Below are 57,671 nucleotides of genomic sequence, written 5' to 3' on the forward strand. Positions count from 1 at the left end.
TATTTCTATTCGATTATGCTATACAGACTGTTTTTGAATCAGCTTCTGAAGCAGGCGTACAAAAAACGGCAGGCAGATAAATAAAACGAGCACTCTTATAATATGAAGACTCGACACAAGCGTCGGTTCAAGATTTAAAGCAATCGCTGTACTGCTCATCTCTGCAGCCCCTGCCGGAACTGTGCTGAGCAGACTCGTTACGTACGGCAGTCCGGTCGCCGCATGAAACAGCAGTGCAAGCAGAAGGCTGAAAATAAAGTAAAACCCAAGAAGCACCGCGCTCGGCCGCCCAATCTCTTTTAGTTTGTAAAAGGTCGGACGGTCAAAACGAATACCGACCATCGCTCCGAGCAGGGCCTGACCGCTCCCGCCGATAACAGATGGCAGCCCATTGTCTGTTGTCACCACCCAGTGCCCCACTATAAATCCAATAATTAACCCATAAAACAGTGTTCCCGCCGGCACTTTATACAAATAATAAAGCAGGACTGTCACCGCGACGCAGATGCCAAACACTCCCATTACCACTGGGGAAACCTCGGCCACCGACGGTCCGGCACTGCCCATCGAACCGATGTCGGCTGGTGTCGTAAGACCAATAAAAATTGGTATTGTTAATACAAACAGCGTTATTCGCGTAGTGTGAAACGCAGCAACCATCCGGTTATCCGCTCCGTAATCGCTGCTTAGGCCGATCACCTCCGAAGCCCCGCCCGGCACACAGCAAAAGTAAGCCGTCAGCGGATCCAGGTCTGTCCAGCGGTTCATCAGCCAGCCGAGACCAACCCCGAGCGCCATCGTTAAGCTGAGCGTAAGGATCAGCGGAAAAATATACTGTCCCAGAAGAGCAAAGATGCCGGGCTCCATCATGAAACCTATGTTGCAGCCAATGAGGGCGAGAACGGTGCGGAACGGCCAGCCATCAAACACAAGCCGTTTGTAAGACATGCCGCAGGCTATACCTGTCACGAGCCCGCCAAGCAGCCATCCTGCCGGCAGCTGTAAGTAGGAAAACAAGCCGCCTGTTAATACAGCAGCTGCCAATAAGAGAAGTTTTGTCCGCTTCATCCTGATGCCTTCTTTCCTCATTCATCCATATCGGTTAACATTATAGCATCCTGATGAAATTGAAAAACCTTCCTGCTATTTCCTGCATTAATTGCATTTTATTCACAGCATAGGTGTTTAAGCAGAAATGACGAAGGTTATACAAAAGGTATCATTTGCTAAAAGGAGGAAACAAATATATGACTGCCGGCATTTACAATATCGACGCCGTCCAGGCCGATGGCACAGAAAAAACGCTGAACGAGTACAAGGGAGAGGTGCTGCTGATTGTCAACACTGCTTCCGAATGCGGATTCACACCGCAGTACGAAGAATTGGAGGAGCTGTATCAACGATACAAAAACCGTGGTTTTCAGGTGCTCGGCTTTCCTTCGAACGACTTTGGCGGCCAGGAGCCGGACACAATTCAAAATATTACAGAATTCTGCGAAACCAATTACGGGGTCAGCTTTGATATTTTTGATAAGGTCCATGCTAAAGGAAACGAAAAACACCCGCTGTTTGACTGGCTCCTGAAGCAGACCAGCCCGGACCGTGAGATCGAATGGAATTTTGAAAAGTTCCTTGTTTCCCGCCGCGGCGAAGTTCTCGGCAGCTTCAAAAGCAGCACAAAGCCAACCGATCCGCAAATAACGGCCATGATTGAAACAGGCCTTCAGCAATCTTAAGAACGGAGAACATAAAAAAGCAGCCGGCATAGCGAATATGCCGGCTGCTTTACTTCGTTATTTTGTCGTTGATGCGTAATCGAACTCATCCGGGTGCAGACCGTAACGGGCATTTTCATTCATGCCGTTGATCGTATCCATATCCTTCGTATCGAGTTCAAAATCGAATACTTCTGCATTGGACCGGATCCGTTCGGCTGTAACAGATTTAGGAATAGATACAACCTTATTTTGAAGCGCCCACCGCACTAGAACCTGTGCCGGTGTCTTGCCGTGCTTATCAGCAATTTCCTTCACCGCATCATGGTCAAGAAGGTCCCCTTTGCCAAGCGGTCTCCAGCCTTCAAGCTGAATATCATGGCTTTGGCAGTATTCCAGCAGCGCTTTTTGGAAAAGGCGCGGGTGAAACTCCACCTGGTTCAACATCGGTGTAATTTCTGCCGTTTTCAGCAGTTCTTCAAGATGCTGGTCGGTAAAGTTACTGACTCCTATCGCACGCACTTTGCCGTCTTTATAAAGCTTTTCGAGTGCCCCCCATGTTTCCTTGAACTTTCCAGGAACCGGCCAATGGATCAAATAAAGGTCCACTACATCGACGCCGAGTTTTTTACGGGAGCGCTCAAAGGCTTCCAGCGCTTCGTCAAAGCCATGTTCGTTATTCCAGAGCTTTGTGGTAATAAATAATTCATCACGCGGCACTCCGCTTTCCTGAATCGCTTCTCCGACGCTTTCTTCGTTGTCATAAAAAGAAGCGGTGTCAATCGAGCGATAGCCTGCCTCCAGGGCGGTTAAAACAGCATTTTTTACTTCATCGCCTTTTTCCGCCTGATAGACGCCAAGGCCCAGCCACGGCATTTTTACTCCGTTTGCTAACGTTGTTACAGATGTTTGAATACTCATGTACGATCTTCCTCCTCTGTTGGAATACACCAGTCAATTTCCGGACGGTCCGCTTCTTTTAAAAACTGATTTGCTTTTGAAAACGGTCGGCTTCCGAAGAAGCCTTTATTGGCCGAAAACGGACTTGGGTGTGGTGATTTAATGACTAAATGGTGTTCATTTGTAATAAGCTCTTCTTTAGCCTGAGCATGGCGTCCCCACAAAATAAAGACAACAGGATACTCTTTTTCATTTGTCTGCCGGATTACTTCATTTGTGAAGGTTTCCCACCCTTTCCCTTTGTGCGAATTTGCTTCCCCTTTTCGCACCGTAAGTACTGTATTCAGCAGAAGCACTCCCTGCTTTGCCCAGGAAACGAGAGAGCCGTGACCCGGTTTTTCACAGCCCAGATCTTCTTCCAGCTCTGCATGAATGTTTTTCAGCGATGGCGGGATGGAAACATCCGGGTTTACTGAAAAGCTTAGCCCGTGGGCCTGCTTTGGGCCATGGTAGGGATCCTGACCGAGAATAACCACCTTTGTATTCTCATAGCCTGTATAATGCAGCGCGTTAAAAATGTCATGCATGTCAGGATACACGGTTTTCTCCTGGTATTCCTTTTTTAAAAACTCCCGCAGCTCCTGATAATACTCTTTATCGAATTCCTTTTCGAGTACAGGAGCCCAGTCATTCTGCAGAATTTCCATAGCCGCGTCGACTCCTTCGCCTGCTGATTTCTTTTACTAAATGCTCTACGTCATTAATATCCTTTTTTTAGAAAGGTCAAACGTAAGGAGTCCGGGAATTGTCAATAGAATGCCACGCCTATTGATTGTTTTTACTGCATGGCCGCGTTACGATAAAATTAACATTAACGTGAGTCAGGAAAGCGAAGGAGCGGCAGGCGATGAATGATACTAATACAGCGGTAAAACAGCCGAGCAGCATTAAAGCCATCATTTCTTTAGTACTGGGTTTTGATGCGTTTATTTTTCTTGTAATTCTTTTTCCCTTCAGCCTGATCTTCGGCATTATTGGGCTGTGGGTAGGTATTAAAGCATTAAAGGATATTAAAAACAATCATTACCGCGGCAGAAAAGCAGCTTTGGCTGGAGTAATTTTCAGCTTAATTGGAATGATAACAGGAGCTGTTATTACGTTAAATGTATTCATATTGTAATAAAATATCGGCGCCGGCAGGCCTGAAAACTCCTGCAGGCGCCGAATTTTTGTGCCGAAAATAAAAAGCGCTTTTTACATGCCGCCTATTTGTGATAAGGACTACCGCACACAATATAAGAACAAAGTTAAATTTAATCGTATAATTTACATTTCTATTTAAATACATTATGTTTTATGAAAGATTTTATTTTCTAAATTTCTGAACGCAATTTTGTGGAAATTTATACTTTTAATTTAGAAAAATATAAAAACCTGCCTATACTTTTGAAAGCTAGACAAGCTAATATAATTGATATGAATTTAAAATATTTATTACCTAACTTGCTACTTTAACGTGTATCAATCCAGCCTTTTAACATTTTTCATAAAAAAAAGAAAGAAATTTGTTGGTATTTTTAGTCATTTGATATATAATGTAGGTAGATAAAAAGCTTGACTTTGCCGAAGGCTTACGTTCCACGTAAGTTACTTAGTAGGTAAAGTGGGGCTTTTATTTTTTTGAATTATATTCTTTATTTTCTTTACTATTACTAGGCGTAAATTTCCAATGCCTGTAAGAATGTAACCAATTATTTTCAACTTTACCTTTTATACCGGTACTATCTCCAATATTAAAGTTAGGATACACTTCTCTTATACGAGAATTAATTTCTTTATATAGCTTTTCCTTTGCTACGGTCCTTTTTCCTCTCCTTTTTTCACCCTCAGGAATGATTTTATGCTTTCCGTTTAAACGAAATTCTATTGCTCCTAATACTACATCTAAACACTGTAAAATCACATGATCATGAGAATTAGCTTCAGCTATATCATCTTTACTGTGTATAAATAAATTAGCATCCTTAAAAACATCTTGATTCTGCAAATTATAAATATATGCTTTAAATCTATCATTTTTTTCTTTGGTATCTGGTAACTGATCAAAAAAGGGATAAAGGGATATTTTTTCTCCAGTTGGATTCGAATATCTAAAACCGAAAGCGTGTTTGAAAAATTGATAGTACAGCAAAAAATACTGCTTTTCTTTTTGTTCATTGCTAAGTCCCAGTGCAATATAACGATTATGAGTAAACATGATTCTAATCTTAAGCTTGTCTTCCTTAACAAATTCAAAAAATTTATCCATTAACTCGATGTACTTATCTAAATAGTTTGACGTTACTTTTTGCCATTTCACTTCACTATTGCCAAAGTTTAGTTGCTCCTTCTTTCTTTCCAACTCATTTTTAACCTCTTCAAAGTGAATTGAACGTACTAAAACTCCTCCGTAAAAATCGCCGAAATATGCCCCGTTTTTTTCTGATTCATCACAATAAACTATATACTGCATTAATATACCACCGTTCTTCTTCGATTAAAGCTAATTTTATTATTTCGAAACTTCATTAATACAGCTTCATTAAAAATAAGTGCCACAAAAAATAAACTTTATCATCTCAAATACAAAAGTTTGCATTTTTTCATTCCAAATAAATAAGCAAAATAACAAAAATATAGCAAAAATAATTATTTTGAAAAAAGTTAATTTATTCTTTTTATCAGTTTGCAAATATATACTTGAATATATGTTTCTAACGTAAATTTTTCGATTATCCTCTGGTTTTGAATTTTTATCAATGATAAATATAGCATCTTTATGGTCAGCACTTTCAATTTTGTAAATATCGTAGAATATAATTAAAACTGGATTAATATAGTAAAGGTTATTGTACATATATAAACTACCTATTACTAAAAATAAAATCAAAAATGCTACTAATTTGGGTATATCAATACTTCCATCAATAGAAAAAACTTCTGTATTAAAAGATATAAAAGGGATTATATAAGTAACAATATAATTTAAAGATTCCCCATCTTTTTCTTTTAAAGCTAGTATAGTAATTGGGTCATTAGGTTGAGATTTTAACGGTCTATCAATAAATAACTTCAGTGTAACTAACGTTATCATCATTAGACCGCCAATGAATAAACAAAAAACTAAATGATTTATATTAAAAAAGAAAAGAATTAAAAACAATGGCAAGTATGAACTAGCAAAGAGCATATATCGGAAAACTTTAGTCATTATTTTTCCCATAATGCTTCCTTTCTAAAATTATATTATTTACTCGAAATATCTACTTTTTTATCCGCAAAAATATATTTACTATCTACTAAAGTTTTAGCAGTTTCCCCGTTTACTATTCTAATTATTTGGTCTACCGCTTTAAACTCATTGGCTTTTGAAACGTCTAGAGTAATTTGATTGTTTTTTTCATCTAAATTAAAAAAAACTTTGTCTCCGACTTCCTTTTTCATCTGAGCAAAGACTTCAAACGAAAAATTTTCCAACTTCCCAGTAGTCCATATGCTATATAATTTCCTTTTTAAATTTGAATTATTTTGACACTTATTTTCTACAATATTGAAATTTGTAATCCAGTTTCTATTACTCAAATTTTCAAGAGCATTGTTAGCATTCGCATCTATATGTTGAGTATATTTAAATAATTGTTCAAAGAAATAATTATGAATAATTAATATATCATTTCCCCATCCAATAGCACAGTTTTTCTCTTCTAACTCTAATAATGGTGTGTTTGTTTTCTGTAGATAATCGTCTTTTCCATTTCCAAATATATAAGTATGAGACTTAGCCTTATAATAATTGGATTTGTTAAGTTTAGAAAAAAAGTATACATCGAAGTCGTATTTTTCACTATCATTCACATTTATTTTTATTACATATCCTTTTATGCTAGATTCTAGTTCTTCGTATTTTTTCTTAGTTAAAATTGAAAAATTATCATCTTTAATTTTTTGCTTTATATTTTTATAAATAGGAACATTTTTTTCTTCTAAATACGCTATTACATTAACTCTGTCTGGGGAAGGCGATTCAAAGTGACTATGTAATTGAGCGTCTTTTATTTTAAATGCATTTTCTTCTGCAATTCTTTTTAAATCTTCGTTTGTAGAGACATTCATTTTGTACAATGTGTAATTTTCTTCTTCATTTGTGAGTAAGAAAATGCTATAACCATTAATCTCATAATTATTGTCTGCTTCGTTAAAAATGCCCCACAAATTGGATAGTATTTCACTCATATTATAATACTCCCCTCATCACTTTATTTCGATTCATTTTACCATTTATTCCTATATATCTTAATTAACTAGTGCTATTTTTTGGTCGTAACACTTAATTAAACTTTATAACTAAAACTTAAAAACTACAGAGCAAAACCAAGTATAAATAATACACTTTATACTTGGTTTTATTTTTAGAATGAATCTAATTTTTTATTGCTTCATTAAATTCATTTAATAATTTTTTTATTTTATATGTTTTTAACAGATTAGAAGAGATAACAAACACACCTTCGTTACTAAATTCAATTGTAAACAAAATTAACAGTAGAATAGATAATTTAAAAAAACCAATCGAAGAAAGTTTAAATTACTTTAAATCGTCAAATTAAGTTAGACACCATATCATTCTCCATATACCTCATGAATACTTCCAACGGGGTGCAATAGTCTAACGACTTTCTTGGGATGTGATTTCTTCCGGAGGCCACAGCGGAAACATACGACTGGTCCACATCCTGAAAATCCATGTGCTTAGGCAGGCCATCCTTTCGGAGGAGGCCATTTGAATGTTCATTTAATCCGCGTTGGGAAGGCGTTCCTGGATCCGCAAAATAAATGGCAAGGTCGTGCCTGTTGCTGATCGACTGCCAGTTGGAAAACTCCTTGCCGCAGTCAAAGGTGATGGATTTGAATAAGTGTTTCGGGAAACGGCTGCACCACCGGTGCAGCGTGGTTTCAATATCTCTGGCCTTACGGCCGGCTGGTTGAAGGGTAACGATCACTTTCGATAAACGCTCAACCAGAGTGATCACAGCACTTTGATGGTGACGACCAACAATGGTGTCTCCTTCCAGGTGCCCGAATTCCTGCCGAAAGGCCGGGTACTCCCGGTCCCTGTCCGCAAGAGTCCGCCGAAACGCCTGCTTTCCCCGGCGTTCCTGATGCCCGTTTGGTTTCCGCTTCCCTTTCATTGGCAGGGTGCTTCGATCCAGCATCCATCGCTCAAACATCCGGTACAGGGTGCGTCCGGAACAGGGAAGCGGACGCTCCCGGCGTCCGGCGATGACATCAGGGGTCCATCCTTCCTTGATTTTCTCGGTGACATAGACCTGGTCGGCGGGCGTTAAGACCGTCGGTCTTCGACCACACCGCTGTTTATTGGCTTGATACCGCTGAACATAATCAAGGGCCCGATGCCCTTCCCGTAAGTAGCTCACGACGTTGTGGATCGTTTGACGGGCACGCCCGAGCTGCCTGGCAATCCGGAAAACCGGGAACTCATTCTGGTTATATGCTTCTATGAGGACAACTTCATTCGTGCTAAGATGGGTGTAGGTCATTCGTGATCACTCCTATGATTTCTTTGGTCGGAAATTCATCTTGAGTGTATCACGAGTGATCTTTTTCGTTGTCTAGCTTAATTTTACAATCGGCGTACTTTATAGATAGAGAAAAAAATACTCAAAAAAAGTTAAACAATCTTTTAAATTTTATTTCTAATGGACAATTAACAAATACCCCTTCTTCTGTTCTAGAAGAAATAAACAAGCTTGATATCGAAAAAAAAGAAATTCAAGATCAGATAAAGGATTTAAAACAACAACTTAGTCAACCTACCATTGCTCATGTTTCACTAGAACAGATCAAAAATCATTTAACTAATTTCTCTAAAATTTTACCTAATTTAAAACCAGAACAGCAAAAAGACTTTTTGCATACAATAATTAAAGAAATCACTGTAAATAGTGGTTCATCTCCTTCTAAAAGAACAATCAAACACATAGAATTGTTCTTTGACACTTCTTCTGAAACAGACTTTGTGCTTACTTATGATAAGGACTCCCTGCATTAATCTGTACTGCACGGTAGATCTGCTCTGTAAGCATCAGACGTATTAATTGGTGGGGAAAAGTTAGTGCGGAAAACGACCATTTGAAATCAGCCCGTTTTAACACTTCCCTGGATAGACCGAGGGAGCCCCCGATCACAAAAACGATCGTACTCGTTCCCTGTACGGCCAGATCCTGGAAGGTTGCAGCCAGCTGTTCAGAAGAAATCATTCTGCCTCCCGGATCGAGAGCAATCACGTATCCACGTTCGGGAATCTTTTTGAGAATGCGTTCACCCTCTGTGTCCTTTACCTGCTCATTTTCCTTCTCACTGGCCTGCTCGGGTGTTTTTTCATCCTTTACTTCAACAATTTCCACTGAGCCCTGCCTGCTCAGTCTTTTTTTATATTCTGCGATTCCTTCATTGATAAATGCTTCTTTGCATTTTCCGACAGCGACAATTAATATATTCACAGGTCTTATCCCCCTCCAAATTATTTTTCCACAGAAATTGTCCACATATTCACAAGTAAAAGATCCTAAATTGTCACAGCAAATTCTGCTTTTTCTTTACAATACTCACAGGCTGTGGACATTTTTTGGTTTTCATCCACAATATTATCCACAGACGGGGCCCTCCCTTCTCCTTTTTCCACTGCGTCATCCAACGCTTCTTCTATATGCTCTCTACAGCACTGTATCAACGGTTTACCCTTCTTTCTTCATGCAAATTTTTCCGCATTTATTGTAGCACATCTTCTCTTTACTCCGTTCATGTTTATATTTATCCACAAAAAAGGGCCTTCTAACGAAGGCCCCTGAATGCTTTATTCACCTGTGGATGCGGTCTGAGTTAATTCTATCTCCGCCGTCTGCTTTTCTCCGTCCCGGTAATACGTTATGGTGACTGTATCCCCGATCTCGGCACTATTATACAGATACTCCCGGAGATCGCTGCCTTCCTGGACCTCTTCACCGTCAATTTGAGTGATTACATCGTTTTGTTCAAGCCCTGCTTTCTGCGCATCAGAGTTTGGCTGAACCTGGGTCACGTACACTCCGTGATCTACATCTTCAGGAAGCCCCAGCTCCTCTGTCCAGTTGTAGCTGGATAGTTCAGAAATGGACTGAATAGCTACACCCAGCTGCGGGCGTTCTACTTCGCCGTCCTCTTCTAAATCCTCAATGATCGGCACTGCCACTGACGTTGGAATCGAAAACCCGATGCCCTCCACCGAGGACTGGGCAATTTTCATGGAATTAATTCCAATTACCTGGCCGGAGCTGTTAACTAAAGGACCACCACTGTTACCCGGGTTAATCGCTGCATCCGTCTGCATAACATCTGCTTCCCAGTCATTCTGGCCGTCCCCGTTGTAATCCACAGGAATACTACGGTCTTTTGCGCTGATAATACCTTCAGTCACCGTCCGTGTTAAATCTGTGCCAAGCGGATTCCCAATAGCAATGGCCTGATCGCCCACCTGCAGGTCATCGGAGCTGCCAAAATCAGCTACGCTGTCAATCTGTCCGCCGTCTACTTTTAATACGGCCAGATCGGTATAAGGGTCAGTACCAACAATCTCTGCATCAAGCCGGGTGTCATCCTCCAGACTGATTTCTACAGAGTTTGCTCCTTCCACTACGTGGTTGTTGGTAACAATGAACGCTGAACCATTTTCCTTTTTGTAAATGACGCCGGAGCCAGTGCCCTGTTCCACAGAGCCATCCTCCTGTTCTTCACTTCCCTGACTCCCCTGAATACCAGCGTTTTGTGCCTGAACCTGATTAAACACTCCGACTACAGCCCCGGAAACTTCATTTGCCGCCGCTGTCACCGTCCCAGCTTCTGCACTGACTTCTTCTGTAGAGACGTCGGATCCGGAACCATTGTTCGATAAATCCGCCGTCCCGTCGATGGTTTCAGTATTTTCCCCTGAAACAGAATCATATATAAATGGTGCTGATACTGTCATTACCCCCGCACCGATAATTGCCCCCACAAAGCCTGCGATACCTACATTTCTGCGACTTTTTCTATGCTGCTGGTTTTCCTTTTTTGCGTGGTCATTATAATAACCCATATTCCGACACTTCCTTTTTCATAAGATACCGGGACCTGCTCCAGTGCTTTTGACGCATATTGAAGTAAAGACCCTTTATCATACCCGTCTCGGGTGCCGGGATGTATGTTTATTGTACGAAGAAAAAGCACGCCCCGTCTAGTAAAAGGGCGTGCTTTTGATAATTTTTTACGTTTATGGAGAATACCCCGCAGGTGTACCACATTTCTTAGCTTAGAGCGTATGCAGACTCGTCGGAAGAAAGGGGTCCGTATCATAAAGGTGAAACGTATGACCTATTCCTGTGTCCTCTTCCTCCAGTACCTGCTTCACCGTCATCCGTGCCAGGTCCTTCATGTTATTGTCCCGGCTTAAATGCGCGAGATAGATTCTGCTCGTCCGTTCTCCGACAATATCAGCGAGCGCGTAAGCGGAATCTTCGTTTGAAACGTGCCCGGAATCGCCAAGAATACGCTTTTTGACATTCCATGGATAGCGGCCCATACGAAGCAGGTTAATGTCATGATTTGATTCAAAAATGTATGCATCGGCATTCTTGAGCGTGCCTTTAATCTGATCACTGACATATCCCATATCTGTGGCAAGCGCCAGCTTTTTTCCTTCGTGGTGAAACACGAAAAACATGGGATCTGCTGCATCGTGCGAAACGTGGAAAGGCTCAAGCTCAATATTGCCAAATGCAGCAGCCTGGTTTCGGTCCAGGTGAAATTTCTGTTCAAGGGGCACCTTGCCGATAAGCCCCTCCATGGCCTGCCATGTTTTTAAATTGGCATACACCGGCAGCTGGTATTTCCGGCTTAATACCCCGACACTTTTAATATGATCGCTGTGTTCGTGAGTGACTATCAGTGCGTCCAGAGCTGCCGGGTCCACGCCGATCGCATGTAAATTTTCCACTATTTTTTTGCCGCTCAGGCCTGCATCAATCAACAAACGCTGCTTCCCGGTCTGTACGTATATAGCATTGCCTGTACTGCCGCTGGCAAGTACGCTGAACTGCAGTGTCATTCTATCCTCCTGCTTTCTCTATTCATTAGCCGGTTCATTAGCCGGTGCTTCTTCCCCGTTTTCCGCTGAGCCATTTTCTTCCGGGTCAGAACCATTTTCCGGCACTTCCGGTTCAACCATAATGTCCTCTTCGCTATTATCCTCCATCACCTGCTCCCATGACTGGACGCGCTGGGTTCTGGCATTCACAAGGTACCTGGATTCTCCGTTTACTTCCACAATATACATGGGTGTATATAAATAAACATTTTCTCCCTGAGGGGTAACCTGGTTAAAGTAACCGACGCTTACATCGGTCACCGTATCGTTTGTCTGCAAAATCCCATTGCTCGGGTTCCCCAGCGCTTCAATAGCATCCTCTGCCGGGATGGTGCTGTCTGCCGGAGTAGCGTCGAGCTCAAAATACGACTGGCGGAAGCCGACAATCTCGTTTTGATCATTAAACACCAGCTCAAGCTGGGCGGACGTTTCCGGTTTATAAATTTGTTTATCATCGAATGTCTGGTAATAATACTGCCTGTTTAACTCTTCATCCATCTGTCCCTGCTCATAGTCCTCTGCATTCCAGACATAATTGTTTAAAAAGGAGGCCAGATCCTCGTTCCGGTTATCCTCAGATATTTCCACCGGTTCCTCGAGTGTGGCGCTCATTCCAATCAGTCGTTCATTTGATATATACGTAATGTCATTAATGTTTGAATTGTTTTCTACCTTCTGGGAGCGGCCGCCGCTCTCAAAATCCACATAGCTCGCTTCGAGATGAAGCTGTTCAATCCGGTCCGGCAGATCCTCTTCAGCATAACCGTATAGCCGCTGTTCCGATTCTTCCCCGCCAGTCTGGGAAGCAGAGCTTTCCTGATAGTTAGTCTGCTGCTCTAAGTAACTGGAAAGCAAAAACGTATTAAGAAGCAGGAAAACAACAATAAAAATGGTCTTTGTTCTTGCCCAATCCATTTTATGCTCCTCCTTCTTCGTTATCGTCTCCGCTAAAATCCACCGGTGACCAGCTGCCGTCGCAGCGGACAAACCAACCAGGCTCCATATCGTAATAACCGGAGTTCTCCCCGTTTCTTGAAATGCTGTAGCCGATTTGTATATCTTCAATCAACGAAGAGCTGCACTGCTCCTGCACGGCATCGAGCGTTTCCTCTCCGGTTGGAAGGTCGGTGGAAACGCCGGCATCCCCGGTTCTGACCGGGTTGTTTTCCAAATCAAACAGCGGCCGGGAATATCCACTCGTCTGCGTTCCTACGTTCGACACCTGAATGGAAGCAAAATCACTGCCATTGGAATCCCGGAAAACTGGAAGACCGCCTTTATTCATTCTGAATGTAACCGTCGTTTCCCCGTCCACAGTATTGGAATCATAATACTGGTAATCGTCCGACCAGCCGGCATGATTGTTTACAAACTCGAAGGAGGAAACGAGACTGCTTGTATCATTTCCGTCTGTCTGCTCTGAGTAGGTCGGGTTGGCGTAACGAAGGTAATCTCCGGTGTCATTTATACGCAGCTCTCTCGTGCCGTCTGTGATGACTTCCGACGAATCATAATTGTACGTCTGAAGGTTTTGTCCGTTCCCTTCCGGCAGTAACACCTGCTGAAAGCTGTTGGCTGATAAACTCGTAGAAGCATAGGTGTAGTTCGTTCGGGAGCCCGGATCCTCGGGGATATAAATATGCTTCTCGTACCCGTCTTCATCAGCACTGTAGGTAAGCATGCTTTCATGCTCTGAGAGGTATCGTTCGTACTCTATATCGCTTTTATCAAGGCTTGTATTGCTGTTTACGATCACGCCCTGATCATAGGAAACAAACGCAGCATTCAGCTCCTCGCTCCCCGGTGAAGCTGTTAATATTATACGGTCAACCGAACCATCCAGGATACTCGCTGCTTCATCGTTTTCATCTTCAAAGCTGAACAGTTCATTGATCATCGACCACGATACGGACGATGGAAATACGAATTCCATCGAATATGCTGCTGAAGCTGCGTTTTGGTAGAGCTCGTCATGCTCCAGGTCAGTCGCTGTCGTTTCAGTAATACTTGCCTCTTCGAGCTGCCGGAAGGCCTTATCCAGATCAGATGAAGCCTGATCCTCTGCCATGAGAGCACTTCTTCCATCGGAACGCACTACTCCCTGATTTGGCCGGACAATTTCCGCCGGCTCCCGGGTTTCAGCTATTTCTGTCGTTTCCTGTACGGTTTCGGAGGAATTGACGCTTTCATATTCGGGCTGAAATGACCAGTTCTGCCAGGTAAGAAGCAGACTGCCTACCACTAAAATCGTCAACACCCAGGATTTGATTGTTTCTTTCATGATCCAGCCTCCGCTTTATTAATCACTGAATATGGCAGCGTAATTAATATAGTGGTTCCTTTTTTCCATTCACTGTCCGCCGCAATCCGTCCACCGTGCGCATGGATAAATTCCTTGGCAATCGCAAGCCCGAGCCCGGTGCCGCCGAGGTTTCTCGCTCTCGCTTTATCCACCCGGTAAAACCGGTCAAAAATACGGTGCTGGCTTTCTTTCGGAATGCCTACGCCCTGGTCGCTGATTTCAACATCTACAGCATCGGCACGCGTAAACATCTGCACACTGATCTCCCCGCCATCCGGCGAATATTTCACGGCATTCGAAAGCACGTTATCAAAAACTTGATAAATTCTGTCCTTGTCCATGTCTACGTAAACCGGATAGGAAGGAACCTCTTTATAAAAAGCAATATTTTTATCCTTGTTAATCATTTCAAACCGTTCAATCACCTGATTGATCATTTCAGACAGGTCCACAGTAAAAAAGTCTAAGCTGATTTCGTCACTGTCCATCCGCGAAAGCTGCAGCAGGTCGTTCACGAGCCGGATCATTCGGTCTGTCTCGTTCTGGGTCACCTGTAAAAAGCGGGGACCCAGATTTTCGTCCTGCATCGCCCCGTCTTCGAGAGCTTCCATGTAGCTTTTCAGCGTAGTCAGCGGGGTTCTTAATTCGTGGGATACGTTTGATACGAATTCCCGGCGCTCTCTTTCGATCTTTTCCTGTTCTGTAACGTCATGAAGCACGGTAATCAAGCCGGTAACCGGTCCGTCTTCGTTTCGTACAATTGAAAAGTTGGCCTGCAGCAGAAAATCCTGTTCCTCGCTGCTGAAATCCAGCATGATTGCTTCATTGTAATCATACAAATCGCTCGAGGTCAGTGTCTCTGAGAGGTGCAGGGCTTCTGTAATATATGTGCCTTCCATTTCCTCACTGTTTTTGTTTAACAGCTGCTCAGCGCGTTTGTTCATCAAAATAATGCGGCCGAGTTCGTCAGTCGCTATAACCCCATCTGTCATATGAGTCAGAACCGAGCTTAATTTCTTTCGTTCGTCCTCGGTGCTTGCCTGGCTTTCTTTTAATTTCAGCGTCAGCTGGTTAAAGGAATGGGCGAGCTGTCCAATTTCATCGTTGCCGTACACGCGGACTCTCCGGGAAAAGTCTCCCTCTCCCATAATTTTTGCCTGGCGCTGCATATCTGCGATAGGCCGTGTAATCGTGCGGGCAAGCAAAATACCAAGGATCGCGTTTAAAATCAGCACAATAATGCTCGCTGCAATTAAGATACTGCTGATGTCATTTACCAGGCTGTACACGCTCGACATATCAGAACGCACGTACAATACACCCAGAATTTCTCCGTCTTCTTCGATCGGCCGCACAATTAAGCTGACCCTGTGACCGCTGTCCGCGTCCCAGCGTACTTCTTCAAGCGTGTTCCCTAATAACGCCCGCTGCACAAGGTCGTCGTTTGATTGGTTATTGACGATATCCTGCTCATTTATGTTCGACGTGCCTAAAATAATCTGGTTGGAGCCAATAACCCTGGCTTCCGGACTTGAATGGCCGGGATCATTGTTTGCTCCTGAATTGGCAAACTGGCTTAATAAACTGTCGATATCCTCCTGCACCGTATTATCGTCTTCTCCCCGACTCTGTGCCAGTTCTTCCTGCACATTATACTCCAGAAGATCTGTCTGCTCGGCGAGCGTATCATTAAAATTTTCCACGAGCGTGTCTTCAAGGGCGCTCGTGAAAAATACGGTAATGAACTGCATCGCTACAAAAATCAGCAGCACGAAGATCAAAATGAGTTTAAAATGAATCGATTTGAAAAAATCGATAATTTTCATACATTACTTCTCCTGTTCTGGATGTTTTAAGTAGTACCCAACACCACGTCTTGTCACAATCCACTCAGGGAAGCTCGGATTGTCTTCTACTTTCTCTCTCAAGCGACGTACTGTTACGTCCACGGTACGTACGTCTCCAAAGTAATCGTAGCCCCACACGGCCTGGAGAAGATGCTCTCTTGTCATTACCTGGCCAATATGGCGGCCGAGATAAAGAACCAGTTCAAACTCACGGTGCGTAAGATCTATCGGCTCGCCGCGTTTTGTCACTAAATACGCGTCCGGATCTACAAGGAGGTCACCAATTTTTATAGCATTCTGCGGCTCAGTGCTGCCTTCTTCTGCTGCCGGCTGCTTTCTGCGGAGATTGGCTTTTACTCTGGCCAGAAGCTCCCGGTTGCTGAACGGTTTGGTTACATAATCATCTGCTCCGAGCTCGAGGCCGAGCACCTTATCGATTTCCCCGTCCTTAGCCGTTAACATGATGATTGGCATATCAAACCGCTTCCGGACCTCTCTGCATACCTCCATGCCGTCCTTGTTTGGGAGCATGACGTCGAGAAGAATCAGATCCGGACCGAAATTATCCACCTTTTCTAAAGCCTCATCGCCGTCATATGCACAAACAACCTGAAACCCTTCCTTTTGAAGATTAAATTCCAATATATCAGCAATTGGCTGTTCATCATCGACTACTAATATTTTCTCATCCATGTTCCCACCGCTCCATTCCTCAAATGTGAAAAGGCACAAATTCAGTCATCTATGTGTAGTAACACCCTGCACAGGTATGCCTCTTTATGTTTATTGCAAAATGTTTAAGAGGATTACAATTCTCTTTCACATTGTAACACAGCTCTTTATCTGTTCCTATCGAGGCCTGAAGCCTGTGAAAAAAGCGCCTGGACGTCAATGTCCAGGCGCTGGTTATTATTTAAAGTGGTGGCTCGAGACGGAATCGAACCGCCGACACGAGGATTTTCAGTCCACTGCTCTACCGACTGAGCTATCGAGCCATATTAAGAGAAATGCTTTTGCTTGAGTGCTGCTCTTGCTTTTGGAGCCACTGTCCTTACCCTCATTCTTTGCTTATTCGAAGAAGCAATTCGGGACGGACAACTCGCAGAACATTCGGAGAAGTATTGCTTGTTGCTCTACCGACTGAGCTACCTGGCCATATTAAGAGAAATGCTTTTGCTTGAGTGCCGCTTTATCATGCGTAAACCGGAAAAATAAAATGGCGGGCCTGACGGGATTTGAACCCGCGATCTCCTGCGTGACAGGCAGGCATGTTAACCGCTACACCACAGGCCCCTTTTAAAAAGAATACACTGCGAATTTTGTCGTCTGCTGCTCTCGTTCACTGCAGTCACGTACGCCTTGTACGTTCCTTTGCTCTCTCTCTGGCATCCTCAACCTTCTGGTGTCTTCTTTCCAAAAGGAGTATGGGGAGAATACACTTCGAATCTTTTTGCCTGTTCATTTTCTGTCTGATAAAGAAAATGGTGACCCGTACGGGATTCGAACCCGTGTTACCGCCGTGAAAGGGCGGTGTCTTAACCACTTGACCAACGGGCCTTTCATGGTGAGCCATGGAGGATTCGAACCTCCGACCCTCTGATTAAAAGTCAGATGCTCTACCAACTGAGCTAATGGCTCCTGACAAGAAGAAATTGTCGCTGTGGATAACGACAACATGAGTAATATTATCACGTCACAGATGCAATTTCAACTAGTTTTATATGAAAAAAACGATTAGTTGAAAAAAGCATCCGCCTCTATGGCAGATGCTTAGTGAATTCTATTGGATCGCCCATACACCACGAACCATATTTGTCTGATTCCGGTCCGGTCCTACCGAGAAAATGCTGATAGGAATGTTAGTCAGCTGAGAGATACGTTCAATGTAATGACGGGCATTTACCGGAAGGTCTCCGAGCGACGAAGCACCGGTGATGTCCTCTGTCCAGCCCGGCAGCTCTTCATAAATCGGCTCGCATTCTGCAAGTACCTTCAGGCTCGCAGGGAATTCTTCCATAATTTCTCCCCGGTACTTGTAGGCTTTGCATATTTTGAGCGTTTCAATACCGGTGAGAACATCAATGGAATTTAAGGATAAATCGGTGATACCACTCACTCTGCGGGCATGACGCACGACTACGCTGTCGAACCAGCCAACACGGCGGGGCCGTCCGGTCGTAGTCCCGTACTCGTTTCCGACTTCACGAATCTGATCCCCGGTTTCGTCAGACAGCTCTGTTGGGAACGGGCCGTCGCCCACGCGGGTCGTATAAGCTTTGGAGACGCCCACCACGTGCTGAATTTTGGACGGCCCTACGCCCGAGCCAATCGTCACGCCTCCGGCGATAGGGTTTGAGGAAGTGACAAACGGATACGTACCCTGATCGATATCAAGCATGACACCCTGCGCGCCTTCAAACAGCACCCGGCGGCCTTTATCGATCGCTTCATTTAATTCTACCGACGTATCGCATACGTACTTCGCAAAGAACTGGCCGTAGTCGTAGTATTCATCCAGAATATCTTCAAGCTCAAACCCTTCTGCATCATACATTCTCTCCAGCAGGCGGTTCTTTTCTTTCAAATTCCGCGACAGCTTTTCCCGGAATTCATCTTTATCCAGAAGGTCGGCAATACGGATGCCAACGCGCGCAGCTTTATCCATATATGCCGGGCCAATGCCTTTACGGGTTGTTCCAATTTTATTTGTGCCCTTGCTGTCTTCCTCCACGGCGTCGAGACGCAGGTGGTACGGAAGAATAACATGGGCGCGGTTGCTGATACGAAGGTTGCTTGTATCCACTCCGCGCTCATGCAGATACTCCAGCTCTTCGACGAGCGCTTTGGGATCAATCACCATTCCGTTTCCGATGACACATGTTTTATTATCGTAAAAAATTCCGGATGGGATTAAGTGCAGCTTATATTTAGTCCCTCCGAAGACGATCGTATGTCCTGCGTTATTTCCACCCTGGTAACGGGCCACAACCTCCGCATTTTCTGATAAGTAATCCGTTACTTTTCCTTTTCCTTCGTCTCCCCACTGAGTTCCCACAATTACTATTGATGACACAGCGTCCACCTCCACAATCTCTCCTGCCGGCACCTTAGGCATATTTTTTTGCTTATTCCGATAACGTTCACTTGGCTTCATCTAAAGTTTTCATGTACGAATTTTATTATGGAGAAAATCCCTTAGATAGTCTATCAACCACGGCACACAAAGTCAATAAAACACGAACATTAAAAGTTTTATTTGCTTAATTTGTTCGCTTATACAAAAAGCCCAGAGCCTAAGCTCCGGGCGGAATTTGATTATCGTCGTGTCGCCGGTCCAAATTAACGAATTTATTATATTCTTTAATAAAAGCGAGCTCAGCCGTACCAACCGGGCCGTTACGCTGCTTGGCAATAATAATTTCAATGATATTCTGGTTTTCGGATTCCTGGTCATAGTAATCATCACGGTATAAAAACGAGACAATATCGGCATCCTGCTCAATACTTCCGGATTCCCTTAAATCAGACATCATCGGGCGTTTGTCCTGTCTGGACTCCACCCCGCGGGAAAGCTGGGACAGAGCAATTACCGGAACGTCAAGTTCACGCGCGAGAGCTTTTAAATTACGCGAGATTTCCGAAACCTCCTGCTGGCGGCTCTCCCCGCCTCTGCTGCTGCCCTGGATCAGCTGCAGGTAATCGATCAAAATCATTCCGATACCCCGCTCCTGCTTCAGACGAAGGCATTTCGCCCGTATGTCGTTCACCCGGATGCCCGGGGAATCATCAATAAAAATGCCGGCCGAAGACAAGCTTCCCATCGCCATCGTGAGCTTTTCCCAGTCCTCTTCCTGCAGTGCACCGGTACGAAGGCGATTGGCATCAATGTTTCCTTCTGCACAGAGCATCCGCTGCACAAGCTGGGCGGCACCCATCTCCAGGCTGAAAATCGCCACATTTTCCTCGGTTTTCGTCGCAATGTTCTGGGCGATATTTAAGGCAAAGGCCGTTTTCCCCATCGAGGGCCTGGCAGCCACAATGACTAAGTCACTGCGCTGAAAGCCGGCAGTCATATGGTCGAGCTCGGCAAAGCCGCTTGCGATTCCGGTTACATCATTTTCCCGGTTCTGCAGCATTTCAATATTGTCGTATGTCTCAATGAGGACGTCTTTGATGGAAACGAAGGCAGACGAACGACGCTCCTGCGATACTTCCATTATGGTCTTTTCAGCTTCGTTAAGTACTTCCTCTACATCATGTTCTCCACTGTAGCCTTCATTCACTATGTTAGTTGCTGCCCGTATCAGCCGTCGCAGCAGGGACTTGCTGTATACGCCCTGACTGTAATAACCGACATTGGCCGCCGTCGGTACAGCGTTTGCCAGATCGGTAAGATAAGAAAGACCACCGATTTCTTCGAGCACCTGCTTCGCCTGCAGCTCCGTGCTGACCGTAATAAGATCAACCGGCTCTCCGCGTTCGGACAGCTCAATCATCGTATTAAAAATACGCTGATGCGACTGACGATAGAAGTCATCCGGCATTAAATGCTCCGTGGCAGTGATGAGCGCTTCTCCTTCTAAAAAGACAGCACCTAAAACAGCCTGTTCTGCTTCAATATTCTGCGGGGGCACCCGTTCTGTGAAAATATCATTCATTGCTTTCACCTCGATAGAACGTGTTGAAAAAAGAGCCTGATTCTTACCCTCTGTTTATGACGGGGAAACAGGCTCTTTCTTCATCCACGCAGCTGTTACTCTTCCGTCACGTGTACGTTTACGACAGCTGTGACTTCAGGATGAATCTTGATCGGTACTTTGGTATATCCAAGTGAACGAATTGGCTGGTCAATTTCTATTTTGCGTTTGTCCACTTTCATATTCATGCTTTTCAGCTTTTCAGCAATCTGTTTTGTGGAAACCGCTCCGAACAGACGGCCGCCTTCTCCCGCTTTGGCGGTAAGCTCCACCTCCGTTTTTTCAAGCTGCTCCTTAAACTTCTTCGCCTGCTCAAGCTCTTCCTGCTCACGTTCTTTTTGTTTTTTCTGCGTAGCTTCCAGGTCACGCAGATTGCCTTTGCTAGCTTCCACGGCAAGGTTTTTCTTTAATAAATAGTTTCTGGCGTACCCTTCGGATACGTCTGCGACTTCACCTTTTTTCCCCTGGCCTTTAACGTCTTGTTTCAGTATGACTTTCATTCGGATGTGCCCCCTTGCAAATATTCATCAATGGCCTGCTTCAGGCGTTTTTCCGCTTCTTCAATCGTAGCATCGGTCAGCTGTGTTGCCGCATTCGTTAAATGACCGCCTCCGCCCAAAGCCTCCATTATTAACTGCACGTTCACTTCACCAAGTGAACGGGCGCTGATACTAATTTTATCATCCTGACGCTTAGATATCACAAACGAACCTTTGATATCGTTCATCGTAAGCAGGGTGTCGGCTGCCTGGGCGATTAAAATCTGCCCGTACATTTCGTCTTCCGCAGCGGCGGCAACAGCCATACCGTCCCGGTAAACCTCCGCCCGTTCAATGAGGTGCGACCGTTCGACGTATTGATCGAGATCTTCTTTTAACAGCATCTGTACCATAGTCGTATCGGCACCGTGCATTTTTAAAAATGATGCTGCATCGAATGTTCTCGATCCTGTCCGGATGGCGAAGCTTTTCGTATCCACAATAATGCCTGCAAGCATCGCTGTTGCTTCAAGCACATCCATACTGAGCTTTTTCGGCTGATACTCCAAAAGCTCTGTTACAAGCTCGGCGGTGGATGAAGCGTACGGTTCCATGTATACAAGCACCGGATCTTCAATAAACTCCTCTCCCCGGCGGTGATGGTCAAGAACAATCGTACGATTCACGCGGTCAATCAGCCGCGGCTCGATAACCATGGATGGCTTGTGCGTATCCACAACGACAAGCAGCGTATGCTTTGTCACTTCATCCATTGCTTCTGACGGCGTAATAAATTGAGACCACAGGTATTCATGGTTTTCGATTTCTTCCATGAGCTTTTTCACATCCGGGTTAATTTCATCCGGATCCACGACGACATACGCATCTGTGTTATTTACTTCAGCGATTTTAAGCACACCAATCGCAGCACCAATCGCGTCCATATCCGGATTTTTGTGCCCCATCACAATAACCTGGTCGCTTTCAAGGACAAAATCCCGCAGGGCGTGGGAAATAACCCTGGCGCGTACCCGGGTGCGCTTTTCAACAGCATTGGACTTCCCGCCGTAAAAGCGCACTTTCCCGTTCGCCTCCTTGATGGCTACCTGGTCGCCGCCGCGTCCGAGTGCAAGATCGAGACTGGACTGGGCCAGCGAACCAAGCTCCTGCAAAGACGGCTCCCCAGCTCCGATACCAATACTCAGGGTGATGGTCACCTTCTCTTTACTCGTAATATCACGTACGTAATCGAGCAGTTCAAATTTCGTCTGCTCGAGATGGTTGAGGGCATCCTGATTCATGACAGCCATAAACCGGTCTACAGCGATGCTGCGCAGTAAAATGTCATGATCCCCCGCCCACTCATTCAAAGCGGTAGTCACATGACTCATCAGCCGGCTTCTTGTCTGATCATCCATGCCCTGGGTAACTTCGGTGAAGTTATCTAAATAAATAAATGCAACGACTGATTTCTCTTTTTGGTACATTGCCTGAATATCTGTCGTTTCAGTCATATCAAAGAAATAGAGCAGCCGCTCTTCGCTGTGAATATACACGGTATAATGACGATTTCTCATCGTTAAGTGTATTTCGCTTTCCCCCTGCTTAATCGCTGCAGCCAGACGTTCAGACACAGTACCGATCGGCTTTCCCATGAATTCTTTCGGCAGATAGGAAAGGATGAAGGGGTTCGCCCACTGTATTTGATAATTCTTATCATACAGGAGGATGCCAATAGGCATCTCAGTAACCGCTTCTTCCCCTGCCTTGTTCACACGGTGGGTCAGCGTAGATATATACCGTTCAAGCTCTTTTTCAAATGAACGCTCTGCCTGAATGACATAAATAGCCAAAGCTCCGAGCAGGATAAATCCTACCGCCCCTATTTCCCATTGAAACCAGGTGAGAAAGGCAAGTGCTATTCCGGCTAATATGAACAATCCGACGATATGATAGCCGTACCACCGCCGTATTAAAAACTTCGGCATGTAACTCAACCCCTACTTCGTGTCGGTTTGAATGCGTTGCTTCAAGTTTAGACCTAAATCTATTATACCTAAAATGCGGGCTAAAAATAATGCTATTGTTGATAATAATATACTCCCGACGATAATGAGAACCCCGTAGTATTTTGGATAGGATTTAGCATGCAGAAAATAAAAGATCACAGTAAAGCCCTGAATTGCCACAGCCAGCTCCAATAGGGGAAAAAGGTTCATGACAACTATATACATAGCTGTTCCTTCTTCAAGCCCGATCAGAATAAATATAGAACCCGTCAAATAATACCATATGAGTGATCTCGGAAAGCTCCAGTTTCGAAAAGCCGGAAACTGCTGATAGTCCATCCGGACACGCTTCAAAATAACATGAGCGAACACCTGGGTTATAAATGAAAGAATAATGCCTGTACCAATAAGGAGCACCGGGCCGATATATTGAATCAGCGTGACCATTTCTGCTAAAGCATCCAGATTTGAGGTATCCTGACCGATGCTCTCCATCATGCTTCTCGCCTGGGAGATAGAGTCATTCAATGTTTGCTGGATTAATTGAATCGGATCAATATTAAATAGAAGAATCGAGCTTAAATAAAATAAAACCAGGCCGATTATATATGCCACAGTTCCTGCAGCAAAAACGGCAAACGCCGGCTTCTTTTGATGAATAAGCGCACCTGCCGCAATCCCGCCGAGACCGAATATCAATGCCGTCGGAAAACCAATTCCGCCTGTAAACAGAGTGGCAAGCAGCGCACAGACGATAAACATAAAAATGCCCGGCTTCCATCCGTTTCTTGCCACAAAAATAATAAACGGAAGCGGCATCGCTATCGTTAATATACTGCCCACGACCGGCACAAAGATCAACAGCAGTACCAGCACCAGAAAAACCGCGCTAAAGACGGCTGCTTCTGCGACACTTCTAGCGTTTTTCACTTCACGTTCACCTCATTTACAAAGGCAGTCAAATAAATGTGCAGCAGCCGCCCGATTGCTTTTACTCCGACATTATCCCAGTACTGCCTTTATCCCTTCGTTTTCATGGAAATTCCATTCGTTCATTTTAGCTTATTCCTTTTCAAAAAGAAAGACGAACAGCCGAATAGTCAAAGGCTGTTCATATCTAAAAAACGCTGACTACCGTCAGCGCCTTATTCCGTTTATTTATCTGCGGCAGAACTTCTATTTATTCTTCATTCGGCAGCTTGAAAGAAGAATCGTTTGGCACTTCCGCTTCTATGTTTTCATCTTTGGCCTGAATATCGTCCTGCTTTAGTTCTTCAAGCTGTTTATTAATTTTCGTAATATAAGACTGAACGTCCATATGAAGACCTCCTTCCCGGTATATAAAAAGCTTCATTGATTACTTCATTTATACCCCGGGGAGGAAGCAGATTAAACCTGCAGCCAGTTTCCACACAATAAAACACCCTTTCCCAGGCATCCGGCCTGAAAAAGGGTGCTTTAATGCTATCCTTACTGCTCACGCACAAAAGGAAGCAATGCTACGTGACGGGAACGCTTGATAGCGCGGGTCAGCTTACGCTGATATTTCGCACTTGTACCAGTTACGCGGCGTGGAAGGATCTTTCCTCTTTCTGAAATAAACTTCTTCAAGAGCTCTGTATCCTTGTAATCAATATGGGTAATTTTGTTTACTGTGAAGTAACAAACTTTCCGTCTTTTTCCTCTACGACGTGCTGCTGCTGCCATTGTTTATCCTCCTTTATAAAAGATTGTTTATGCTCTCAGGGGTTTTAAAATGGCAAATCGTCATCTGAAATGTCGATTGGCTGCCCGTTATCCGAAAACGGATCATCGTTTAAATTGGACGAATCGCGATTTTGCTGGCCTGAACCTGAACTCTGGCTGTTCTGCTGCTGAGAATAGCCGCCTCCCTGCGAAGAACCTCCGCCTCCGGATGCTCCACGCGGTTCAAGGAACTGTACGCTCTCCGCCTGAACTTCTACTACCGTTACACGACGGCCCTCCTGGTTTTCATAACTCCGGCTCTGCATACGCCCATCCACACCGGCCAGGCTGCCTTTTTTCAAGTAATTGGCCACATTTTCTGCCTGCTTCCGCCAAATGACGCAGTTAAGAAAGTCTGCTTCGCGTTCGCCCTGCTGGTTGGTAAATGGACGATTTACCGCAATGCGAAAGTTAGCGACTGCTACGCCGTTCGGGGTATAACGCAGATCAGGGTCCGCGGTCAGCCGACCGACTAACACGACACGATTTATCATTTAAACCCCTCCTGATTGTTAATGAAATTAGTCGTCGTTACGAACAACTAAGTGGCGGATTACGTTATCATCGATTTTAACCAGACGGTCAAATTCGTTGGTAGCGTCCGCGGTGCCTTTAATGTAGGTTACAACGTAATACCCGTCACGAAAATCGTTGATTTCGTATGCGAGACGTTTTTTTCCTACTTCGTCTACTTTTTCAATTTCAGCGCCATTATCCGTTAAGATTTTGTTGTACCGTTCAATTGTGTTTTTCACACCATCTTCGTCAACATTCGGGCTGATAATGTAAAGTACCTCATAATTCCGCATGCTGCGTCACCTCCTTTTGGTCTTCGGCTCTTTTCCGGTGGAAAAGAACAAGGAGCAAAAAACGCTTATCCGTTTTTAACTCGCAAGTTAATATTATATCAGCTTGACTTTCTTTTTACAATATTCCAGCCAGAAAAATTAAACATTGAAGCGGAAGTGAACGACGTCGCCGTCCTTAACGATATATTCCTTGCCCTCAAGCCTTACCTTGCCTGCTTCTTTGGCGCTGTTCATTGCACCTGCCTGCATCAGGTCCTCGTATCCGACAACCTCAGCACGGATAAAGCCCTTTTCAAAATCACTGTGAATCACTCCGGCTGCCTGAGGAGCCTTTGTATTTTTTCGGATCGTCCAGGCCCGGACCTCCGGTTCACCTGCAGTAAAGTACGTCTGCAGGCCAAGCAGGGAATAAGCCTCCCGGATCAGCTGGTCGAGTCCCGGCTCTTCGATGCCGAGATCCTGAAGGAATTCGCTTTTTTCTTCTCCTTCAAGCTCTGCGAGTTCTTCTTCAATTTTCCCGGAGATGACTACAACGCCTGCCCCTTCGGCTGCTGCAAATTCTTTAACGCGGGAGACGTGTTCATTGTCTTCTTCTTCCATTAAGTCGTCTTCGCTGACGTTGGCGACGTATAACACCGGCTTCATCGTGAGAAGCTGGAAGCCTTTAACAATTTTCAGCTCTTCCTCGGTCCATTCCAGACTGCGTACGGGCTGCTCTTCCTTCAATGCTTCGACAATCTTTTCGAGTACCGCATGCTCCTGCATGGCGTCTTTATCCTTGGATTTGGCAAGCTTTGCTACTTTATCCATCCGTTTTTCCGCCGTTTCAAGGTCTGCAAGAATCAGTTCAAGGTTAATTACTTCGATATCATGGATCGGATCTATTTTCCCGGAAACGTGGGTCACATCATCACTGTCAAAGCAGCGTACCACATGGGAGATCGCATCCACTTCCCGGATATGCGAAAGGAATTTATTGCCGAGACCTTCTCCCTTGCTCGCTCCTTCGACAATGCCGGCAATGTCTGTAAACTCAAATGCGGTAGGAATTGTTTTTTTCGGCTGAAACATATTTGTTAACTGTTCGAGCCTGCTGTCCGGCACTTCCACAATACCTACGTTCGGATCAATTGTGCAGAACGGGTAGTTGGCAGACTCCGCCCCTGCCTGGGTGATCGCGTTGAACAATGTTGACTTCCCGACGTTTGGAAGTCCGACTATACCTGTTGTTAAAGCCATTTATTATTTCCTTCTTTCTTTCAGTTAATATTTCTCTAAACATAACAAAGAGGACAACCGCAGCTGTCCTGAAAAGCAACTCTTTATCGTTAGTATATTGCTTTGAGTATAGTATAATTTCACTTTTGCGACAACAAGAGCAGCTTTACCTGAATTATTCGAGCACCTTTTTTACCTTTTTACTGAACTCTTTTCTTGGAAGCATAACGCTGTGCCCGCATCCTTCGCATTTAATCCGGATATCGGCGCCCATCCGGATAATTCTCCAGCGGTTTGCCCCACATGGGTGCTGTTTCTTCATTTCTACAATACTGTTGATATCAAAAGGCTGCTTCTCCACCATGAGTTCCATTTTCTCCTTTCTTCTCATTTCACCTGAATGCTTCGATACTTTTCATCCTATCGCACTCCGCCAAAAACCTCAATTAAACTGTCATCTTCCTGTTTTAGGGCGGCTGCTGCTTAAATATGCCAGTTATTTTTATCCAAACGCGGGTATAGGAGGCTAATACAATTATTTTTAGAAAGGATTCTGGAAGGGAGTTATCTGCTATGGGGAAAAAATCTGTTTCACGTGAAGCCTATCGTACTCACTGCCACGTCAGCATGGAGGAGCCCGGAAGTGCTGGAGAGCTGGCGGATTGCCTTGCCGGTCATATCCGGGAGCGTGTCACAGATGAAGATATCATCCTGGTCTGTATTGGCACAGACCGCTCCACCGGAGATTCTCTCGGGCCACTAACCGGAAGCAAGCTTCTTGAAAAGCAACTGGAAAACTTTTATATATACGGCACTCTTCAGTACCCGGTCCACGCTGTTAATCTGGAAGAAACGCTTTCCAGCATTGCAGCAGAGCATCCGCATGCTTTTATAATCGCTGTGGACGCCTGTCTTGGCTATCTTCAGAATGTAGGGAAGGTTACTTTAAATGAAGGCGGAGTGACTCCGGGAGCTGCAATGAAAAAGAAGCTCCCGATGGTGGGAGACATGCATATTAACGGCATAGTAAATGTCAGCGGGATGATGGAATACTTTGTACTGCAAAATACCCGGCTGTATACTATCGACACGATGGCTTCATTAATAGCAGAAAGCTTTCTCCTCGCCGACCGTTCAATATCAAAGCAGCACGTTCTCCAGGAGGAAGAAAGCACCACCCCTGCGGTTACTTTTCACGATGATGACGACCATGCCCGCTTTCTCCGGGAGGCTTCATCCGCCGAACAGACGAATGATAAACACAAAAAAAGCCACCATTGGTATCGCCGGAAGTAGATTGGCTACCCGGATTTCTAACAGGCCTGCGAGCTTTAATCCGATAGCGATAATCATCACGCCTCCGGTAGCCGTCATTTCAGTAACAAAGGTATCCATTGCCTCCTGTGGCACCAGCCTGTCAATTTGGACAGCAAAAAGAGCGATGGAGCCCTGGTAAATAACGACCGGAATAAACGAAAATAACACTCCAACACCCATCGTCGTCGTAAAAATAAGCGCTGAAAATCCATCGAGCATTGATTTTGTAAATAAAACATCATGCTCCTGGCGCAGACCGCTGTCCATTGCCCCAAGTACCGCCATCGCTCCCACCACATATACCAGCGTGGCGGTTACAAAACCCTTGGCTACTGTATTCTCTGTATCGCTCTTTCCTATTCGTCTTTCCACCCACTGGCCAATAGATTCCAGACCGTCTTCGATTCGCAGGCGCTCTCCTGCCCAGGCTCCAGTCACCAGACTACCCACGACGATTAAAAATTGTTCTGTCTGCAGCCCCATCTGGATCCCGAGAAGGACAACTGCCAACGCCAGCGCCTGCATAATGGTGGTTTTCATTCTTTCCGGTATACGGTGAAACAAAAGCCCCATCAATGATCCGATAATAATAGTCACTCCATTGACCAATGTTCCTGTCAGCACCATAAATGTCCGCTCCCTTTTCCCTTTGTTTCTTTATTTCTATTTTTTTTATTATTATTTGTGTGCTTTTCCGCTTTATTTCTTCCTGAATGAACGAAATTTTATCCCTCCTGCTCAAAAACTGCATGCACCCCTACACATGGACTGTCCTCTTTTCATTAACAATTGGACTTTAAATATTTTACTATAAAATGAACCGAAGCGGGACTATCTTAAACGGCAAAGATTCCATAGCTGAAGTCTTTTATCGTTCTTTCCGCCTCTTTCATTTTAAGGAGAGATTATGATGATCGTCCTGTTACCTAACCATAAATACAATACTGCTAAAAATATACTTGCTTTGCAGCAGCAATCCTATTATACAGAAGCTGTACTTATCGACAATTTTGATATCCCTGCTCTGAATGAAAGTGTGGAATCTATCCGTTCCTCGAAGGAAACCTTTATTGGCTACTTTGTAGAAGGCGTCCCTCGCGCTTTTATTGCTTATGAATACCAGAAGAAAAAACTGCAAATCACAAGACTCGTCGTCCATCCGGATTTTTTCCGGCGGGGCTTTGCCTCTTATCTGTTGAAATATCTGTTAAACCACCATCTCGACACATTAATCTACGTCTGCACCAGCGAAAAGAACCAGCCGGCAATCGATCTTTATCATTCGTTCGGGTTTGTCATTTCCCGTACATTCAGCCTTTCCGACGGGCATCCAATGGTAGTGCTTGAGCGTCATTCCTCCTATACCTGACATTTCTCACCCGCCTTTATCCTTTGAACCATAAAAATGAGCAAAGGCTCCCGGCTGATGAACCGGAAGCCTTTGCTCTATTCTTTTTCTTCGCTCAGAAGCTGAAGAATACGATCCAGGTCCTCATCTGAAAAGAATTCGATCTCAATCTTTCCTTTATTTTTTCCCTGCTGAATAGAAACGGAGGTGCCAAAGTACGACTGGAGCTCCTCTGCTTTTTGTTCCAGGAAAGGAGAGGCTGGCTGTTTTTGCTTTGTTTCACGTGGAACACCTTCGTTCATCTGCTGAACAAGTGCTTCCGTCTGTCTGACATTGAGTGCCTGCTTAACAATTTGTTCGCTTACCTTCACCGCAAGCTCTTTCTTTTTCAATCCAAGAAGCGTTCTGGCGTGCCCCATGGAGATTTCTTTTGTCTCAACAAGCTTTTGCACTTCTGTCGGCAGCTGCAGCAGCCGGATATAGTTGGCAATGTGCGGTCTGCTTTTTCCGAGCCGCTTGGAGAGCTCATCCTGAGTAATATCGAGTGATTCCACCAGACGCTGATACGCATGGGCTTCCTCTAATGGATTCAGATCTTCCCGCTGCAGATTTTCAATTAAAGCAACTTCCATCATCCGCTCATCGCTTAAATCCTTTACGATCGCCGGAATTTCTTTCAGGCCTGCTGCCGAGGCAGCACGGAAACGCCGTTCCCCGGTAACAATATCGTACCCTTTAATACTTTTACGGACGAGAATTGGCTGCAAAACACCAAACTCCGCCACAGAATGCTTCAGCTCTTCAATCGCTTCTGCTTCAAATCGTTTTCTCGGCTGATAAGGGTTCGGCCGTAATTCCTGTACTGGTACGGCAGTGATTTGATCTTCGTTGCCGCCTGTTTCTTCCGGAAAAAAAGCGTTCAATCCTCTACCTAGACCTTTGGCCACCAGCAACCACTTCCTTTGCTAATTCTAAATAGACCTCGGCACCCTTAGACTTTGCGTCATACATAATAATGGGAAGACCGTGGCTTGGAGCTTCCCCGAGACGTATATTCCGGGGAATAATCGTTTCGAATACTTTTTCCTGAAAATATTTTTTTACTTCTTCTATAACCTGAAATCCAAGATTAGTTCTTGCATCGAGCATCGTAAGCAGGACACCCTCGATTTCCAGGTCATGGTTTAAGTGCTTTTGCACAAGCCGGACAGTATTGAGCAGCTGGCTCAGTCCTTCCAGAGCGTAGTACTCGCACTGCACAGGGATTAAAATCGAATCTGAAGCGGAAAGTGCGTTAATCGTTAAAAGTCCAAGGGAAGGAGGGCAATCGATTATTATGTAGTCGTACTGCGCAGCCACATCCTTCAATGCATTTTTCAGCCTGATTTCCCGGGAAATAGTGGAGACCAGTTCAATTTCTGCCCCGGACAGCTGTATGGTGGCAGGCACTACGTCCAGCTGTTCCAAAGCAGTGCCCCGGACAATATCACGAATATCTGTGTCTTCAACGAGGACGTTATATATGCATTTTTCAACGTCCCCTTTTTCAATGCCGGCCCCGCTGGTGGCGTTGCCCTGCGGGTCAATGTCCACAAGAAGTACCCGCTGTCCTACATGTGCCAGACAGGCACTAATGTTTACTGCTGTTGTTGTTTTCCCAACGCCGCCTTTCTGGTTGGCGATAGCAACAGTTTTTGCCATCGATACACCTACTTTCCCAGTTCCTTGCTGTTCTTCTTATTTACTGCTTCGATTTTGGTATTCGAATGGTCACCTGATAATAACCATCATAGTCTTCTTCATCCGTATCGATTGCCATGCCGCTTTTTGTCACCATGTCTATCGACTCCCGGATCGTATTTAAGGCAATACGGGTATCCCTGGATACGTGTTTTTTCGGCTGCTTTGTCTTTTTCGGCTTTGGATCAAGCAAAGCAGCAATCTTATCCTCCGTCTGTTTTACGTTCCAGTCCTTTTCAATGGCTTCATCAACGATCTGATTCTGGCGTTCTGCCTCCGGCAGCTTCAGAAGTGCTCTGGCATGCCGTTCGGTAATTTCTTTTTCGGACAGCTTCTCCTGAACGTATTCAGACAAATGCAGCAGACGAAGCTTGTTAGCAATGGTGGACTGGCTTTTCCCCAGCCGCTGCGCCAGACTTGCCTGCGTAAGCTGGTTCATTTCCAGCAGCCTGGCGTATGCGGCTGCCTCTTCAAGCGCTGTTAATGCTTCCCGCTGCAGGTTTTCAATGAGCGCAATGGAAGCTGTCTGGGTATCATTAAATTCTTTCACCAGAGCCGGTATCTCTTTCCATCCAAGCTTCTGCGACGCGCGCCAGCGCCTTTCCCCGGCAATAATTTCATAGCCGCCGGACTGCTTTCTGACCGTTATTGGCTGCAAAAGGCCATGCGTCTGCAGCGATTGGGCTAATTCCGAAAGCTTTTCATCTGAAAAGATCGTACGCGGCTGAAAAGGATTCGCCATGATCTGATGAATAGGAATCATTTTGACTTCATGTTCATTAATGCCGCTTTTTTCGGCCTGGTTGTCCCCCAGGCCGAACCATTTTTGAATAGACTGTTTCATACCCGTATATCACCTCACTTAAAAACTGCGGCCCTTGTTGCTTCACTTCTGGAGTTCGTACATTTGCTATTTTCATTCTATCACGTTTCTAAAGGTTGTCGAATGAGCCGTGAGTGATTATAAAGGATTTTTTGTCGGGGTTCCTGGTTTTCTCGGATACGCTTTTGGGGTTTTTTTCTTTTTTTCGAATGTTAAAAGCACCCGTTCACTCTGTTCTTCCGGGAGCTTCATTTTCTTCGGTGCCGCTGCTGCTGCTTCCAATTTTACCAGGGCGTTTTCCGCCTCATGCAGCTCTTCTTCTCCGCTTGCTCCCTTCCACGCGATGAAAACACCTCCCGGTTTTACAAACGGCAGGCAGAGTTCAAGCAGCACCGGAAGCTTGGCCACGGCCCGGGCGCTCGCTGCGTCAAACTGATCCCGGTACGCCTTTTGACGTGCGAGCTGCTCGGCCCTGTCATGGACGAGGGTCACCCCTTCAAGCCCGAGTTCACTGACAATTTCTTCTAAAAAACCGATGCGTTTTTTTAAAGAGTCGACGATGGTAACCTGAAGCTCCGGAAAGCAAATCTTAAGAGGCAGACTTGGGAAGCCGGCTCCCGAACCGACATCGATCAGGCTTCCCTCTGCCTTAAAGGCCGCCAGGGAAGCTCCGGTAAGGGAATCATAAAAATGTTTTTCATATACCTCCCGTTCTTCAGTAATGCCTGTCAGGTTCATACGCTCATTCCATTCGACAAGCAGCTGGTAATACTGCTCGAACTGCTTTTTCTGCTTATCGTCCAAAGAAATATGTATGGCTTCAAGCCATTCGGGAAACTTTTCTTTACTCATTCTTTTCTTTCCTGCCCTTCACTGGATAATACGACAACGCCCAATCCCCTCGTGTCTCCACCTCAGAAAGACGGCGTATCTTGAAAAAAGCCCCTGCTTTCGGTAAGCAGGGGCTTAATCACGCACTGTTACGTTGTTGCCATACGGCCCTGTTCAATATACACAAGCAGTATAGATATATCGGACGGATTTACCCCGGATACCCGGGACGCCTGGCCGACAGAAAGCGGGCGTACTTCTGAAAGCTTTTGTCTCGCTTCAATCGCAATACCGGAAATGGAATGGTAATCGATACTCTCCGGAATTTTCTTCTCTTCCATTTTCTTCATCCGCTCGACCTGTTCAAGCTGCTTGGAAATATATCCTTCGTATTTCACCTGGATTTCCACCTGCTCAGCTACATCCGGCGCAATAGACGAAGGTGCGTCTGCAAATGGAGCGACATCCGCATAACCGATTTCCGGCCGCTTCATCAGATGGGCTGCCGAAGCTGCTTCCTTCATCGCTGTAGAGCCGCGGGAAATGAGCATGTCATTAATTTCTTCATGCGGCTTCAGGGTAAAGCTTTCCAATCGTTTTTTCTCGGCCTCGATCGATTCTTTTTTATGCACAAATCGTTCGTAGCGGGCCTCCGGAACTAATCCGATCTCCCGGCCGATTTCGGTTAAACGCAGGTCGGCGTTATCATGACGGAGAAGCAGGCGGTATTCCGCCCTGGACGTTAACAGACGGTATGGTTCATTTGTGCCCTTCGTGACCAGATCATCGATCAACACACCAATATAGGCATCCGAACGGTCCAGGATAACGCCTTCCCTGCCCTGTGCTTTGCGGGCTGCGTTGATTCCGGCCATAATTCCCTGCCCGGCGGCTTCTTCATATCCGGACGTACCGTTAATCTGTCCGGCAGTAAAGAGGCCTTCCACGGTTTTTGTTTCAAGGGTCGGCCACAGCTGCGTCGGTACAATGGCATCGTATTCGATCGCATAACCCGGACGCATCATTTTTACATTTTCAAGTCCCGGGATCGTTTTGAGTATGCCGAATTGAATGTCCTCCGGAAGACTGGTCGACAGTCCCTGCACGTATACTTCATCTGTATTTCTGCCTTCAGGCTCGAGGAAAATCTGGTGCTTCGGTTTATCATTAAAACGGACGATTTTGTCCTCAATTGAAGGACAGTACCTCGGACCAGTGCCTTCAATCATACCGGAATACATTGGGGAGCGCTGCAGATTGTTTGTAATCAGCTCATGCGTTTCTGCGCCGGTATAGGTGAGCCAGCACGGCAGCTGATCGGTAATAAATTCCACCGTTTCGTAGGAAAAGGCCCTCGGCTGCTCATCACCGGGCTGGATCTCCGTTTTGCTGTAATCGATGGAGTTGCTGTTCACCCGCGGCGGCGTTCCGGTTTTGAACCGGACCATATCAAGACCGAGCGCTTTAATGCTGTCCGACAAATTGATGGAAGGCTGCATGTTATTCGGACCGCTTTCGTACGCGAGTTCGCCGAGAATAATTTTGCCGCGCAGATAAGTGCCTGTTGTCACTACAACCGAAGAAGCGTAGTAGCTCGCCCCAGTATTAGTAACTACGCCCTTGCATACGTTATCTTCAACGATCAGTTCCTCCACCAGGCCCTGGCGGATCGTTAAATTATCTGTGTTCTCAAGGGTCCGCTTCATTTCCTGCTGATAAAGAAACTTATCCGCCTGCGCACGGAGCGCCTGTACCGCAGGACCCTTTCCTGTATTAAGCATCCGCATCTGGATGTGCGTTTTATCAATATTTTTCGCCATTTCTCCGCCGAGCGCATCAATTTCGCGGACGACAATTCCTTTTGCCGGCCCTCCCACAGACGGGTTGCACGGCATAAACGCTACGGCGTCCAGGTTCAGCGTCAGCATCAATGTACTTGCCCCCATGCGTGCAGAAGCAAGCCCTGCTTCTACGCCCGCATGTCCGGCGCCGATGACAATCGTGTCATAATTTCCTCCGTTGTAACTCATTACGGTTCCTCCTTCTAGTATTACCCTCCGCCTGCAGCGGATGTATCTATTTTCCGAGACAAAACTGGGCAAACAGCTGATCAATTAATCCGTCATGCACGTTTTCTCCGACAATTTCTCCGAGCTGTTCCCAGGCCCGGGTAATATCAATTTGTACCATATCTACCGGCACTCCCATTTCCACAGCCTCCAGAGCGTCATTTACCGAACGTTTTGCCTGGTTCAACAACCCAATATGACGGGCATTGGACAAATAATTCATGTCCGCTGCCTCTACTCCTTCATCAAAAAAGAGGTGGGCGATGGCTTCTTCAAGGCTGTCGATGCCTTCATCATTCAGAAAAGAAGCGGCAATGATCGGCCGGCCGGATGTATACTCCCGGAGTTCTTCCTCATCCACCTGTTTGGGGAGATCCGTTTTATTCATTATAACAATAACATTCATGCCTTGAACTGCCTGAAATAATGCTCGGTCTTCATCGGACAGCGGCTCTGCACTGTTGATGACAAGAAGGATCAGCTCCGCCTCCTGCAGCACCTGGCGGGAGCGCTCTACGCCGATCTTTTCCACAATATCTTCAGTTTCACGTATGCCGGCGGTGTCAATTAAACGAAGGGGTACCCCCCGGACGTTTACATACTCCTCGAGCACGTCTCTCGTGGTGCCGGGCACTTCCGTTACAATTGCTTTATTTTCATGCACCAAATTATTCATCAGGGAGGATTTTCCTACGTTCGGCCGGCCAATAATCGCTGTGCCGAGCCCTTCCCGCATAATTTTTCCCTGCCGGGCTGTTACGAGCAGCTGGTCAATCTCTTCGCCGACAAACGCTACATTTTCCTTTAAAACATTCGTCGTCACAACATCCGCATCAAATTCAGGGTAGTCAATATTTACTTCCACATTGGCCACTGTTTCGAGAAGCTTCTGGCGAAGCTTACGGATCCGTTCGGAAAGTCTTCCTTCAACCTGCTTTAAAGCACTCTGCATGGCCCGGTCGGTTTTGGCTCTGATCAGGTCCATGACACCTTCTGCCTGCGTCAGGTCAATGCGCCCGTTTAAAAATGCCCGTTTCGTAAACTCTCCAGGCTCCGCCAGCCGTGCTCCCTGACTTAATACGTTATCAAGGACACGATTGACTGAGACGAGCCCTCCGTGACAGTTAATTTCCACAATATCTTCTCTTGTAAATGTTTTTGGGGCTCTGAGAACAGAAATCATGGATTCTTCAATCACGGAGCCGTCCGCCGGGTCGATAATATGCCCGTAATGGATCGTATGAGTTTCCACTTCATGAAGAGACTTTTTGCCCTTATACACATGATCCGCAATAGCAAGCGCCTCGTCTCCGCTCAGGCGGACTATCGCAATAGCCCCTTCTCCGCTCGGAGTGGAAATCGCAGCAATCGTATCTGTTTCCATTCATCAACCCTCCCTGGGTTTTTTCATCTTTTAGACACACGAAAAGGACGACACCTCTTTTCGGCATCGTTTTCGTCGTTTCCTTATATGCTTCTAACTAAATAGAATATCATATGAAAGCATTTCGCAAAAGGTTTTTATCCACATGTGGATAACCTGTGTATATCTGCCTATTTAAAAAACCGCCCGGTAGTCCCAGGCGGCAGTTTCTCTTATTTTAGCTTTTCTTTTCAACGGGAGTAATTACTACATGGCGTCTTGGTTCTTTTCCTGACGACGTTGTTTCAATGCTGTTGTGCTGGTGCAGGGTCTGATGAATAATTTTTCGCTCCGCTGCGTCCATGGGCTCAAGTTTAATTGTTCTGGATTCCCGGAGTGCTTTCCCAGCCATCCGGTCTGCAAACCGCTGCAGTGATTCTTTTCGTTTCCCACGATAATTTTCAGCGTCAAGTACAATATGCTGTTTGGCATCAGCATATTTATTGGCAGCTGTGTTCGTAAGATGCTGGAGCGCATCGAGGGTTTTTCCGCGTTTTCCAATCAGCAGGCCCAGCGAAGAGCCTTTGATCTCCATCGCAGTATGCTTTCTTGAGATCTGTACTTCCACTTCTGCTTCCACATTCATAGCCTGAACCAGGTCTTTTAAGTACGCAGCCGCTTCCTCCACAGGATCGATTCGAAGAATTACTTCAACAGAAGCCTGCTTCGCTCCAATACCCAAAAATCCTTTTCTTGGTTCTTCAAGCACCTGATACTCGATACGGTCTATTGTCGTTTCCCATTTCTGTACAGCTGTATCCAAAGCTTCTTCTACTGTTTTCCCGGAAACCTTCATCGATTGGTTCACCGTTACCCCGCCCTCCTCGTTCCTTACGTTGCTCAGTGCCTTATTTTCGTTTATTACGGGCATGGCTATATCACGTATGCCGCATATACATATATGTGTAAGATAATTTGAAGTTCATTTACGCATGGCTCCTGTAAACAATTTCTTCAGTACCAGCGGAAATTCCTCTATTTTAAAAGTATTTTCGCTTCCGCCCGCTGCCGGTACAGAAACGAAAACAGCTTTTTTCTATTTTTCGGGCTTTGCTTTACCTGAGTTTAACAAACCGGCCTTTTTAAATACATGGGTCAGACTTTTTTTCGTTTCATGGTAGTCCATATCCGCTACTGGTTTCCTCGCTATCACTACCAGGTCGTAGCCTCCTTGGATCCGGGGCTCAAGCTCCGATACAGCTTCGCGCAGATAGCGCTTGATCCTGTTGCGCATGACGGCGTTTCCCATTCGCTTACTGACGGTGAGTCCTGCCCGGTAATGAACCTGTTCGTCTTTTTTTAAGGTATAAAGCACAAATTGCCGGTTGGCAAAGGAAGTTCCGTGCGCAAAAATATAGCTGAACTCGTGATTCTTTTTTAAACGATTTTGCTTTTTCATCACCCGGTTCCCCTTTTTCCTATAATAACCGCCGGCATTTTTATTTTTCGTTCCGGCTGAAGACAGAAAAAAAGACCACTGGATAGAATCCGTGGCCTTCTTATGCAGATAATACTTTTCTACCTTTACGACGACGATTTTTCAAAACCTGACGACCGTTCTTTGTTCCCATTCTCGCACGGAAACCGTGTACTTTTTTACGCTTCCGGTTGTTAGGGGTAAATGTTGGTTTTCCCATAGTGTATCGCACCTCCTCAAGGAGTAATAAACGTTCGAAAACATTCCCGTAAATTATATAGAGAATAAGAAAAACTGTCAACCACCCCCTGAGCGATACCGGCAGCTGTTTTTCCTATGTTTGTACACAGCAATTCTTTGTTACTGTGTGGATAGATAAAAGCGAACATAAAAAATGCCCACAGCGTTATAAACAACTTGTACACATAATCTAGTGCTGTGGATAGTTTCTATACACAAGTTCTTGAGTTTGTGGATAAACAAATATGTTCCCGTTGTTATTCGTCTTTTTATTTGCTATTATGGATTAAGTTTCTGTTAATAACATTTCATACAATGCAATCTTATCCACAGCTGTTGATAACTTTGTGGATAATTTTCCACAGCCATTGGACAATGTTATTCACAGCCCTGTGTATTATGTGTATTTCTTTTTTTACATAATTTTATTATTATTTCAAAATAATTTTATACCGTATACAATATGCATTTCCCGCATATTCACTTATTGGGTTTCTTTCTTTCACCATGATAAGATAGAAGCCTTTTCTGTCTTTCCAGCGATTTGAGTCTCCAGCCAAACCATTGTATACTGCTAAGCCTGTACGAGAGGAGTGCGTCCTTATTGGAAAATATTACTGATTTATGGAACCAGACATTGGAACTAATGCAGGAAAAAGTAAGTAAACCAAGCTATGAAACGTGGTTGAAAGCAACAGAGGCCTCGGATCTTCAAGGAGATACCGTCATTATTGAAGCACCGAACGAGTTTGCCCGTGACTGGCTTGAGAGCCGTTATACAAACCTGATTACTGACGCTTTAGAAGATATCACCGGATCCGCGCTGCAGGTAAAATTTGTGATCCCGCAGGCTGAAGCCCCGGTGGAAAATGAACCAGCGCCCCTAAAAGCAGCTCCGTCCGGTTCCAGCCAGGACCCTCCAAAGAGCATGCTGAATGATAAATACTCATTTAATACTTTCGTGATCGGCTCCGGGAACCGTTTTGCCCACGCTGCCTCGCTTGCAGTAGCTGAAGCACCGGCCAAAGCGTACAATCCATTGTTTATTTACGGCGGGGTCGGCCTTGGAAAAACCCACTTGATGCATGCCATCGGCCATTACGTTATTGATCATAATCCCAATGCCAAGGTTATGTACTTGTCCTCTGAAAAATTCACCAACGAGTTTATCAACGCTATCCGGGACAACAAAGCTGTGCATTTCCGGAACAAATATCGAAACGTCGATGTACTGCTCATCGACGATATTCAGTTTTTAGCGGGAAAAGAGCAGACCCAGGAAGAGTTTTTCCACACCTTCAATGCTCTTCATGAAGAAAGCAAGCAAATTGTCATTTCCAGTGACCGCCCGCCAAAGGAAATACCAACGCTTGAAGACCGGCTCCGATCCCGGTTTGAATGGGGATTAATCACTGATATCACGCCGCCGGACCTGGAAACAAGAATCGCTATTCTGCGTAAAAAAGCAAAGGCGGAAATGCTCGATATTCCAAACGAGGTCATGCTCTATATTGCCAATCAAATTGATACAAACATTCGTGAACTTGAAGGGGCGCTCATCCGTGTTGTCGCTTATTCTTCGTTGATCAATCAGGACATGAATGCTGACCTCGCAGCTGAAGCCTTGAAAGATATCATTCCTACCGCCCAGCCTAAGACAGTCACTATTGAGCACATCCAGGAACGGGTGGCGACCCAGTTTCAGATGCCTGTGCCGGAATTAAAAGCAAAAAAACGTACGAAGAGCATTGCTTTTCCGCGTCAGATCGCCATGTATCTGTCCAGGGAAATGACCGATGCCTCCCTGCCAAAAATCGGCGAGGCTTTTGGCGGCAGAGACCATACGACAGTCATTCATGCCCACGAAAAAATATCAAATCTAATGTCTACAGACACAGAACTGCAAAAAACAGTCCAGGGAATCATCGATCAGTTACGCACATAGGTGTGGATAACACCCTGAAGTTATACACAACTTACTCACAGGGGCAAATGCCTGAATTGGCAGTTCAAATCTTATTTATCCACATTACTAACAAGCCCTACTACTATTACTACTTTAAAAACAATATATATAAAGGGAGATGACCTATGCATTTCACCGTCAATCGAGATCAATTTGTGCAACATGTACAAAACGTAAATAAAGCTGTCTCCTCCAGAACGACAATTCCGATACTGACTGGAATTAAAATCGTTGCAGCCGCCGATGGAGTAACGTTAACCGGCAGCGATTCTGACATATCCATTGAAACGTTCATTCCAACAGAAGAGAACGATACTCAGTATGTTCAGGTGCACGAGCAGGGGAGCATTGTACTTCAGGCCCGCTTTTTTGCAGAAATAGTGAAAAAGCTTCCGGGAGAAGAGATCGAAGTGGTGGTACAGGATCAGTTTGCCACTACGATTCGTTCGGGCTCTGTCGTGTTTAACCTGAACGGTCTGGACCCGGAAGAATATCCACGGCTGCCAAAGCTTGATGATACAAATATGTTCCATCTGCCACAGAGCTTACTCAAGGATATGATCCGCCAGACAGTTTTTGCCGTGTCAGCCCAGGAAACGCGACCGGTACTGACAGGTGTAAACCTTGAAAGCGAAAACGGAGAACTCATCTGTACTGCTACAGACAGTCACCGGCTCGCTCTCCGGAAAGCTAGTCTCGAGGCAGGTTCAGACGCTCCTGATTTATCCAACATTGTCATTCCGGGTAAAAGCCTGAATGAATTAAGCCGTCTGCTGAGCGATGATGATTCCACTGTCGAAATTATTATCACGGAAACCCAGGTGATGTTCCGTTTTCCACATCTTCTGTTTTATTCCCGGCTTCTTGACGGGAAATATCCGGTGACCAAAAATATGATCCCTTCTGAAACCAAAACCGGCGTGGAGCTGTCCACAAAGGAATTACTGCAGTCACTCGACCGGGCACTGCTGCTTTCAAGAGAAACGAAAAACAACGTAATCAACTTAAAAACACTTGGAGACGGAAGGGTCGAGATTAACTCCGTTTCTTCCGAAATTGGGAAAGTGACGGAAAACATCGATTGTGATAAAATAGACGGAGAAGAGCTTCGCATTTCGTTTAACGGAAAAAATATCACAGATGCCCTAAAAGTAATCGACAGTGAAAAAATTCATATTCAATTTACCGGGGCGATGAGCCCGTTTGTAGTGCGTCCGACAGACCATGATCAGATGCTGCATTTATTCTCCCCGGTCCGCACGTATTAAAAGTCGAACAATTATACGGCCTTTTGTATAAAACAGGAGGCCGTTTTTCTTATGTTAAGCTGACAGGGAATGTGAAACGAATAGTGCGATATACTGGCATTTTCCGCTTATTTTTAGTAAAATATAGAGTATGAATGAAATATGTTCGGAAACAGGCAGAAGTAATAATTATGCTTTAATATCCGGCGTCGGGAGGATCGATATGGGAGAGGCGATTAATATCACAACCGAATATATAACACTCGGCCAGTTCCTCAAAGAAGCTGGAATCATCGATACAGGTGGCATGGCAAAGTGGTTTCTCTCTGAATTCGCTGTGGAAGTGAATGGAGAAGAAGAAGCCCGCAGGGGAAGAAAGCTGTATCCAGGGGACGTAGTGGAAGTCGAAGAGAACGGAAGCTTCACTATCGGTACCGGCGAAGGATGAGCACAGGCCTGTGTATGTAAAAAATATTCGGCTCAAGCAGTATCGCAACTACGGTGATATTGCCCTGCAGATAGAGAACACCGTAAACGTTATTGTCGGGGAAAATGCCCAGGGAAAAACAAACCTGATGGAAGCCATTCATATGCTTGCTTTTGCGAAATCCCACCGGACTTCCAAAGACAGGGAGCTGATTGGCTGGGATCACGACTTTGCCCGTATCGAAGCTTCAGTAGAGCGGGAGCAGCGTCATGTTGATCTTGAGGTTATTCTTTCGGCTAAAGGAAAAAAGGTAAAAAAGAATGGCATCGAACAAAAAAAGCTAAGTGAATATATAGGCGCATGCAACGTCGTCATGTTTGCCCCGGAGGATTTGAACCTTGTAAAAGGCGGGCCGAATATGAGGCGGCGTTTTATTGATATGGAGATTGGTCAGATCAGCCCGGTGTACCTGCACGATCTTTCCAAGTATCAGCGTATTCTAAAGCAGCGCAACCAGCTGCTGAAGGGCATGTTTCCCGCACCGAGCCGGGAACAGGAATTAACACTTGAGGTCATCGACGAGCAATACATTGAAGCAGCCGTAAAAGTAATCCAGCGGCGTTACGGATTTTTGCAGCAGCTTGAAGGATGGGCCTCAGAGATTCATACACGGATCACACAGGACCGCGAGCAGCTTAAGCTGCAGTACGACCCCTCTGCAAACATTCATGCGGAAATGGAAGCCTCAGTACTCGCTGAACAGCTTCGCGCAGAGCTTGAGCGCCGCAGAGAAAATGAAATCCGGCGGGGACTGTCGCTTGCAGGGCCGCACCGGGATGAAATGAAGCTTCTGGTCAACGACAGGGACGTACAGACTTACGGCTCCCAGGGCCAGCAGCGAACAGCTGCCTTATCGTTAAAAATGGCAGAGATAGAGCTGATCCGGTCTTACGTAGGGGAGTATCCCATCCTGCTGCTTGATGACGTCCTCTCTGAACTGGATCAGCATCGGCAGTCTCATTTACTGGACGCGATCCAGGGAAAAGTACAGACCTTTGTTACAACAACAAGCATTGAAAGCATCAAGCACGAGACAATCGAGCGGGCAACGGTATTTACGGCCCGCCAGGGACAATTGGAAAAACAGTAGGTGGTGAATCACATTGTTTATACATTTAGGCGACGGCACTGTAATACGTTCAAAAGACGTTATCGCTATTTTAGACAGCAACAGCCAGGATTCTTCAAGCATTACAAGACAGTTCCTGCAGGCAGTGGAAAATGATGATAAAGAACAAATTGCAGATTCCGAAGCAAAGTCCGTCGTGGTTACAAAAGAGAAGGTTTATTTCTCCCCTATTTCTTCGTTAACGCTGAAGCGCAGATCGCAGATTATTTCAGAATATGATGAATATCATGAAGAAATACAGTCTGCCAAAGAAAACTGAGCATACAGAGTGATGAAAACGACGGCAGGTAATTACGGACTAAACGCGAGAGTTGATCCCGCAGGAAGCGAAGGTGAACAGATTGTCGATGAACCAAAATTCATACGATGAAAATCAAATCCAGGTACTTGAAGGACTCGAAGCAGTCCGGAAACGTCCAGGCATGTATATCGGCTCTACAACGTCCAGAGGACTTCACCATTTAGTGTGGGAGATCGTTGATAACAGCATTGATGAAGCCATGGGCGGCTATTGTGACCAAATATATATTACGATCGAAGAAGACAACAGCATTACCGTGGAAGACAACGGCCGCGGTGTGCCTGTCGGCATGCACGAAAAAATGGGGCGTCCGGCCGTGGAGGTTATTATGACCGTGCTTCACGCCGGCGGTAAATTTGGCGGCGGGGGCTATAAAGTTTCCGGCGGGCTTCACGGCGTGGGAGCGAGCGTAGTGAACGCTCTTTCCGAAACGCTTGATATCGAAGTCCACAGAGAAGGCGAGATCTATCAGCAGGCTTACCGCCGCGGTATTCCGCAGCACGACCTTGAAACCGTCGGTAAGACAGATAAACGGGGAACGAAGATCCGCTTTAAACCGGACCCGGACATCTTTGAAGAAACAACCGAGTTTGAATTTGAAACGCTCACCACCCGTGTACGCGAACTTGCATTTCTTAACCGCGGGCTCCATATTACGTGTACCGATAAACGCACGGAGGAAGAGCAGGTCCAGACCTATCATTACGAAGGCGGCATTGCTTCCTTTGTGGAATACCTGAATCGTCAGAAGGACACACTCCACAAAGAGCCGATTTTTCTTGAAGCAACCCGCAACGATATTCAGGTGGAAGTAGCCATGCAGTACAACAATGGATATACGAGCAATGTATATTCGTTTGCAAATAATATTAATACCCATGAAGGCGGTACCCACGAGTCGGGATTCCGGACGGCGCTGACGAGAGTTATTAACGACTATGCCCGCAGAAACAGCCTGTTCAAAGAAAACGATCCAAACTTAATCGGAGACGATGTACGTGAAGGCCTCGTTGCGATTGTCAGCGTGAAAATTCCGGATCCGCAGTTTGAAGGACAGACAAAAACAAAATTAGGGAACGGGGAAGCCCGTACCATTACAGATTCATTATTCTCGGAGCATTTTTCGAGGTTTATGAGCGAAAATCCGGATACAGCCAGGACGATCGTAGAAAAAGGACTGATGGCCTCAAGGGCACGGGATGCTGCGAAAAAAGCAAGGGAATTAACCCGCCGTAAAAGTGCCCTCGAAGTCAGTTCGCTTCCGGGAAAACTGGCCGACTGCACCTCAAAGGATGCAGCGAGCAGTGAGGTGTATATCGTCGAAGGGGATTCTGCCGGCGGTTCAGCCAAACAGGGCCGGGACCGGCATTTCCAGGCTATTCTGCCGCTTCGCGGAAAAATTCTGAACGTGGAAAAAGCGCGCCTGGATAAAATTCTTGCCAACAATGAGATCAGGACCATTATTACAGCTCTCGGAACAGGAATCGGCAACGAATTTGACATCGAAAAGGCCCGCTATCACCGCATTATTATTATGACGGATGCCGATGTGGACGGAGCCCATATCCGGACACTTCTGCTAACCTTCTTTTACCGTTACATGCGGCCGCTGCTTGAAAGAGGATACATTTATATTGCCCAGCCGCCTCTGTATAAGGTCCAGCAGGGCAAATACGTTCGCTATCTCTTTTTCGAGCGTGAACTTCAGCCTGCACTGGCTGAGCTTCCGGCGCAGCCAAAACCAAATCTTCAGCGCTATAAAGGACTTGGGGAAATGAATCCGACCCAGCTTTGGGAAACGACCATGGATCCGGATTCAAGAACGACGATGCAGGTGACGCTTGAAGAAGCAATGGTGGCCGATGAAGTGTTTGAAACACTGATGGGCGATCACGTAGAGCCGCGTCGTGACTTTATTCAGGAAAACGCGCATTACGTACAGAACCTCGACGTGTAAGAGCCGTTATTAAGGTGAAACAAAGAAACCCCCGCAAAAGATTAAAGCGGGGGTTTCTATCGAATATAGCAGAAACAGGCACTTCAGCCTGCTGGAATAGAAAGTAGGAGGTTACTGCAATGGCAGAAAACGAATCCAGAGTCACGGAGATTGGTATTGGCGAGGAAATGCGGACCTCGTTTTTAGACTACGCGATGAGTGTTATCGTCAGCCGGGCCCTCCCGGACGTTCGCGACGGAATGAAGCCGGTGCACCGGCGTATTTTATTTGCAATGAGCGAACTCGGCATGACGCCGGAAAAACCGTTCCGGAAGTCGGCCCGTATCGTTGGTGACGTTATCGGTAAATACCATCCGCACGGCGACTCCGCGGTTTATGAAACGATGGTGCGGATGGCCCAGGATTTCAGCTACCGCCACCCAATCGTTAACGGACACGGAAACTTCGGTTCCGTGGACGGAGACGGAGCAGCAGCAATGCGTTACACTGAAGCGAAAATGTCTAAAATATCGCTTGAGATGGTCCGCGATATTAACAAAGACACAATTGATTACCAGGAAAACTATGACGGCAACGAGCGGGAGCCCGTGGTTCTGCCGGCGCGTTTCCCGAACCTGCTGGTCAACGGCACCTCCGGAATTGCCGTAGGCATGGCTACCAATATTCCGCCGCACCGTCTTGAAGAAGTTATTGACGGGGTACTTGCCCTGAGTGAAGATCCTGATATTACAGTAGAAGAGCTGATGGACTATATTCCCGGGCCGGATTTTCCAACGGCTGCTTCCATTTTAGGCCGCTCCGGCATCCGGAAGGCGTATCAGACGGGCAAAGGCTCAATAATCATCCGTTCGCACGCCTACATTGAAGAAGATAAAAAAGGTAAGGAAACAATCATCGTAGATGAGCTGCCGTACCAGGTGAACAAAGCCCGGCTGGTGGAGCGTATTGCAGAGCTTGTGCGCGATAAAAAAATCGATGGCATTACTGATCTGCGCGACGAATCAGACCGTAACGGCATGCGGGTCGTCGTGGAAGTACGAAGAGATGCCAACGCCAACGTTATTTTAAATAACCTGTACAAGCAGACGGCGCTGCAGACGAGCTTTGGTATTAACATGCTGGCTCTTGTGAACGGCCAGCCGAAGGTGCTGAACCTCAAGGAATGTCTGTATCACTACCTCGAGCACCAAAAAGTAGTTATTAAGCGCCGGACTGCTTTTGAACTTCGAAAAGCAGAGGCCCGGGCCCACATTGTGGAAGGCCTGCGGGTGGCGCTTGACCATCTGGATGCGGTGATTGAACTGATCCGGGGATCGGAAACCACAGACATCGCAAGAAACGGTTTGATGGACAACTATGATTTGAGTGAAGATCAGGCTCAGGCTATTCTCGACATGCGTCTGCAGCGTTTAACCGGACTCGAAAGAGATAAGATTGAACAGGAGTACCGGGAGCTGATGGAGCGGATCCGGGAGCTGAAGGAAATTTTGGCTAACGAAGAACGGGTGCTCGAAATTATCCGGGAAGAGCTTACCGAAGTGAAGGAAAAATTCGGTGATGACCGGCGGACACGTCTCGAAGCCGGAGAGAATTCCATCGAAGATGAAGACCTTATTCCGCGGCAGGATGTAGTAGTCACTATCTCGCATCAGGGCTACATTAAACGTATGCCGATTGATACGTACCGGAGCCAGCGCCGCGGTGGACGCGGGGTCCAGGGAATGGGTACAAACGAAGATGACTTTGTAGAGCATCTGCTGACGACCAATTCCCACCAGACCATTCTTTTCTTCACCAACAAAGGAAAAGTATACCGTCTGAAGGCTTACGAAATTCCTGAATTAAGCCGTACGGCTAAAGGGATTCCGTTAATTAATCTCCTCCAGATTGATAAAGGGGAGTATATCAGCACCGTCATTCCGATCGAGGAATTCTCGGAAAACGCTTATCTTTTCTTCCTGACGAAAAAAGGAATTTCGAAAAGAACCGTTCTCTCTGCCTTCTCAAATATCCGTAAGGGCGGCCTGTTCGCTATTAACGTCCGGGAGGACGATGAGCTTCACGGCGTACGGCTTACCTCCGGAGATGATTCCTTAATCATCGGTACAAAGCAGGGAATGTCCATTCACTTTGATGAAGAGGACGTGCGCTCGATGGGGCGGACCGCTTCCGGAGTTAAAGCAATTTCGCTTCGTGAGGATGACGAAGTAGTAGGTATGGATATTTCAGTGGAGAATGAAATGATCCTGATGGTGACAAACAAAGGATACGGGAAGCTTACCTCAATTGAAGAATTCAGTAAGCAGAACCGTGGCGGAAAAGGGTTAAAGGCGATTAAACTCACAAGCCGCACGGGAGAACTCGCAGCGATGCGTTCAGTACCGTTGGACATTGATCTGATGGTGATGACCATTCACGGGGTTGTTATCCGGATGCAGGTTGGTGACGTTTCAAGACTCGGCCGGTACGCCCAGGGCGTGCGACTTATCCGCCTTGATAAAGGCGAAGCTGTGTCCACAGTAGCACCTGTAATTGAACACGAAGCTGCCGAAGAAGAAAATGTTCCAGCAGAATCAGAAGAAGAATAATTTGAGACCCGGCCGTATTTTAAACGGCCGGTCTTTTTTATGTGAAAAATGGAATTTTATTCTAAAATTCTGTATAAGAACGGTGAAAGTAGTGGTATTTTTCAAGGAAAATAGTAAAATAGAATTATTATATCAGGAAGAATGGAGGAGTCTCCATGCGAATACATATTAATCAGGCAGTGCCAGGATGCGTGCTGGTGAATGATGTCTATGCAGTGAATGAAACGCCGGTGGTCAGAAAACAAACGGCGCTGACAGAGCATTTAGTCGATATTATCAAACAGTTTCTTGTGGAGTATATTGAAGTAAAGCCGGTGCTTGTCAACGGTGATCCCTTTTCTCCAGCGGAAGAGACTGAGACAGCCAGAGAGCATCGGCCGGTGTTTGAAGACGTTTACGATACAGCGGTGGAGGCTCATGAAGCCATGTGGCGCTCCTGGACAGCCGGAGCTCCCATCGAAATGAAAAAAGCACGGGCGGTTGTGGCCCCCCTGCTCGAGGATATTGAAGAAAACGCTTCTCATATATTTACAAGCTACCAGTTTGCAGAGCTGGAAAAGTACGAGAGTCATCATGCGGTATCAGTGGCGCTTTTGGCTGCGCTGCTGGCTAAAAAGCATGGCTGCAGCCGGAAGGAATGGCTCGGAGCGGCACTCGCCGGGCTCTTGTGTGACGCTTCCCTGGCCAGAGTTTCTGCTGCAGAGCGGCAGAAGGCGGGAAAGCATCCAATTCAGAGCTACCAGATGGCGAAGGCTACCGGATTGATCAGCGATGAGGTATTGCTTGCTATTTTGCAGCACCATGAACGCGAAGACGGAAGCGGTTATCCACTTGGGATGAAAGGCGGCAAAATATATGTGCTGAGCAGCCTCGTAGCAGCGGCAGACATGTATCACGCCATGGCAGGCGAACGGCTGGAAAATGAGGGAAAATCGGCTTTTCATGCGATGCGTGAGCTGACGATGCAATCGTTTGGAAAGCTTCCTCCTGCTGTAGTGGAAACATTAACAGAGCAGTTCATTACTGTGATGACCGGAAAGAAGGTGCAGCTCGCCGACGGCAGCTCTGCTTCGATTGTGCACCTGGACCGCCGTGAGATAGAATATCCGCTGGTCCAGCTTGAGCAAGATGGGAAGGTCGTCCAGCTGAATGAAAAATCAGCCATCCATCATGTGATCTAGCATGGTGGATCCAGCTTTGTAATCCTTTACATAATTATTAGCGCCTGTTTATAAATTTTCGGAAAAATAAAACATATTCCTTTTACTTCTGAGACTGGCCCAAACGTGATAAGATATTAGAAATAAATATAGTTACAGGCAGCAGGGCAGTGAGAAATCCTGTAAAATCAACCATTTTGAAGGAGGAAGATTCGTGCGAGCAGATAAGTTTTCCCAAGAAGGTCTAACGTTTGATGACGTTTTATTGTTACCGGCAAGATCTGATATTCATCCAAGGGATGTATCAGTACGGACATCGTTAACCGATAAGCTTCCTTTAAATATTCCTGTTGTAAGTGCTGGAATGGATACAGTGACGGAAGCAGATATGGCGATTGCGATGGCGCGGGCCGGCGGTCTCGGTATAGTGCATAAAAACATGTCTATCGAAGCCCAGGCAGAAATGGTGGACCAGGTGAAGCGTTCAGAAAGCGGAGTTATTACGAATCCTTTCTTCCTTCATCCCGACCACCAGGTGTTCGATGCAGAGCATCTCATGGGGAAATACCGCATTTCTGGTGTACCGATCGTGGACGAGAACCAAAAGCTGGTGGGAATCATTACGAACCGCGATCTCCGCTTTATTGAAGATTATTCGATCGGAATTAAAGAGGTGATGACCTCTAACAACCTCGTTACAGCCCCGGTCGGAACCACGCTTGAGGAAGCGGAGGATGTACTGCAGAAACACAGAATTGAAAAGCTTCCTCTTGTAGAAAAGGATGGTACGCTGAAGGGACTTATTACGATTAAAGACATCGAGAAGGTAATCGAATTCCCTCATTCAGCGAAGGATACCCAGGGAAGACTGCTTGTGGGAGCAGCTGTCGGAGTGAGCGCTGATACAGATAAACGCGTGGAAGCTCTGGTTAAAGCAGAAGCCGATGCTATTGTGATCGATACTGCCCACGGCCATTCCAAAGGCGTGCTTGATAAAATTGCAGAAATCCGCCACAGCTATCCTGAGGTTGTGCTGATAGTCGGCAACGTAGCTACAGCTGAAGGAACCAGGGATTTAATCGAGGCAGGAGCCGATATTGTAAAAGTCGGCATCGGCCCGGGCTCGATATGTACAACCCGCGTAGTAGCGGGCGTGGGTGTTCCGCAGATCACCGCTGTATATGAGTGTGCAGAAGAAGCGGACAAGCATAATGTACCGATTATTGCCGACGGCGGAATCAAATATTCCGGCGATATCGCCAAAGCTCTGGCTTCCGGTGCTCATGCAGTTATGCTCGGCAGCCTGCTTGCAGGAGTGACAGAAAGTCCTGGAGAACGTGAAATTTATCAGGGCCGCCAGTTTAAGGTCTACCGCGGTATGGGCTCGATGAGCGCTATGGAGCAGGGAAGCAAGGACCGCTATTTCCAGGAAAACAGCCAAAAGCTTGTACCGGAAGGCATTGAAGGCCGTATTCCTTATAAAGGCCCACTGAAGGACACGATTCATCAGCTGCTCGGTGGCTTGAGGGCCGGCATGGGCTACTGCGGTACCCCAACGATCTCATCTTTGCGTGAAGATGCCCGTTTTGTACGGATTACCAACGCCGGCCTGCGGGAAAGTCACCCTCATGACGTTCAGATTACAAAAGAAGCACCAAACTACTCTTCCTAAGAATGAAGGACGGGGGCCAGTGGCTCCCGTCCTTTTTTAATGTAAAAGGTATTTCCCGGGAAATATTTGTGGATGCTGTCGGACACAGACGGCTTTATAAAAGGAACAATGGCAGGTATGTTTTAAAATGGGGCTGTGGTAAAATATGCGATAGCAAAACACCACGGAGGTGCAGAGATTGAGGAGAAATAAGTTGAAAACAGCAGGTGTTTCCTGCGTGGCGGCTGCAGCCATATGGATGTTCGGCAGCACGCCGGCTCAAGCAGCAGAGCCTGATATAGAAGCCAGTGCTTCTATTATGATAGATGCAGACACGGGGCAGGTAGTTTTTGAAGACAATACCGATGAGCTTCTTCCTGCAGCCAGCATGTCCAAAATGATGACAGAATACATAGTAAACAAAGCGATCGAAGACGGAGATATCAGCTGGAACGATGAAGTAGCAATCAGCGATAAAGTCCGCGAGCTTTCTCTTCAGACAAATTTATCCAACGTGCCTCTTCGTCAGGACGAAGCCTATACGGTCGAAGAGCTCTACGAGGCTATGGCCATTTACTCTGCGAACGGAGCAACGATCGCTCTGGCAGAACACATTGAGGGCAGTGAGGCAGCTTTTGCCGACCGGATGAATCAGCAGGCCGGGGAGCTTGGCATGGAGAATTATGAATTTGTAAATGCGACCGGGCTGAATAATTCTACGATGATGGGCTACGCCCCGGAAGGCAGCGAAGAAAATGCAGAAAACATGATGTCAGCAAACGATACTGCCCTTTTGGCTTATCATCTTTTGGATGAGTACCCTGAGGTGTTGGATGTGGCAGGCATTCCGAAAAAAACATTCAACGAAGATTCGGAAGAACCAATCGATATGATTAACTGGAATAAAATGCTCCCGGGGCTTGAACAGGAATACGAAGGAGTGGACGGCCTGAAAACAGGTACGACTGATCTGGCCGGAAATGCTTTTACCGGAACAATTGAACAGGACGGAAACAGATATATATCGGTAGTGATGAATGCAGAAACGAAGATGTCGCGTTTTACCGAAACGGCTAAACTATATGATTATGCTGAAAGAGAGCTAAAAAGCCAGACCCTCGTGGAAAAAGGGGCAGAAATCGATGGGGAATCCTCCATTGAAATCGAAGGCGGACAGGAAGAAAGCATAGATGTGACAGCTGGAGAAGAGCTCGAGCTGATTTCGTCAGAGGAAATAGAACCGGAATATGAGATTGCTGTGTCCAAAAATGAAGCCCCGATTGAAAAAGGGGAAGAAGTCGGGACAGTGGTTGTTACCAACAGCGAAGCCTCATATGTGCAGGACGGCGCTAGTCGCACAGAAGTGCCTCTGATAGCGGATGAAGCTGTAGAGAAGCGCGGATGGTTTGGAAATATTGTTCAGAGCGTCAGCAACCTTTTCAGCAGCGTCTAGCACGCGGCGGCTGGAAAATAAAAGCTGGCAGAAAAGCTTTTTTGGCTGCAAACAAGATGCTTTATCCGGATATAGTATAGTGTTACAATAGGGCTACTGAGCGTTATTATTACACCGCAAAAATCGGTGGCAGCAGATAGAATAATGGAGCTGGAGGGCTGAAGTATGGCAGAGAGAGGAACAGACCGCGTTAAAAGAGGCATGGCGGAAATGCAAAAGGGCGGCGTTATCATGGACGTCGTTAACGGAGAACAGGCGAAAATCGCCGAAGAGGCAGGAGCAGTAGCTGTTATGGCACTGGAACGGGTGCCGTCAGACATCCGTGCTGCCGGAGGCGTAGCCCGCATGGCAGACCCTACGATTGTCCAGGAAGTGATGGACGCTGTATCGATTCCTGTAATGGCAAAGGCCCGTATCGGTCACATCGTGGAAGCCCGGGTGCTCGAGTCGCTCGGTGCTGATTATATTGATGAAAGCGAAGTGCTTACACCGGCGGACGATGTGTATCATATGGATAAAACCGAATATACAGTACCGTTTGTCTGTGGAGCCCGCGATCTTGGGGAAGCGACCCGCCGTATTGGCGAAGGAGCTTCCATGCTTCGCACAAAAGGGGAGCCGGGCACCGGCAACATTGTGGAAGCAGTACGTCATATGCGTTTGATCCAGTCTCAAATCCGCAAAGTGATCGGCCTGTCGAAGGACGAATTAATGACGGAAGCGAAAAATCTTGGTGCGCCGTACGAGTTGCTGCTTCAAATTCGCGACAGAGGCCGCCTCCCAGTTGTTAACTTTGCAGCAGGCGGCATAGCAACACCAGCTGACGCTGCTTTAATGATGCAGCTTGGCGCCGACGGCGTATTCGTGGGCTCCGGCATTTTCAAATCCGAATATCCGGATAAATTTGCCCGGGCCATCGTAGAGGCGACGACTCACTATGAGGATTATGAACTGATCGCTAAGCTGTCCAAGGGACTGGGCACTGCAATGAGCGGTATGGATATTTCCCAGCTTGAAGGCTTTGACCGCATGCAGGACCGCAGTCAGTAATATAAATACAGGGGGTTTTACTCATGATGAAAATCGGCGTTTTAGCTCTTCAAGGCGCTGTTCGTGAACATGCCAAAAGCTTGGAGGCCCCTGATACGGAAGTTATTATCGTAAAACGGCCGGAACAGCTTGAAGAAATCGATGGATTGGTCTTTCCAGGCGGCGAAAGCACGACGATGCGGCGGCTGGTGGAAAAATATCAATTTTTTGAGCCGCTGCAGGCATTTGCCAAGGCAGGAAAGCCCATATTCGGCACATGTGCCGGCTTGATTTTAATGGCAACCGACGTGGTAGGCGAGCCGGAAGGCCATCTCGAGCTGATGGACATGACGGTTCAGCGTAATGCATTCGGCCGCCAGCGTGAAAGCTTTGAAACCGAGCTTTCCATTCGCGGAGTTGCAGATGATGTCGAAGCGGTATTTATCCGGGCTCCGTTGATTACGGAAGTTGGACAGAATGTCGAAGTGCTTGCAGAATATAAAGATGAAATTGTGGTGGCGCGGCAGGATCATCTGCTTTCCTGCTCCTTTCATCCGGAGCTGACGAACGACCGCAGATTTCATCAGTATTTCGTACAGATGGTACGAGAAGCACAGGCGGCAGTAAATGTGTAAATACAATCGCGTTGATGGACAATAGTACTTTTGCATGCTTCTCCAGAGAGTCGGTGGCTGGTGTGAACCGATGAAAATGCGGAAGGAATCCCGTCCGGAGTAAAACGGTGAACTTGAGTAGCCGTTTTCGATTCGTCCCCGTTAACGGATGAGAGAAAAAGCCGGCAGTAACGTTTACTGCAACAAGGGTGGCAACGCGGGAATTAAAGTCTCGTCCCTGATTCACAGGGGCGGGGCTTTTTTATAATATATAAACAGCTACTATTATGAAGGAGGCATCACCTATGCTGGACCCTAAACGATTACGAAATGATTTTGATGCAGTAAAAGAGCAGCTTTCAAAACGAAACGAAGATATCAGCGAACTGGATTCCTTTGAAGAACTCGACCGTGAACGCAGAGACCTGATTCAGGAGACAGAGGAGTTAAAACAACGGCGTAACACCGTCTCCGATGAAATCGCAGCTAAAAAGAAAAATAAAGAAGACGCCGATGAACTGATTGCAGAAATGCGGGACGTATCAGGCAGGGTTAAAAAACTGGATGAGCAAATCCGTGAAAAGGATGAGCGCCTGCAGCAGATTCTGCTTTCCATTCCAAATGTTCCACATGAAACAGTTCCGGTTGGCGAAGATGAATCGGATAACGAAGAGGTAAGGGTCTGGGGAGAAACGCCAGTGTTTGATTTTGCCCTGAAGCCGCACTGGGAACTTGGTGTGGAGCTGAATATGCTTGATGCTGAGCGGGCTGCAAAAGTAACCGGAAGCCGGTTCATGTTTTATAAAGGAGCAGGGGCCCGTCTGGAACGGGCACTGATTCAGTTTATGATGGATCTGCACAGCGATGAACACGGCTATGAAGAATTGATTCCTCCGTACATGGTAAACCGTGAAAGCATGACCGGCACCGGCCAGCTTCCAAAATTTGAGGAGGACGCCTTTCAGATTCGGGAAGAGGACTATTTTCTCGTACCAACGGCAGAAGTGCCTGTCACGAATATGCACCGAGAAGAAATTTTCGCAGGAAAAGAGCTGCCGAAAGCCTATACGGCATTCAGTGCCTGCTTCCGCTCTGAAGCAGGCTCGGCAGGACGCGATACCCGCGGCTTAATCCGCCAGCACCAGTTTAATAAAGTGGAGCTTGTGCGGTTTACGACGCCGGAGGATTCCTATGAAGAGCTGGAAGCATTGACCGGCCATGCGGAAAAAGTACTGCAGCTGCTCGAGCTTCCGTATCGCGTGATGAACATGTGCACGGGGGACCTGGGCTTTACGGCAGCGAAGAAATACGATATCGAAGTATGGCTCCCGAGCTATGAAGACTATAAAGAAATTTCGTCCTGCAGTAATTTTGAGGATTTCCAGGCCAGGCGCGCGAACATCCGCTTTAAGCGGAACCGCGATGCGAAAACAGAATTTGTGCACACGCTAAACGGCTCAGGACTTGCTCTGGGACGAACGGTGGCAGCGATCATGGAAAATCACCAGCAGGAGGACGGCAGCATTAAAATTCCTGAAGTGCTGCGCGGCTATATGGGCAACAAAGAATATATTACTGCAAAATAAGCAGGCTTCGATAAAACTCTGGACGCTTTAGGCGGCCAGAGTTTTTTATAGTTATGCAAAATGCTTGCGAAGAAGTAATTGAATTGAAAGCGATTACATTGTAGTATTGGGAGTATCTTCGGGCTGTTTTCGAATCATATGGCGTTATATAATCTTACAAAAAAATTCATAAAATTCTTTCACGAATATTGCAATAATAAGAACAATTACTTATAATTACGTTAATCCACCCGGGGAATTGTTACGAAATTACTAACGTGAGCTGTGGTTATCTCGGTGATTCGTAATAAAGGATGCAAGGTCATCAAGGTGAGAATGGGAAAAAGAGAAGGGATGCCAATGAGCGTTTCATTAGACCAGGTAGATATGTCGATACTCGGGTATCTGCAGGCTAACGGCAAGGAGTCATACAGTGAAATTGCCCGCTGCCTGGGAGTGAGTGAGGGGACTGTCCGTTCAAGAATTAACAAAATGCTGCGGCATAGTGTTTTTGAATTTATCATACATACCAATCCGAACAAAATAGGGCTCGATGTGCAGACAATTATCGGGCTGAGCACAAAGCTCGGAATGCAGGATGAAATTGCGAGTAAGCTCCAGCGTTTTTCTGAAGTAAGGTTTGTCGGTGCTTTCTCCGGTAATCATGATTTAATTTTACAGGCTTATTTTAGAAATAACGAGGACTTAGTGAATTTTGTTAACAGAGATTTAGCACAGATTGACGGAATTTTGAACGCCGATGTGAATGTTGAATTAAAGCAGTATAAGGATTCATTTTCTTATTTAACTCCTGAATGAAAATAAACATTAAAGGTGGTGGTACCACGGGCGCAGATGAATCTGGAACAGTTTAATTAGCTGCGTAGTATACAGCAAGCAGTAAAAGATCCAGAACTATCAGCGATACGGTTTGAAAGAAAAGCACACGGAAAAAAGAAGTCTGGATGACCTCAGAAGGCGCAAGCCGTTGTTCCCAGCCTTGATTTGAAGGTCTGGAGGGGGCGAGCCGGTGAGCCACTTTCCGAAAGCTGTGGGTAATGGCATCAAAAAACCCTCCGCGCATTACAAACGCTGCAATGAAAATGATTAAATAAAACAGACCTACATAAAACACATAATTGATCATATTCAGCAGTCCAAAGGCCGGAGAAAAAATGAATAACAGCAGACCGGCGGCTATTAAATTAGCGGCAAATACGAAAAGATTCAGCTTCCAATGCATAGACGGTACTCCTTCTGGAATTTTATAACGCCCATTATTATAGCACAACTGCTGCCTGCCGCTGAACGAAACATTTCATTTACGAATAATTGCCCTGTGGGCAAAAACATTAATGCTTTTCGTATAGACAAAGCGGATAAATTTTCATTTTCGCAAAAAATTAAAAAATTAATGAAAATATTCGCAACATCTTGTATACTTTGTAAATACAGAGAAAACAGAAATTTTACACAATAAGAACATAAAAGTTTTGGGGAGGTCAACATATCTTATGAAAAAAACAAAAATGACAGTATTAGCTTCTGCATTAATCTCGAGTACAGTACTTGCAGCGTGTTCCGGCGGCGGGGGCGGAGAATCCGGCGGAGACGGCGGTGGTGACGGAGGCGGCGAAGGCCAGGCAAGCGGTGATCAGGTAGTCAACCTGGCGCAGTCGGGTGATATTCCTTCCATGGATCCATCTCTTACTACAGATGAGTTTGGAATACAGTGGACTGGAGAAACTTATGAAGGCCTGTACCGCCTTGGCGAAAATGCGGAAATTACTGATGGTGTTGCTACGGGGGAACCAGAGATTAGTGAAGACGGTACAACATGGACGTTTAACCTTCGGGAAGACTCCACCTGGACGAACGGAGACCCTGTAACAGCCGAAGATTTCGTTTATTCCTGGCAGCGTGCAGTAGACCCGGAAACAGCTTCCGAGTACGGACCTTATATGATGGGCGGTGTTATTGAAAACGCTACTGCCATCAGTGAAGGTGAAATGGAGCCGAGTGAACTCGGGGTAGAGGCGGTAGACGAACATACGCTGGAAGTTTCTCTTGAAAAGCAGACTCCATATTTTGAATCCTTAACAACGTTCCCGACCTTCTATCCATTGAATGAGGAATTTGTTGAAGAGCAGGGCGATGATTATGCGCTCAATCCTGACAACATGCTCACAAACGGACCATTTACGATGGAAGAGTGGAACACTGGAGACAGCATGAAATATGTAAAAAATGAAGATTACTGGGATGCAGACACTGTGCAGCTGGAGGAAATTAACGTACAGGTCGTTAAAGAACCTTCCACAGGGACTAACCTGTATGAAACCGGGGAATTGGATCGAACTGGATTAACCGCAGAATT

Annotated in this window: 57 protein-coding genes, 4 tRNA genes and 1 other annotated feature (1 of these 62 running past the window's edge); of the genes, 20 read left to right on the forward strand and 41 right to left on the reverse strand. The window is 46.1% G+C overall.

Going from position 1 to position 57,671, the window contains the following annotated elements; genetic code table 11:
* Positions 1–18: 18 nt before the first annotated feature.
* A complete protein-coding gene (locus SIC45_RS15255) occupies positions 19–1,068 on the reverse strand; it encodes an AbrB family transcriptional regulator (protein ID WP_319632818.1) in 1,050 nt (349 codons plus the stop codon).
* 179 nt (positions 1,069–1,247) lie between these two features.
* On the opposite strand from SIC45_RS15255, the gene SIC45_RS15260 reads away from it, so the two are divergent.
* Positions 1,248–1,736 carry a glutathione peroxidase gene (locus SIC45_RS15260; RefSeq protein WP_319632819.1) on the forward strand — a complete coding sequence of 163 codons (489 nt, stop codon included), beginning with the start codon at positions 1,248–1,250 and terminating at the stop codon, positions 1,734–1,736.
* Positions 1,737–1,793: 57 nt separating this feature from the next.
* Here the strand turns inward: SIC45_RS15260 and SIC45_RS15265 are convergent, their stop codons facing one another.
* Both SIC45_RS15265 and SIC45_RS15270 read right to left on the reverse strand, forming a co-directional pair.
* The gene (locus SIC45_RS15265) at positions 1,794–2,636 is read right to left on the reverse strand and encodes an aldo/keto reductase (RefSeq protein ID WP_298786744.1); all 843 of its coding nucleotides are present in this window, start codon (positions 2,634–2,636) and stop codon (positions 1,794–1,796) included.
* Complete coding sequence (locus SIC45_RS15270; RefSeq protein ID WP_319632820.1) at positions 2,633–3,322, reverse strand: uracil-DNA glycosylase; 690 nt, start codon at positions 3,320–3,322, stop codon at positions 2,633–2,635. Before SIC45_RS15270 ends, SIC45_RS15265 begins: the two co-directional genes overlap by 4 nt.
* 200 nt (positions 3,323–3,522) lie before the next feature.
* On the opposite strand from SIC45_RS15270, the gene SIC45_RS15275 reads away from it, so the two are divergent.
* Positions 3,523–3,795 (forward strand): DUF4190 domain-containing protein, encoded by a 273-nt coding sequence (locus SIC45_RS15275; RefSeq protein WP_319632821.1) that lies wholly within the window; start codon positions 3,523–3,525, stop codon positions 3,793–3,795.
* Between the two features lie 492 nt (positions 3,796–4,287).
* Here SIC45_RS15275 and SIC45_RS15280 read toward each other — a convergent pair whose 3' ends face one another.
* The 4 genes from SIC45_RS15280 to SIC45_RS15295 all read right to left on the reverse strand — a co-directional run bounded on the left by SIC45_RS15280 (position 4,288) and on the right by SIC45_RS15295 (position 8,212).
* Positions 4,288–5,127: a DUF3800 domain-containing protein gene (locus SIC45_RS15280; RefSeq protein ID WP_319632822.1), complete on the reverse strand. Its 840-nt coding sequence runs from the start codon at positions 5,125–5,127 to the stop codon at positions 4,288–4,290.
* Between the two features lie 69 nt (positions 5,128–5,196).
* The gene (locus SIC45_RS15285) at positions 5,197–5,748 is read right to left on the reverse strand and encodes a hypothetical protein (RefSeq protein ID WP_319632823.1); all 552 of its coding nucleotides are present in this window, start codon (positions 5,746–5,748) and stop codon (positions 5,197–5,199) included.
* 152 nt (positions 5,749–5,900) lie between these two features.
* A complete protein-coding gene (locus tag SIC45_RS15290) occupies positions 5,901–6,887 on the reverse strand; it encodes a Kiwa anti-phage protein KwaB-like domain-containing protein (RefSeq protein WP_319632824.1) in 987 nt (328 codons plus the stop codon).
* A 365-nt stretch (positions 6,888–7,252) separates the two neighbouring features.
* The gene (locus tag SIC45_RS15295; protein ID WP_319632825.1) at positions 7,253–8,212 is read right to left on the reverse strand and encodes an IS30 family transposase; all 960 of its coding nucleotides are present in this window, start codon (positions 8,210–8,212) and stop codon (positions 7,253–7,255) included.
* A 68-nt stretch (positions 8,213–8,280) separates the two neighbouring features.
* Here SIC45_RS15295 and SIC45_RS15300 point away from each other — a divergent pair, with 68 nt between their 5' ends.
* Positions 8,281–8,724: a hypothetical protein gene (locus SIC45_RS15300; protein ID WP_319632826.1), complete on the forward strand. Its 444-nt coding sequence runs from the start codon at positions 8,281–8,283 to the stop codon at positions 8,722–8,724.
* On the opposite strand, the gene rlmH is transcribed toward SIC45_RS15300, so the two are convergent.
* From rlmH to SIC45_RS15415, 23 genes are all read right to left on the reverse strand, one after another.
* Complete coding sequence (gene rlmH / locus SIC45_RS15305) at positions 8,696–9,175, reverse strand: 23S rRNA (pseudouridine(1915)-N(3))-methyltransferase RlmH (protein ID WP_319632827.1); 480 nt, start codon at positions 9,173–9,175, stop codon at positions 8,696–8,698. The genes SIC45_RS15300 and rlmH overlap by 29 nt on opposite strands.
* A gap of 65 nt (positions 9,176–9,240) precedes the next feature.
* Positions 9,241–9,405 carry a CxxH/CxxC protein gene (locus tag SIC45_RS15310; protein ID WP_298786751.1) on the reverse strand — a complete coding sequence of 55 codons (165 nt, stop codon included), beginning with the start codon at positions 9,403–9,405 and terminating at the stop codon, positions 9,241–9,243.
* A gap of 123 nt (positions 9,406–9,528) precedes the next feature.
* Positions 9,529–10,785: a S1C family serine protease gene (locus tag SIC45_RS15315; protein ID WP_319632828.1), complete on the reverse strand. Its 1,257-nt coding sequence runs from the start codon at positions 10,783–10,785 to the stop codon at positions 9,529–9,531.
* Positions 10,786–10,998: 213 nt separating this feature from the next.
* Positions 10,999–11,793: an MBL fold metallo-hydrolase gene (locus SIC45_RS15320; RefSeq protein WP_298786755.1), complete on the reverse strand. Its 795-nt coding sequence runs from the start codon at positions 11,791–11,793 to the stop codon at positions 10,999–11,001.
* A gap of 18 nt (positions 11,794–11,811) precedes the next feature.
* Entirely contained in the window at positions 11,812–12,747 is a 936-nt protein-coding gene (yycI, locus tag SIC45_RS15325) for a two-component system regulatory protein YycI (protein ID WP_319632829.1), read from the reverse strand.
* Position 12,748: 1 nt separating this feature from the next.
* Positions 12,749–14,113 carry a YycH family regulatory protein gene (locus tag SIC45_RS15330; protein WP_319632830.1) on the reverse strand — a complete coding sequence of 455 codons (1,365 nt, stop codon included), beginning with the start codon at positions 14,111–14,113 and terminating at the stop codon, positions 12,749–12,751.
* The gene (gene walK / locus SIC45_RS15335; RefSeq protein ID WP_298786759.1) at positions 14,110–15,960 is read right to left on the reverse strand and encodes a cell wall metabolism sensor histidine kinase WalK; all 1,851 of its coding nucleotides are present in this window, start codon (positions 15,958–15,960) and stop codon (positions 14,110–14,112) included. Before walK ends, SIC45_RS15330 begins: the two co-directional genes overlap by 4 nt.
* A gap of 3 nt (positions 15,961–15,963) precedes the next feature.
* Positions 15,964–16,674 carry a response regulator YycF gene (gene yycF, locus SIC45_RS15340; RefSeq protein WP_091615232.1) on the reverse strand — a complete coding sequence of 237 codons (711 nt, stop codon included), beginning with the start codon at positions 16,672–16,674 and terminating at the stop codon, positions 15,964–15,966.
* A gap of 226 nt (positions 16,675–16,900) precedes the next feature.
* A tRNA-Phe gene (locus SIC45_RS15345) sits at positions 16,901–16,976 on the reverse strand.
* A gap of 222 nt (positions 16,977–17,198) precedes the next feature.
* Positions 17,199–17,274 (reverse strand) — tRNA-Asp (locus SIC45_RS15350).
* Positions 17,275–17,463: 189 nt separating this feature from the next.
* Positions 17,464–17,538: transfer RNA gene (locus SIC45_RS15355), tRNA-Glu, on the reverse strand.
* Between the two features lie 5 nt (positions 17,539–17,543).
* Positions 17,544–17,619: transfer RNA gene (locus SIC45_RS15360), tRNA-Lys, on the reverse strand.
* Between the two features lie 142 nt (positions 17,620–17,761).
* Complete coding sequence (locus tag SIC45_RS15365) at positions 17,762–19,054, reverse strand: adenylosuccinate synthase (protein WP_298787026.1); 1,293 nt, start codon at positions 19,052–19,054, stop codon at positions 17,762–17,764.
* Positions 19,055–19,274: 220 nt separating this feature from the next.
* The gene (gene dnaB, locus SIC45_RS15370; protein ID WP_319632831.1) at positions 19,275–20,639 is read right to left on the reverse strand and encodes a replicative DNA helicase; all 1,365 of its coding nucleotides are present in this window, start codon (positions 20,637–20,639) and stop codon (positions 19,275–19,277) included.
* A 95-nt stretch (positions 20,640–20,734) separates the two neighbouring features.
* Positions 20,735–21,178 (reverse strand): 50S ribosomal protein L9, encoded by a 444-nt coding sequence (gene rplI, locus SIC45_RS15375; RefSeq protein WP_319632832.1) that lies wholly within the window; start codon positions 21,176–21,178, stop codon positions 20,735–20,737.
* The gene (locus SIC45_RS15380; RefSeq protein ID WP_298786765.1) at positions 21,175–23,145 is read right to left on the reverse strand and encodes a DHH family phosphoesterase; all 1,971 of its coding nucleotides are present in this window, start codon (positions 23,143–23,145) and stop codon (positions 21,175–21,177) included. Before SIC45_RS15380 ends, rplI begins: the two co-directional genes overlap by 4 nt.
* A 12-nt stretch (positions 23,146–23,157) precedes the next feature.
* The gene (locus SIC45_RS15385; RefSeq protein WP_319632833.1) at positions 23,158–24,096 is read right to left on the reverse strand and encodes a YybS family protein; all 939 of its coding nucleotides are present in this window, start codon (positions 24,094–24,096) and stop codon (positions 23,158–23,160) included.
* A gap of 250 nt (positions 24,097–24,346) precedes the next feature.
* The gene (locus SIC45_RS15390) at positions 24,347–24,484 is read right to left on the reverse strand and encodes a hypothetical protein (protein WP_298786769.1); all 138 of its coding nucleotides are present in this window, start codon (positions 24,482–24,484) and stop codon (positions 24,347–24,349) included.
* Positions 24,485–24,636: 152 nt separating this feature from the next.
* Positions 24,637–24,873, reverse strand: a complete 237-nt coding sequence (gene rpsR / locus SIC45_RS15395) for a 30S ribosomal protein S18 (RefSeq protein WP_022792963.1) — start codon at positions 24,871–24,873, stop codon at positions 24,637–24,639.
* 44 nt (positions 24,874–24,917) lie between these two features.
* Positions 24,918–25,406 (reverse strand): single-stranded DNA-binding protein, encoded by a 489-nt coding sequence (gene ssb / locus SIC45_RS15400; RefSeq protein WP_022792962.1) that lies wholly within the window; start codon positions 25,404–25,406, stop codon positions 24,918–24,920.
* 27 nt (positions 25,407–25,433) lie between these two features.
* Positions 25,434–25,721, reverse strand: a complete 288-nt coding sequence (gene rpsF, locus SIC45_RS15405) for a 30S ribosomal protein S6 (RefSeq protein ID WP_022792961.1) — start codon at positions 25,719–25,721, stop codon at positions 25,434–25,436.
* Between the two features lie 138 nt (positions 25,722–25,859).
* Complete coding sequence (gene ychF, locus SIC45_RS15410) at positions 25,860–26,960, reverse strand: redox-regulated ATPase YchF (RefSeq protein WP_298786776.1); 1,101 nt, start codon at positions 26,958–26,960, stop codon at positions 25,860–25,862.
* A 154-nt stretch (positions 26,961–27,114) separates the two neighbouring features.
* Entirely contained in the window at positions 27,115–27,303 is a 189-nt protein-coding gene (locus SIC45_RS15415) for a DUF951 domain-containing protein (protein ID WP_319632834.1), read from the reverse strand.
* 209 nt (positions 27,304–27,512) lie between these two features.
* Between SIC45_RS15415 and yyaC the strand changes: the two genes are divergently transcribed.
* Entirely contained in the window at positions 27,513–28,235 is a 723-nt protein-coding gene (gene yyaC / locus SIC45_RS15420) for a spore protease YyaC (protein WP_298786780.1), read from the forward strand.
* On the opposite strand, the gene SIC45_RS15425 is transcribed toward yyaC, so the two are convergent.
* Positions 28,173–28,883 (reverse strand): DUF554 domain-containing protein, encoded by a 711-nt coding sequence (locus SIC45_RS15425; protein ID WP_298786782.1) that lies wholly within the window; start codon positions 28,881–28,883, stop codon positions 28,173–28,175. The genes yyaC and SIC45_RS15425 overlap by 63 nt on opposite strands.
* 283 nt (positions 28,884–29,166) lie before the next feature.
* Between SIC45_RS15425 and SIC45_RS15430 the strand changes: the two genes are divergently transcribed.
* Positions 29,167–29,625: a GNAT family N-acetyltransferase gene (locus SIC45_RS15430; protein WP_319632835.1), complete on the forward strand. Its 459-nt coding sequence runs from the start codon at positions 29,167–29,169 to the stop codon at positions 29,623–29,625.
* Positions 29,626–29,702: 77 nt separating this feature from the next.
* Here the strand turns inward: SIC45_RS15430 and SIC45_RS15435 are convergent, their stop codons facing one another.
* From SIC45_RS15435 to rpmH, 9 genes are all read right to left on the reverse strand, one after another.
* The gene (locus SIC45_RS15435; protein ID WP_298786786.1) at positions 29,703–30,551 is read right to left on the reverse strand and encodes a ParB/RepB/Spo0J family partition protein; all 849 of its coding nucleotides are present in this window, start codon (positions 30,549–30,551) and stop codon (positions 29,703–29,705) included.
* Positions 30,532–31,305 carry a ParA family protein gene (locus SIC45_RS15440; RefSeq protein WP_298786788.1) on the reverse strand — a complete coding sequence of 258 codons (774 nt, stop codon included), beginning with the start codon at positions 31,303–31,305 and terminating at the stop codon, positions 30,532–30,534. The genes SIC45_RS15435 and SIC45_RS15440 overlap by 20 nt, the downstream gene beginning before the upstream one ends.
* A gap of 40 nt (positions 31,306–31,345) precedes the next feature.
* Positions 31,346–32,188 (reverse strand): nucleoid occlusion protein, encoded by an 843-nt coding sequence (noc, locus tag SIC45_RS15445; RefSeq protein ID WP_298786790.1) that lies wholly within the window; start codon positions 32,186–32,188, stop codon positions 31,346–31,348.
* 117 nt (positions 32,189–32,305) lie between these two features.
* The gene (gene rsmG, locus SIC45_RS15450; RefSeq protein WP_319632836.1) at positions 32,306–33,019 is read right to left on the reverse strand and encodes a 16S rRNA (guanine(527)-N(7))-methyltransferase RsmG; all 714 of its coding nucleotides are present in this window, start codon (positions 33,017–33,019) and stop codon (positions 32,306–32,308) included.
* 128 nt (positions 33,020–33,147) lie between these two features.
* A complete protein-coding gene (gene mnmG, locus SIC45_RS15455; protein ID WP_319632837.1) occupies positions 33,148–35,028 on the reverse strand; it encodes a tRNA uridine-5-carboxymethylaminomethyl(34) synthesis enzyme MnmG in 1,881 nt (626 codons plus the stop codon).
* Between the two features lie 46 nt (positions 35,029–35,074).
* The gene (gene mnmE, locus SIC45_RS15460) at positions 35,075–36,451 is read right to left on the reverse strand and encodes a tRNA uridine-5-carboxymethylaminomethyl(34) synthesis GTPase MnmE (protein WP_319632838.1); all 1,377 of its coding nucleotides are present in this window, start codon (positions 36,449–36,451) and stop codon (positions 35,075–35,077) included.
* Positions 36,452–36,668: 217 nt separating this feature from the next.
* A complete protein-coding gene (gene jag, locus SIC45_RS15465; RefSeq protein WP_298786798.1) occupies positions 36,669–37,298 on the reverse strand; it encodes an RNA-binding cell elongation regulator Jag/EloR in 630 nt (209 codons plus the stop codon).
* A 228-nt stretch (positions 37,299–37,526) separates the two neighbouring features.
* A complete protein-coding gene (gene rnpA / locus SIC45_RS15470; protein WP_319632839.1) occupies positions 37,527–37,889 on the reverse strand; it encodes a ribonuclease P protein component in 363 nt (120 codons plus the stop codon).
* A gap of 100 nt (positions 37,890–37,989) precedes the next feature.
* Positions 37,990–38,127, reverse strand: a complete 138-nt coding sequence (gene rpmH, locus SIC45_RS15475; protein WP_079474470.1) for a 50S ribosomal protein L34 — start codon at positions 38,125–38,127, stop codon at positions 37,990–37,992.
* 624 nt (positions 38,128–38,751) lie between these two features.
* On the opposite strand from rpmH, the gene dnaA reads away from it, so the two are divergent.
* The 14 genes from dnaA (at position 38,752) to SIC45_RS15545 (ending at position 56,113) form a co-directional block, all read left to right on the forward strand.
* A complete protein-coding gene (dnaA, locus tag SIC45_RS15480; protein ID WP_319632840.1) occupies positions 38,752–40,092 on the forward strand; it encodes a chromosomal replication initiator protein DnaA in 1,341 nt (446 codons plus the stop codon).
* A gap of 146 nt (positions 40,093–40,238) precedes the next feature.
* Positions 40,239–41,381 carry a DNA polymerase III subunit beta gene (dnaN, locus tag SIC45_RS15485; protein WP_298786806.1) on the forward strand — a complete coding sequence of 381 codons (1,143 nt, stop codon included), beginning with the start codon at positions 40,239–40,241 and terminating at the stop codon, positions 41,379–41,381.
* 202 nt (positions 41,382–41,583) lie between these two features.
* Positions 41,584–41,808, forward strand: coding sequence for a S4 domain-containing protein YaaA (yaaA, locus tag SIC45_RS15490; protein WP_022792944.1), 225 nt, complete (start codon positions 41,584–41,586; stop codon positions 41,806–41,808).
* 10 nt (positions 41,809–41,818) lie between these two features.
* Complete coding sequence (gene recF / locus SIC45_RS15495) at positions 41,819–42,937, forward strand: DNA replication/repair protein RecF (protein ID WP_298786808.1); 1,119 nt, start codon at positions 41,819–41,821, stop codon at positions 42,935–42,937.
* A gap of 13 nt (positions 42,938–42,950) precedes the next feature.
* A complete protein-coding gene (gene remB / locus SIC45_RS15500; RefSeq protein WP_298786810.1) occupies positions 42,951–43,235 on the forward strand; it encodes an extracellular matrix regulator RemB in 285 nt (94 codons plus the stop codon).
* An 82-nt stretch (positions 43,236–43,317) separates the two neighbouring features.
* Positions 43,318–45,234 carry a DNA topoisomerase (ATP-hydrolyzing) subunit B gene (gene gyrB / locus SIC45_RS15505; protein WP_298787028.1) on the forward strand — a complete coding sequence of 639 codons (1,917 nt, stop codon included), beginning with the start codon at positions 43,318–43,320 and terminating at the stop codon, positions 45,232–45,234.
* A 119-nt stretch (positions 45,235–45,353) separates the two neighbouring features.
* On the forward strand, positions 45,354–47,822 hold the full coding sequence (gene gyrA, locus SIC45_RS15510; protein ID WP_319632841.1) for a DNA gyrase subunit A: 2,469 nt from the start codon (positions 45,354–45,356) through the stop codon (positions 47,820–47,822).
* 155 nt (positions 47,823–47,977) lie between these two features.
* Positions 47,978–49,003, forward strand: coding sequence for an HD-GYP domain-containing protein (locus SIC45_RS15515; protein WP_319632842.1), 1,026 nt, complete (start codon positions 47,978–47,980; stop codon positions 49,001–49,003).
* Between the two features lie 193 nt (positions 49,004–49,196).
* Entirely contained in the window at positions 49,197–50,654 is a 1,458-nt protein-coding gene (gene guaB, locus SIC45_RS15520; RefSeq protein WP_319632843.1) for an IMP dehydrogenase, read from the forward strand.
* A gap of 193 nt (positions 50,655–50,847) precedes the next feature.
* A complete protein-coding gene (locus SIC45_RS15525; RefSeq protein WP_319632844.1) occupies positions 50,848–52,086 on the forward strand; it encodes a D-alanyl-D-alanine carboxypeptidase family protein in 1,239 nt (412 codons plus the stop codon).
* Between the two features lie 165 nt (positions 52,087–52,251).
* The gene (pdxS, locus tag SIC45_RS15530; protein ID WP_319632845.1) at positions 52,252–53,136 is read left to right on the forward strand and encodes a pyridoxal 5'-phosphate synthase lyase subunit PdxS; all 885 of its coding nucleotides are present in this window, start codon (positions 52,252–52,254) and stop codon (positions 53,134–53,136) included.
* Between the two features lie 23 nt (positions 53,137–53,159).
* Positions 53,160–53,750, forward strand: a complete 591-nt coding sequence (gene pdxT, locus SIC45_RS15535; RefSeq protein WP_298786820.1) for a pyridoxal 5'-phosphate synthase glutaminase subunit PdxT — start codon at positions 53,160–53,162, stop codon at positions 53,748–53,750.
* A 2-nt stretch (positions 53,751–53,752) separates the two neighbouring features.
* Positions 53,753–53,972 (forward strand) — a binding site (T-box leader).
* A gap of 62 nt (positions 53,973–54,034) precedes the next feature.
* Positions 54,035–55,315 carry a serine--tRNA ligase gene (serS, locus tag SIC45_RS15540; protein ID WP_319632846.1) on the forward strand — a complete coding sequence of 427 codons (1,281 nt, stop codon included), beginning with the start codon at positions 54,035–54,037 and terminating at the stop codon, positions 55,313–55,315.
* Positions 55,316–55,654: 339 nt separating this feature from the next.
* Positions 55,655–56,113, forward strand: coding sequence for an Lrp/AsnC family transcriptional regulator (locus SIC45_RS15545; protein WP_298786827.1), 459 nt, complete (start codon positions 55,655–55,657; stop codon positions 56,111–56,113).
* A 52-nt stretch (positions 56,114–56,165) separates the two neighbouring features.
* On the opposite strand, the gene SIC45_RS15550 is transcribed toward SIC45_RS15545, so the two are convergent.
* Positions 56,166–56,537 (reverse strand): DUF3899 domain-containing protein, encoded by a 372-nt coding sequence (locus SIC45_RS15550; protein WP_319632847.1) that lies wholly within the window; start codon positions 56,535–56,537, stop codon positions 56,166–56,168.
* A gap of 271 nt (positions 56,538–56,808) precedes the next feature.
* Here SIC45_RS15550 and SIC45_RS15555 point away from each other — a divergent pair, with 271 nt between their 5' ends.
* A protein-coding gene (locus SIC45_RS15555; protein ID WP_319632848.1) for a peptide ABC transporter substrate-binding protein crosses the window boundary here: on the forward strand, positions 56,809–57,671 show its 5' portion. It continues 829 nt past the right edge of the window; 863 of the gene's 1,692 nt are visible here — the first part of the coding sequence; the start codon lies at positions 56,809–56,811; its stop codon lies beyond the right edge, outside the window.

The sequence above is a fragment of the Marinococcus sp. PL1-022 genome (assembly GCF_033845285.1).
Classification (GTDB): domain Bacteria; phylum Bacillota; class Bacilli; order Bacillales; family Marinococcaceae; genus Marinococcus.

What these genes read in the sequence shown, in the direction of transcription:
- mnmG (WP_319632837.1), bottom strand. Translation starts at nt 35,028, where the DNA reads ATGAGTTACAACGGAGGAAATTATGACACGATTGTCATCGGCGCCGGA.
- rnpA (WP_319632839.1), bottom strand. Translation starts at nt 37,889, where the DNA reads ATGAAAAAGCAAAATCGTTTAAAAAAGAATCACGAGTTCAGCTATATT.
- yaaA (WP_022792944.1), top strand. Translation starts at nt 41,584, where the DNA reads ATGGGAGAGGCGATTAATATCACAACCGAATATATAACACTCGGCCAG.
- SIC45_RS15415 (WP_319632834.1), bottom strand. Translation starts at nt 27,303, where the DNA reads ATGGTGGAGAAGCAGCCTTTTGATATCAACAGTATTGTAGAAATGAAG.
- yyaC (WP_298786780.1), top strand. Translation starts at nt 27,513, where the DNA reads ATGGGGAAAAAATCTGTTTCACGTGAAGCCTATCGTACTCACTGCCAC.
- SIC45_RS15515 (WP_319632842.1), top strand. Translation starts at nt 47,978, where the DNA reads ATGCGAATACATATTAATCAGGCAGTGCCAGGATGCGTGCTGGTGAAT.
- SIC45_RS15330 (WP_319632830.1), bottom strand. Translation starts at nt 14,113, where the DNA reads ATGAAAGAAACAATCAAATCCTGGGTGTTGACGATTTTAGTGGTAGGC.
- dnaN (WP_298786806.1), top strand. Translation starts at nt 40,239, where the DNA reads ATGCATTTCACCGTCAATCGAGATCAATTTGTGCAACATGTACAAAAC.
- rsmG (WP_319632836.1), bottom strand. Translation starts at nt 33,019, where the DNA reads ATGAGTAAAGAAAAGTTTCCCGAATGGCTTGAAGCCATACATATTTCT.
- yycI (WP_319632829.1), bottom strand. Translation starts at nt 12,747, where the DNA reads ATGGATTGGGCAAGAACAAAGACCATTTTTATTGTTGTTTTCCTGCTT.
- walK (WP_298786759.1), bottom strand. Translation starts at nt 15,960, where the DNA reads ATGAAAATTATCGATTTTTTCAAATCGATTCATTTTAAACTCATTTTG.
- SIC45_RS15280 (WP_319632822.1), bottom strand. Translation starts at nt 5,127, where the DNA reads ATGCAGTATATAGTTTATTGTGATGAATCAGAAAAAAACGGGGCATAT.
- rpsF (WP_022792961.1), bottom strand. Translation starts at nt 25,721, where the DNA reads ATGCGGAATTATGAGGTACTTTACATTATCAGCCCGAATGTTGACGAA.
- pdxS (WP_319632845.1), top strand. Translation starts at nt 52,252, where the DNA reads ATGGCAGAGAGAGGAACAGACCGCGTTAAAAGAGGCATGGCGGAAATG.
- SIC45_RS15440 (WP_298786788.1), bottom strand. Translation starts at nt 31,305, where the DNA reads ATGGCAAAAACTGTTGCTATCGCCAACCAGAAAGGCGGCGTTGGGAAA.
- SIC45_RS15295 (WP_319632825.1), bottom strand. Translation starts at nt 8,212, where the DNA reads ATGACCTACACCCATCTTAGCACGAATGAAGTTGTCCTCATAGAAGCA.
- ychF (WP_298786776.1), bottom strand. Translation starts at nt 26,960, where the DNA reads ATGGCTTTAACAACAGGTATAGTCGGACTTCCAAACGTCGGGAAGTCA.
- SIC45_RS15290 (WP_319632824.1), bottom strand. Translation starts at nt 6,887, where the DNA reads ATGAGTGAAATACTATCCAATTTGTGGGGCATTTTTAACGAAGCAGAC.
- pdxT (WP_298786820.1), top strand. Translation starts at nt 53,160, where the DNA reads ATGATGAAAATCGGCGTTTTAGCTCTTCAAGGCGCTGTTCGTGAACAT.
- SIC45_RS15270 (WP_319632820.1), bottom strand. Translation starts at nt 3,322, where the DNA reads ATGGAAATTCTGCAGAATGACTGGGCTCCTGTACTCGAAAAGGAATTC.
- SIC45_RS15320 (WP_298786755.1), bottom strand. Translation starts at nt 11,793, where the DNA reads ATGACACTGCAGTTCAGCGTACTTGCCAGCGGCAGTACAGGCAATGCT.
- gyrA (WP_319632841.1), top strand. Translation starts at nt 45,354, where the DNA reads ATGGCAGAAAACGAATCCAGAGTCACGGAGATTGGTATTGGCGAGGAA.
- SIC45_RS15315 (WP_319632828.1), bottom strand. Translation starts at nt 10,785, where the DNA reads ATGGGTTATTATAATGACCACGCAAAAAAGGAAAACCAGCAGCATAGA.
- SIC45_RS15390 (WP_298786769.1), bottom strand. Translation starts at nt 24,484, where the DNA reads ATGGACGTTCAGTCTTATATTACGAAAATTAATAAACAGCTTGAAGAA.
- rpmH (WP_079474470.1), bottom strand. Translation starts at nt 38,127, where the DNA reads ATGGGAAAACCAACATTTACCCCTAACAACCGGAAGCGTAAAAAAGTA.
- SIC45_RS15380 (WP_298786765.1), bottom strand. Translation starts at nt 23,145, where the DNA reads ATGCCGAAGTTTTTAATACGGCGGTGGTACGGCTATCATATCGTCGGA.
- mnmE (WP_319632838.1), bottom strand. Translation starts at nt 36,451, where the DNA reads ATGGAAACAGATACGATTGCTGCGATTTCCACTCCGAGCGGAGAAGGG.
- SIC45_RS15275 (WP_319632821.1), top strand. Translation starts at nt 3,523, where the DNA reads ATGAATGATACTAATACAGCGGTAAAACAGCCGAGCAGCATTAAAGCC.
- SIC45_RS15545 (WP_298786827.1), top strand. Translation starts at nt 55,655, where the DNA reads ATGAGCGTTTCATTAGACCAGGTAGATATGTCGATACTCGGGTATCTG.
- rplI (WP_319632832.1), bottom strand. Translation starts at nt 21,178, where the DNA reads ATGAAAGTCATACTGAAACAAGACGTTAAAGGCCAGGGGAAAAAAGGT.
- dnaB (WP_319632831.1), bottom strand. Translation starts at nt 20,639, where the DNA reads ATGAATGATATTTTCACAGAACGGGTGCCCCCGCAGAATATTGAAGCA.
- SIC45_RS15430 (WP_319632835.1), top strand. Translation starts at nt 29,167, where the DNA reads ATGATCGTCCTGTTACCTAACCATAAATACAATACTGCTAAAAATATA.
- noc (WP_298786790.1), bottom strand. Translation starts at nt 32,188, where the DNA reads ATGAAACAGTCTATTCAAAAATGGTTCGGCCTGGGGGACAACCAGGCC.
- SIC45_RS15285 (WP_319632823.1), bottom strand. Translation starts at nt 5,748, where the DNA reads ATGATAACGTTAGTTACACTGAAGTTATTTATTGATAGACCGTTAAAA.
- serS (WP_319632846.1), top strand. Translation starts at nt 54,035, where the DNA reads ATGCTGGACCCTAAACGATTACGAAATGATTTTGATGCAGTAAAAGAG.
- SIC45_RS15425 (WP_298786782.1), bottom strand. Translation starts at nt 28,883, where the DNA reads ATGGTGCTGACAGGAACATTGGTCAATGGAGTGACTATTATTATCGGA.
- SIC45_RS15265 (WP_298786744.1), bottom strand. Translation starts at nt 2,636, where the DNA reads ATGAGTATTCAAACATCTGTAACAACGTTAGCAAACGGAGTAAAAATG.
- ssb (WP_022792962.1), bottom strand. Translation starts at nt 25,406, where the DNA reads ATGATAAATCGTGTCGTGTTAGTCGGTCGGCTGACCGCGGACCCTGAT.
- rpsR (WP_022792963.1), bottom strand. Translation starts at nt 24,873, where the DNA reads ATGGCAGCAGCAGCACGTCGTAGAGGAAAAAGACGGAAAGTTTGTTAC.
- SIC45_RS15255 (WP_319632818.1), bottom strand. Translation starts at nt 1,068, where the DNA reads ATGAAGCGGACAAAACTTCTCTTATTGGCAGCTGCTGTATTAACAGGC.
- SIC45_RS15260 (WP_319632819.1), top strand. Translation starts at nt 1,248, where the DNA reads ATGACTGCCGGCATTTACAATATCGACGCCGTCCAGGCCGATGGCACA.
- yycF (WP_091615232.1), bottom strand. Translation starts at nt 16,674, where the DNA reads ATGGATGAGAAAATATTAGTAGTCGATGATGAACAGCCAATTGCTGAT.
- SIC45_RS15550 (WP_319632847.1), bottom strand. Translation starts at nt 56,537, where the DNA reads ATGCATTGGAAGCTGAATCTTTTCGTATTTGCCGCTAATTTAATAGCC.